This is a genomic window from Shewanella sp., from assembly GCF_013214165.1.
Lineage (GTDB): Bacteria > Pseudomonadota > Gammaproteobacteria > Enterobacterales > Shewanellaceae > Shewanella.
Genome location: NZ_JABSSM010000001.1, coordinates 1 through 57,671, shown reverse-complemented (window position 1 = coordinate 57,671; position 57,671 = coordinate 1). Strand labels below are relative to the sequence as shown.

Annotated in this window: 47 protein-coding genes and 1 pseudogene (1 of these 48 running past the window's edge); 14 read left to right on the top strand and 34 right to left on the bottom strand. The window is 46.3% G+C overall.

Features of this window, described 5'->3' with window-relative positions; translation table 11 throughout:
- Window positions 1-34: the 3' end of a hypothetical protein gene (locus tag HRU42_RS00240; RefSeq protein WP_295028063.1), read on the top strand. It extends 293 nt beyond the left edge of the window; the window shows 34 of its 327 coding nt (coding positions 294-327); its start codon lies off the left edge, out of view; it ends in the stop codon at window positions 32-34.
- A 57-nt stretch (window positions 35-91) separates the two neighbouring features.
- Here HRU42_RS00240 and HRU42_RS00235 read toward each other — a convergent pair whose 3' ends face one another.
- Window positions 92-1,006, bottom strand: coding sequence for a TIGR01777 family oxidoreductase (locus HRU42_RS00235; protein WP_295027896.1), 915 nt, complete (start codon window positions 1,004-1,006; stop codon window positions 92-94).
- 321 nt (window positions 1,007-1,327) lie between these two features.
- Window positions 1,328-1,699: a dihydroneopterin triphosphate 2'-epimerase gene (gene folX / locus HRU42_RS00230; protein ID WP_295027894.1), complete on the bottom strand. Its 372-nt coding sequence runs from the start codon at window positions 1,697-1,699 to the stop codon at window positions 1,328-1,330.
- Window positions 1,700-1,795: 96 nt separating this feature from the next.
- Here folX and HRU42_RS00225 point away from each other — a divergent pair, with 96 nt between their 5' ends.
- Entirely contained in the window at window positions 1,796-2,875 is a 1,080-nt protein-coding gene (locus HRU42_RS00225) for an AI-2E family transporter (RefSeq protein WP_295027892.1), read from the top strand.
- Between the two features lie 81 nt (window positions 2,876-2,956).
- Window positions 2,957-3,871, top strand: coding sequence for a class I SAM-dependent methyltransferase (locus tag HRU42_RS00220; RefSeq protein WP_295027890.1), 915 nt, complete (start codon window positions 2,957-2,959; stop codon window positions 3,869-3,871).
- A 97-nt stretch (window positions 3,872-3,968) separates the two neighbouring features.
- Here the strand turns inward: HRU42_RS00220 and HRU42_RS00215 are convergent, their stop codons facing one another.
- From HRU42_RS00215 to ackA, 4 genes are all read right to left on the bottom strand, one after another.
- The gene (locus HRU42_RS00215) at window positions 3,969-4,193 is read right to left on the bottom strand and encodes a hypothetical protein (protein ID WP_295027888.1); all 225 of its coding nucleotides are present in this window, start codon (window positions 4,191-4,193) and stop codon (window positions 3,969-3,971) included.
- 556 nt (window positions 4,194-4,749) lie between these two features.
- Window positions 4,750-5,172 carry a hypothetical protein gene (locus HRU42_RS00210; RefSeq protein ID WP_295027886.1) on the bottom strand — a complete coding sequence of 141 codons (423 nt, stop codon included), beginning with the start codon at window positions 5,170-5,172 and terminating at the stop codon, window positions 4,750-4,752.
- A gap of 362 nt (window positions 5,173-5,534) precedes the next feature.
- Window positions 5,535-7,682, bottom strand: coding sequence for a phosphate acetyltransferase (gene pta / locus HRU42_RS00205; protein WP_295027884.1), 2,148 nt, complete (start codon window positions 7,680-7,682; stop codon window positions 5,535-5,537).
- A gap of 110 nt (window positions 7,683-7,792) precedes the next feature.
- Window positions 7,793-8,989, bottom strand: coding sequence for an acetate kinase (gene ackA / locus HRU42_RS00200; RefSeq protein ID WP_295027882.1), 1,197 nt, complete (start codon window positions 8,987-8,989; stop codon window positions 7,793-7,795).
- A gap of 192 nt (window positions 8,990-9,181) precedes the next feature.
- Between ackA and yfbV the strand changes: the two genes are divergently transcribed.
- On the top strand, window positions 9,182-9,625 hold the full coding sequence (gene yfbV, locus HRU42_RS00195) for a terminus macrodomain insulation protein YfbV (protein WP_295027880.1): 444 nt from the start codon (window positions 9,182-9,184) through the stop codon (window positions 9,623-9,625).
- 38 nt (window positions 9,626-9,663) lie between these two features.
- Here yfbV and pflA read toward each other — a convergent pair whose 3' ends face one another.
- The 19 genes from pflA to HRU42_RS00100 all read right to left on the bottom strand — a co-directional run bounded on the left by pflA (window position 9,664) and on the right by HRU42_RS00100 (window position 34,745).
- Entirely contained in the window at window positions 9,664-10,404 is a 741-nt protein-coding gene (pflA, locus tag HRU42_RS00190) for a pyruvate formate lyase 1-activating protein (protein ID WP_295027878.1), read from the bottom strand.
- A gap of 97 nt (window positions 10,405-10,501) precedes the next feature.
- Window positions 10,502-12,784, bottom strand: coding sequence for a formate C-acetyltransferase (pflB, locus tag HRU42_RS00185; RefSeq protein ID WP_295027876.1), 2,283 nt, complete (start codon window positions 12,782-12,784; stop codon window positions 10,502-10,504).
- A 122-nt stretch (window positions 12,785-12,906) separates the two neighbouring features.
- On the bottom strand, window positions 12,907-13,323 hold the full coding sequence (locus HRU42_RS00180) for a formate/nitrite transporter family protein (protein ID WP_295027875.1): 417 nt from the start codon (window positions 13,321-13,323) through the stop codon (window positions 12,907-12,909).
- A 654-nt stretch (window positions 13,324-13,977) separates the two neighbouring features.
- Complete coding sequence (locus HRU42_RS00175) at window positions 13,978-16,860, bottom strand: TonB-dependent receptor (RefSeq protein ID WP_295027873.1); 2,883 nt, start codon at window positions 16,858-16,860, stop codon at window positions 13,978-13,980.
- Window positions 16,861-17,582: 722 nt separating this feature from the next.
- Window positions 17,583-18,659, bottom strand: coding sequence for a methyltransferase (locus tag HRU42_RS00170; RefSeq protein ID WP_295027871.1), 1,077 nt, complete (start codon window positions 18,657-18,659; stop codon window positions 17,583-17,585).
- Window positions 18,660-18,800: 141 nt separating this feature from the next.
- A complete protein-coding gene (locus HRU42_RS00165; protein ID WP_295027869.1) occupies window positions 18,801-20,225 on the bottom strand; it encodes an NADH-quinone oxidoreductase subunit N in 1,425 nt (474 codons plus the stop codon).
- Window positions 20,222-21,871 (bottom strand): NuoM family protein, encoded by a 1,650-nt coding sequence (locus tag HRU42_RS00160; protein WP_295027867.1) that lies wholly within the window; start codon window positions 21,869-21,871, stop codon window positions 20,222-20,224. Before HRU42_RS00160 ends, HRU42_RS00165 begins: the two co-directional genes overlap by 4 nt.
- A gap of 79 nt (window positions 21,872-21,950) precedes the next feature.
- The gene (gene nuoL / locus HRU42_RS00155) at window positions 21,951-23,855 is read right to left on the bottom strand and encodes an NADH-quinone oxidoreductase subunit L (protein WP_295027865.1); all 1,905 of its coding nucleotides are present in this window, start codon (window positions 23,853-23,855) and stop codon (window positions 21,951-21,953) included.
- A 1-nt stretch (window position 23,856) separates the two neighbouring features.
- Window positions 23,857-24,159 carry an NADH-quinone oxidoreductase subunit NuoK gene (gene nuoK / locus HRU42_RS00150; protein ID WP_295027863.1) on the bottom strand — a complete coding sequence of 101 codons (303 nt, stop codon included), beginning with the start codon at window positions 24,157-24,159 and terminating at the stop codon, window positions 23,857-23,859.
- Window positions 24,156-24,800 (bottom strand): NADH-quinone oxidoreductase subunit J, encoded by a 645-nt coding sequence (locus HRU42_RS00145; RefSeq protein ID WP_295027862.1) that lies wholly within the window; start codon window positions 24,798-24,800, stop codon window positions 24,156-24,158. The genes nuoK and HRU42_RS00145 overlap by 4 nt, the downstream gene beginning before the upstream one ends.
- The gene (gene nuoI / locus HRU42_RS00140; RefSeq protein ID WP_295027860.1) at window positions 24,797-25,312 is read right to left on the bottom strand and encodes an NADH-quinone oxidoreductase subunit NuoI; all 516 of its coding nucleotides are present in this window, start codon (window positions 25,310-25,312) and stop codon (window positions 24,797-24,799) included. The genes HRU42_RS00145 and nuoI overlap by 4 nt, the downstream gene beginning before the upstream one ends.
- 14 nt (window positions 25,313-25,326) lie before the next feature.
- Complete coding sequence (gene nuoH, locus HRU42_RS00135) at window positions 25,327-26,280, bottom strand: NADH-quinone oxidoreductase subunit NuoH (RefSeq protein ID WP_367227128.1); 954 nt, start codon at window positions 26,278-26,280, stop codon at window positions 25,327-25,329.
- Window positions 26,267-29,266 (bottom strand): NADH-quinone oxidoreductase subunit NuoG, encoded by a 3,000-nt coding sequence (gene nuoG / locus HRU42_RS00130; protein ID WP_295027856.1) that lies wholly within the window; start codon window positions 29,264-29,266, stop codon window positions 26,267-26,269. The genes nuoH and nuoG overlap by 14 nt, the downstream gene beginning before the upstream one ends.
- Complete coding sequence (gene nuoF, locus HRU42_RS00125) at window positions 29,266-30,621, bottom strand: NADH-quinone oxidoreductase subunit NuoF (protein ID WP_295027854.1); 1,356 nt, start codon at window positions 30,619-30,621, stop codon at window positions 29,266-29,268. The genes nuoG and nuoF overlap by 1 nt, the downstream gene beginning before the upstream one ends.
- The gene (gene nuoE, locus HRU42_RS00120) at window positions 30,618-31,346 is read right to left on the bottom strand and encodes an NADH-quinone oxidoreductase subunit NuoE (protein ID WP_295027852.1); all 729 of its coding nucleotides are present in this window, start codon (window positions 31,344-31,346) and stop codon (window positions 30,618-30,620) included. The genes nuoF and nuoE overlap by 4 nt, the downstream gene beginning before the upstream one ends.
- 8 nt (window positions 31,347-31,354) lie before the next feature.
- Entirely contained in the window at window positions 31,355-33,145 is a 1,791-nt protein-coding gene (gene nuoC, locus HRU42_RS00115; RefSeq protein WP_295027850.1) for an NADH-quinone oxidoreductase subunit C/D, read from the bottom strand.
- 2 nt (window positions 33,146-33,147) lie between these two features.
- Window positions 33,148-33,804, bottom strand: a complete 657-nt coding sequence (locus tag HRU42_RS00110) for an NADH-quinone oxidoreductase subunit B family protein (protein WP_295027848.1) — start codon at window positions 33,802-33,804, stop codon at window positions 33,148-33,150.
- Window positions 33,804-34,175, bottom strand: a complete 372-nt coding sequence (locus HRU42_RS00105) for an NADH-quinone oxidoreductase subunit A (protein ID WP_295027846.1) — start codon at window positions 34,173-34,175, stop codon at window positions 33,804-33,806. The genes HRU42_RS00110 and HRU42_RS00105 overlap by 1 nt, the downstream gene beginning before the upstream one ends.
- 138 nt (window positions 34,176-34,313) lie before the next feature.
- Window positions 34,314-34,745, bottom strand: coding sequence for a CBS domain-containing protein (locus HRU42_RS00100; protein ID WP_295027844.1), 432 nt, complete (start codon window positions 34,743-34,745; stop codon window positions 34,314-34,316).
- A gap of 283 nt (window positions 34,746-35,028) precedes the next feature.
- Between HRU42_RS00100 and HRU42_RS00095 the strand changes: the two are divergent.
- A pseudogene (locus HRU42_RS00095) lies at window positions 35,029-35,215 on the top strand (TetR/AcrR family transcriptional regulator); the annotation flags it as partial.
- Window positions 35,216-35,294: 79 nt separating this feature from the next.
- On the opposite strand, the gene cysK reads toward HRU42_RS00095, so the two are convergent.
- Window positions 35,295-36,263 (bottom strand): cysteine synthase A, encoded by a 969-nt coding sequence (gene cysK, locus HRU42_RS00090; RefSeq protein ID WP_295027842.1) that lies wholly within the window; start codon window positions 36,261-36,263, stop codon window positions 35,295-35,297.
- 299 nt (window positions 36,264-36,562) lie between these two features.
- Here cysK and HRU42_RS00085 point away from each other — a divergent pair, with 299 nt between their 5' ends.
- Window positions 36,563-37,756 (top strand): RDD family protein, encoded by a 1,194-nt coding sequence (locus HRU42_RS00085; protein ID WP_295027840.1) that lies wholly within the window; start codon window positions 36,563-36,565, stop codon window positions 37,754-37,756.
- Between the two features lie 263 nt (window positions 37,757-38,019).
- Here the strand turns inward: HRU42_RS00085 and HRU42_RS00080 are convergent, their stop codons facing one another.
- The 7 genes from HRU42_RS00080 to HRU42_RS00050 all read right to left on the bottom strand — a co-directional run bounded on the left by HRU42_RS00080 (window position 38,020) and on the right by HRU42_RS00050 (window position 47,735).
- Window positions 38,020-38,496, bottom strand: coding sequence for a MarR family transcriptional regulator (locus tag HRU42_RS00080; protein ID WP_295027838.1), 477 nt, complete (start codon window positions 38,494-38,496; stop codon window positions 38,020-38,022).
- 128 nt (window positions 38,497-38,624) lie between these two features.
- Complete coding sequence (locus HRU42_RS00075; RefSeq protein WP_295027837.1) at window positions 38,625-39,329, bottom strand: TorF family putative porin; 705 nt, start codon at window positions 39,327-39,329, stop codon at window positions 38,625-38,627.
- 30 nt (window positions 39,330-39,359) lie between these two features.
- Window positions 39,360-40,577, bottom strand: coding sequence for a BCCT family transporter (locus HRU42_RS00070; RefSeq protein ID WP_295027835.1), 1,218 nt, complete (start codon window positions 40,575-40,577; stop codon window positions 39,360-39,362).
- Between the two features lie 240 nt (window positions 40,578-40,817).
- Window positions 40,818-42,512 carry a choline dehydrogenase gene (gene betA, locus HRU42_RS00065; protein WP_295027834.1) on the bottom strand — a complete coding sequence of 565 codons (1,695 nt, stop codon included), beginning with the start codon at window positions 42,510-42,512 and terminating at the stop codon, window positions 40,818-40,820.
- 9 nt (window positions 42,513-42,521) lie between these two features.
- Entirely contained in the window at window positions 42,522-43,985 is a 1,464-nt protein-coding gene (betB, locus tag HRU42_RS00060; protein ID WP_295027832.1) for a betaine-aldehyde dehydrogenase, read from the bottom strand.
- Window positions 43,976-44,581 (bottom strand): transcriptional regulator BetI, encoded by a 606-nt coding sequence (gene betI, locus HRU42_RS00055; protein WP_295027830.1) that lies wholly within the window; start codon window positions 44,579-44,581, stop codon window positions 43,976-43,978. The genes betB and betI overlap by 10 nt, the downstream gene beginning before the upstream one ends.
- Before the next feature lie 787 nt (window positions 44,582-45,368).
- On the bottom strand, window positions 45,369-47,735 hold the full coding sequence (locus HRU42_RS00050) for a DUF5916 domain-containing protein (protein ID WP_295027829.1): 2,367 nt from the start codon (window positions 47,733-47,735) through the stop codon (window positions 45,369-45,371).
- A 358-nt stretch (window positions 47,736-48,093) separates the two neighbouring features.
- Here HRU42_RS00050 and HRU42_RS00045 point away from each other — a divergent pair, with 358 nt between their 5' ends.
- From HRU42_RS00045 to HRU42_RS00010, 8 genes are all read left to right on the top strand, one after another.
- Window positions 48,094-50,280: an OsmC domain/YcaO domain-containing protein gene (locus HRU42_RS00045; protein ID WP_295027827.1), complete on the top strand. Its 2,187-nt coding sequence runs from the start codon at window positions 48,094-48,096 to the stop codon at window positions 50,278-50,280.
- Between the two features lie 230 nt (window positions 50,281-50,510).
- A complete protein-coding gene (locus tag HRU42_RS00040) occupies window positions 50,511-50,792 on the top strand; it encodes a hypothetical protein (protein WP_295027825.1) in 282 nt (93 codons plus the stop codon).
- Window positions 50,793-51,258: 466 nt separating this feature from the next.
- Window positions 51,259-51,771 (top strand): signal peptidase II, encoded by a 513-nt coding sequence (lspA, locus tag HRU42_RS00035; RefSeq protein WP_295027823.1) that lies wholly within the window; start codon window positions 51,259-51,261, stop codon window positions 51,769-51,771.
- 496 nt (window positions 51,772-52,267) lie between these two features.
- The gene (locus HRU42_RS00030; protein WP_295027821.1) at window positions 52,268-52,621 is read left to right on the top strand and encodes a YkgJ family cysteine cluster protein; all 354 of its coding nucleotides are present in this window, start codon (window positions 52,268-52,270) and stop codon (window positions 52,619-52,621) included.
- Window positions 52,622-52,932: 311 nt separating this feature from the next.
- A complete protein-coding gene (lpcA, locus tag HRU42_RS00025; RefSeq protein ID WP_295027819.1) occupies window positions 52,933-53,511 on the top strand; it encodes a D-sedoheptulose 7-phosphate isomerase in 579 nt (192 codons plus the stop codon).
- 798 nt (window positions 53,512-54,309) lie between these two features.
- Complete coding sequence (locus HRU42_RS00020) at window positions 54,310-54,900, top strand: DUF2975 domain-containing protein (protein WP_295027817.1); 591 nt, start codon at window positions 54,310-54,312, stop codon at window positions 54,898-54,900.
- Complete coding sequence (locus HRU42_RS00015; RefSeq protein ID WP_295027815.1) at window positions 54,900-55,109, top strand: helix-turn-helix transcriptional regulator; 210 nt, start codon at window positions 54,900-54,902, stop codon at window positions 55,107-55,109. Before HRU42_RS00020 ends, HRU42_RS00015 begins: the two co-directional genes overlap by 1 nt.
- Window positions 55,110-55,122: 13 nt before the next feature.
- On the top strand, window positions 55,123-55,710 hold the full coding sequence (locus tag HRU42_RS00010; RefSeq protein ID WP_295027813.1) for an outer membrane beta-barrel protein: 588 nt from the start codon (window positions 55,123-55,125) through the stop codon (window positions 55,708-55,710).
- Window positions 55,711-56,420: 710 nt separating this feature from the next.
- On the opposite strand, the gene HRU42_RS00005 is transcribed toward HRU42_RS00010, so the two are convergent.
- A complete protein-coding gene (locus HRU42_RS00005) occupies window positions 56,421-57,452 on the bottom strand; it encodes a transposase (RefSeq protein WP_295027811.1) in 1,032 nt (343 codons plus the stop codon).
- Window positions 57,453-57,671 lie beyond the last annotated feature (219 nt).

Sequence of the window (57,671 nt, the reverse complement as noted above, 5' to 3'; positions counted from 1 at the left end):
GGTCAACCCCTGCGGGCTGTACGATATCTTATAGAGCCCAAGATCTGAGTTGGCAATCGTCTCGTTTCTTTGCTTGCGGCATTGTTGGCTATTAATCTATCAGTGCAGCAAATGCCTGTGCTAATTCTGGGTAGGTAAACGTAAATCCAGCAGCCTCTGCTCTGGTGGGAAGTACGTACTGACCTTGGGTTAACAAGTCTGACATCTCTCCGAGCAGCAGCTTTAAAATAATAGTGGGCATTGGTATGAATGCCGGGCGAGAGAGTGCTTGTCCTAGCAGTTTAGAAAACGTGCTATTACTGACGGGACGAGGCGCGGTGGCATTGAAAATCCCCTGACATTTTTTCTGGTTCAATAAAAACACGATTAAATTAATGTGATCGTCTTGATGGATCCAACTCATCCCTTGCTGGCCTGTTCCTATGGGGCCCCCGAGACCTAATTTAAACGGTAACAGCATTTTGGCCAGTGCACCGCCTGATAAACCTAATACCAGTCCAGTGCGAATGATGCAGACTCTGGTGTTGTCAGACTGAACCGATAGCGCAAGCTCCTCCCAGTGAGAGCATACTCTCAAGGGGAAGTCATTGGTGGCTCTTTCATCGACAGAGGTTAACAGATATGACTCATCGATGGGCTGAGTGCCTTGTTGGCCATAGATGCCTATTGCAGAAGCACTGATCAATACCTGAGGCGGATTATCACTGGCTTTAATTAACTCGGCAATACGTGAAGTCATCTGCCATCGACTCTGACAAATCAATTGTTTTTGTTTTTCTGACCAACGTTTATTGGCAATTGGCTCACCCGCAAGATTAATCACAGCGTCAAATTCATTAAAATTTGCCAGTGAGGTCAAGTTCCCCAAGTATTGATGTTCAGCACCAAGCTGGTGGTGAGCCGCGGCGGGAGAGCGGGTTAAAATCGTCAGTTTATTTTCATGACTCAAGACTCTGACAAGCTGGTGGCCAATGAATCCTGTCGCACCTGTGAGCAATATTTTCATGGTTCAGATTTTCTAAGAATGAGACTAGTCATAGATTCAATTGTAGCAGAGCTTTACCGTACAAGACCTTTATATTTATGGTGTTTTAGGCTCATAACCGAGCTGAAATTGATTTTTTTGTTAATAGCATGGGCAAATGTTTAGGGCTAGTTTTGCTAAACTCGGGCCTGATTCAACCAGGGGCAGAATAATCGCGGTAAACTCTGACGTGGCAATATGTGGTGGCGGAAACCAGAACCTGAGATATCAGGTTCTAGTTTATAAAATCACTCAAACTGGTTCAAATGTTTATGGGGTAAACGCTGAGTCACTTGGCTATGACTAGGTGTTATTTTTGCTGTAGCAAAGGGAGAGAGACACGGAATCTGCGAAACGAAGTGCGTGAGGCTTGTCTATTTCGACACTTGCAAACTCGACCCAAGCGTGGTCGCTGGCGATGTTGAGCACCTGACTCGTCAGGTTTTCTAATAAATTAAATCGATTGTGTTCAACTAATTCAATGATTTTTTTCGTGATTGTGCGATAATTCAACGCATCGTCCATATTGTCACTGTTACGGGCTTCAGCGGCGCTGTAATGGATTTCAGCATTGATTAAGATATCTTGTTTGTTTTGAATTTCGTCATCCTTGATGCCGATAAATGTCCTTAGGCGTAGATTTTTGATGCGGATGATGGCAATTTCTGGTCTCATACTAGTCATAGCTCCATGCTGAAGTTAGTTTTGTTACAAATTACAAGTTATTAAGCCTATCAATCTATTAGTTAATCATGAAGGAATTATATCCATATGCCAAGAGTTGATACCCAATCTGTTGCGTATAAAGGGTTTGCGATCATGGCATTCACCGTCGTGATCTTAGCCGGAATTAAGGCGGCAAGCCCGATTGTGGTGCCATTTGTACTTTCGGCATTTATTGCGGTGATCTGTAATCCGGTCATTGGTGCAATGACACGGTGTAAAGTGCCCAGATCTTTAGCTGTGCTCTTCTTGATGGTGTTTATTGTCATGATGGGCCTGTGGTTAGCACAAATTGTCGGCAGCTCAATCAATGAGTTTTCTAGTCAGTTACCTCACTATCGTGATCAGCTGGTGGAACAATTTGGTTGGGCAACGGAAAAATTACAACATTTCAATATCATCATCTCCAAAGAGCAGATATTGGCCTATTTCGATCCCAGTATTGCGCTCTCCATGACCACCAATATGTTAACCGGTGTGGGTGGCGTGATGGCTAATCTATTTTTGATCATTCTCACCGTGGTATTTATGCTGTTTGAGTCCCAGACCATGCCTAAGAAACTGCATTTTGCTCTGGATGATCCTGAGATGAGATTGCAGCAGATTGATAAATTTTTGAATTCGGTCAATCAATATATGGTGATAAAGACCCTAGTGAGTCTGGCGACCGGTGTGATTGTTGGCATAGGCCTGACGATTATCGGGGTAGATTATGCGCTGTTATGGGCGGTCATCGCCTTCCTGTTTAATTATATTCCCAACATAGGTTCAATGATCGCCGCCATTCCTTCGGTGTTATTGGCCTTTATTCAACTCGGCCCTGGAGCTGCTGGGGCAACGGCTCTGCTCTATTTAGGCACCAATATGGTCATGGGGAACCTAATAGAGCCTAGATATATGGGCAAAGGCTTAGGTCTTTCTACCTTGGTGGTTTTCCTGTCATTAATCTTCTGGGGCTGGTTATTAGGTTCTGTGGGCATGTTATTATCGGTACCCTTAACCATGATTGTCAAAATCGCCCTCGAATCGAGTAAGGGAGGGAGCTGGTTAGCGATATTGCTGGCCGATGATGTTGATGATGTTAGGCCGGACGATAATGACGGAGAGGACATGCCTAAGACCGTTTAAGCGAGACTCGTGTATTAACAAGGCCACTTAATATGTGGCTTTGTTGTTTTTATAGAGAAATAAATATTTCAAGTGAGATAAATGCAGTTATTTTTTGATGAGTTGAACAAGATGACTCTGGGGGAGGAGGTTAATCGCCTTTTTCATGGTCGTGGTGGCCTATATCCGGCAGCTGAGCATATCTGTTTGGATTGGTACCCGCCCGTACTCCTGTTAACCAGTTTTAAGCCTCTGGAGCCCGATGCCTTAGATGAGTCGGTAGAATTGATTAAACAGAGGTGGCAAGCCCTTAAGGGAAATGAAGCGCTAAACCTTGTTTATCAGACCCGCAGCGGCGGACGCACCCAAACCGATTTGATAGAGGGAAGTGTCCCAGATAGGCATACGGTCTTGGAGAACGGCGCTCAATACCATGTTCATCTACTGAAAGGGCAGAATCATGGCCTGTTTCTCGATATGAAGAATGGCCGTCAATGGGTGAGGGAACATGCTCAAGGTAAGAAGGTACTCAACCTTTTTTCATATACCTGCGCATTTTCAGTGGCCGCACTGCAAGGTGGCTGTGACAGCGTGGTTAATATCGACATGAGCAAGGGGGCGCTGTCGATTGGTAAACAGAATCATCTCGTCAATGGATTCACTGCTGGTGCTCGTTTTTTCGGCCATGATATCTTCAAGTCTTGGGGCAAGTTAACCAAACTTGGTCCCTATGAGATGATTATCGCCGATCCGCCAAGTAACCAAAAAGGCAGCTTCGTGGCGACAAAAGATTACTCCAGACTGCTGAAGCGTCTGCCAGAGCTGCTGACCGAAGACGGTGAGGTGTTGTTGTGTCTCAATGCGCCTGAGTTGACTATTGATTTCCTGGTGCAGCAAGTTGCAGAGTTTAGCCCTTCACTAGAATTTGTTGAACAACTGGCTAATCCAAGTGTTTTCGCGGATATCAGCAAGGACAAGGCGCTCAAGGTGCTCAAATATAGACGTAAAAACAGCTAAACTGGTGTTTTATAGGCAAGGAGTCAAGTACCAGTTCGAATGTAGAACTGGTATCTTGATAGCAGATAGTGTCGAGTTAGCCCGTCTTGCTAAAGAATCAATAACTCAGTTTTTCATGGATCGTCGATTGACCATGGGACTCGATAATATGCTCTACTTTTGTTTTATCTATATATTTCAAGGCTGATATCTCAGAGAAGAGTCTGTCCTGTACATCAATTGGCATGTTCATCATGTCCATAAACATGAATATGTTGAGCGTGTCACCTTGACCAAATAGGTCCACCAGTCTTCCAGCTTCAAATTCAACAAGCGCATTCATTATTTAGCCCTCCAAAAAACTCAATAGCGTTCCCGTAAATATTAATAGGTATCCTTAATTGATAGCAGTTCGAGGGCTGAAGCCTAGATTGTTTTGCAGCAAAAAAATCACACTTAGGCCTTAAACGCATAAAAGGTGAAAGTCTTTCATGTTTTGCAACGAGATCTGGCTGTTTTTAGCGAGTTTGCTGATGTTTGAGGCTTTCGAGTGAAACGAAACTGAAAGCTTTGTGTAATTACGTATCGATGCCTGATATAATTAGTCCAAGAAGTAAGTAGAACATCTGCCACTTCCTATCTTGGCAAAATGTTATCGAAGTAATGACATGCCTCAGACCTTACAAACTGGATTCGGAGTTGTTATGGAAGTTCAAGAATACGAAAGCGCATACTACCAAGTACAAGACGAAGTGATGGAGTCTTTACCCGTAGAGAAGGATGAAGATGCGTTTTTGGATTAGGGAACAATCCTCAATTCGAGAGTAAATCTAGCATCTGCTGGAATAAAAATAGCAAGCTAAGCTTGCTATTTTTTTGTCTGCTTTTTCGTTCTACTTTTAGTTTAGATTGCCTTTCTCGGGTAAGACTTCGACAATGACCCAGCTCGAGGCTATCTTGTGCAGTCGAATTGTCCTATCGTCTATCCAGGCCTCTCCCCCTTTGAGTCCCTGCATCTTTACGATAACAGTAACGTCGTCGGTGAACTTTCTGAAGAAGTCGATATCTATCTCTTCGATCTCCATGGTGACCTCTGTCATGGAGAGGTTGAGGACGTGCCTCTGTACAGCCGAAGCAATGTAGTAATGGTCGAGTACCTCTTTCATAGGCTCATTGACAAATTGCTTGGCCTGGTCGACGTCTCGTTCGACATAGATGGCGTGAAAGAAGCCGAGAGAAACCTGTTCGGGTGTTCGGGTCGGCGCGCTATCAGGACTGCAGCCAGCAAGAAAGAGGAGACTAAGTAGGGCGATAATTTTCATAGAGGTTATTTGTTTATGGCTCGAGTAAGGTTTGAGCCAGTATCGCTATTCTATTGCTGCAAGGCAAGGCTGATGAATTTTAAATCTTGACAGGTAAACGTTAATCAGTCATATCTGAATGAATAAGGTTTGCTGGTTATCCACAGAATCTGTGGACAAGTGTGTTGAAGACTCGATGCATAACTTTTAAGTTCATGTTTAATATGGGCTTAAACTGCTGGTTAAAAAATGACGCATTCTTGTTTCGAATGATTTATCGACATCTGCTGCAGCGACTTATCCCCAGATCTAAAAAAACCTCTCTAGCTTGTGGCTAGAGAGGTTTTTTGTTTTATAGGTTAACCGACAGCGACAGGTTTGATTTAAGCCTGCTCACCTTGTGATGCTTGAATCGCCGTCAAGGCTATGGTGTAGACGATGTCGTCTACCAGAGCGCCACGAGACAGGTCATTGACCGGCTTGCGCATTCCCTGAAGCATGGGACCTATGCTGATTAGATCGGCACTTCTCTGTACCGCCTTGTAGGTGGTATTACCCGTATTGAGATCTGGGAATATAAATACCGTTGCCTTACCGGCGACAGGGCTGTTAGGTGCCTTAGACTGGGCAACATTTGGCATTACCGCGGCATCGTATTGCAGTGGTCCGTCTATGATAAGGTCAGGACGCTTCTCTTTGGCGATTCGAGTCGCTTCACGTACCTTATCCACATCTGAACCTGTGCCTGAGCTGCCGGTAGAATAGCTGATCATGGCCACTCTAGGCTCGATGCCGAATGCGGCGGCCGATTCGGCAGACTGGATGGCGATATCGGCAAGTTGCTCGGCAGTGGGATCCGGGTTGATGGCACAATCGCCGTAGACTAATACCTGATCCGGCATCAGCATGAAGAAGATTGACGAGACCAGACTCGCGCCTGGTGCTGTCTTAATCAGCTGTAAAGGAGGGCGTATGGTATTGGCTGTGGTATGAACTGCACCAGAGACGATACCGTCAACTTCGTTTTGAGCGACCATCATGGTACCCAGCACCATGTTGTCTTCCAGTTGCTCACGAGCAACGACTTCGGTGAGTCCCTTGTGACGACGCAGATCCAACATAGGCTCCACGTAACGCTCACGGACAGTTTCCGGCTCGATTATCTCGACACCTTCGCTTAAGGTCACTCCTTGTTGGTTTGCGATGCGTTCGATCTCTTCTTTGTTACCAAGCAAGATACACTTAGCGATGCCTCGCTCGGCACAGATACTGGCCGCCTCGATAGTGCGAGGCTCATTACCTTCGGGTAAGACGACGGTGCGGCGGGCCGCTCTCGCCAGCTCGGTAAGCTTATACCTGAAGGCCGGTGGTGAAAGGCGATGCTCACGAGGTGAGTATTTGGTGGCTGATTCTATCCAATGTTGATCGATATGGCTGGCGACGAACTCCTGCACCTCTTCGATACGCACGGCATCATCCACAGGGACTTCGTGATCGAAGCGCTGGATGTTAAGCGATGTCTGCCAGGTATTGGTATCGATAAGAAATATCGGTAGTCCGGTTTCCAAGGCTTGCTCACATAGGGCCATGATCGCCGGCTCTGGCTCATAACTGCCTGTGAGCAGCAGGGCACCGATCTTGATACCATTCATCGAGGCTAGACAAGCGGCGACGATGACATCTGAGCGATCGCCTGAGGTGACCAGTAGCGAGTCAGTCTTGATGTGGGTGACCATGTTGGGAATGCTGCGGGCACAGAAGGTCACTTTACGCAGTCGGCGGGTGTGCATATCACCGGCATTGATGATCTTAGCCCTAAGGTGCTTGGCAAGATCAGAGGCGCGAGGCGCAACCAGATCCAGATTATAGGGCACGCTGCCTAATATGCGCAGTGAGCTCTTACCCGGTAGTTGGAACATGTTTGCCGCATAGGGTCGCTGGATATCCTGATTCTCGAAGACCTCTGAAAGGTCTGGACGCGTGCGACCTTCCTCATCGACCGGGGCACCAATCTTATTGATGATGGCACCTATGATACGCTTGTTCTTCTTGCCGCCCCATGAGTTATGGGCTATTTCTAAACGGTTCATCAAGGCCGTAGCTGTCTCATTACCCGGTGTGGCCACAAAGATTACATCGGCATCCAGCGCCTTGGCGATGGCATAGTTGACGTCGCCGGAAAATGGATGATTATGGGTCTGTACCAGGCCTTCGAGTACCAAGGTTTCGGTCTCATCGGTATCTTCACTGACGCGAGCGATGATCTGCTCCATCAAGACATCGGTTTTATCGCCGCGAACTAGGTTTTCCGCATGTTCCATCTCGAACGGTTCGAGTGGGTTAACCGTTGGAGACTTGCATAGGATGGTGGTCGAACGTTCTGGACCCGCATCTTGTGGGCGCTGTTGGGCGATAGGTTTGAAGAAGCGAACCTTAACACCGTGGTGCTCGAAGGCGCGAACCAGGCCTAAACTGATAGAGGTGAGGCCTACGCCTGTACCTATGGGGATTAACATAATATTGCGAGACATAACAACCTCTTGGTGACGCTTAAATGGCATGTTCTCTAATGAGTCATGCCGAACTATTTAGCATATTCTATGACAGGCTCGGGCAATAACCGCTCCCAGCCTGTATTCATTTACTTCAGCAGACTCATGGCATCTTCTGCGATGACCCACTCTTCATTAGTCGGGATAACCAATGCGATAGGGCCCTTGTCTGTGGTGATTTGACCTTGGCGACCGAAACGTGCCGCTTTATTGCGCTCATCATCAAGCTCGAAGTTAAAAATTTCTAACAAATTAAGTACCTTAGCTCGGATGAGATCTGAGTTCTCGCCTATGCCGCCGGTGAATACTAAGGCGTCCAAGCGACCTAGAGGCACAGTGTATGAGGCGATATATTTAGCTAAGCGGTAGCAGAAAATATTCAATGCCAAGGTGGCACCTTTATGACCTTGTTCATATGCTTCTTCTATGCCGCGACAATCGTTGGTCAGTTCAGAGATCCCCAGCAAACCGCTCTGCTTGTTCATCAGGTTGTTAACTTCATCTAAGGTGTAACCTAGACGGCTGACAAGATGATGTATGATGGATGGATCGATATCGCCACAACGTGTCCCCATGACTAAGCCTTCCAGAGGCGTTAGTCCCATGGATGTATCGACACTCTTTCCACCTTTGATGGCAGTGACCGAGGCGCCGTTGCCTAAGTGAGCACAGATGACATTGGTCTCTTCGATATTTTTACCTAGAGCCTTTGCCGCTTCACGACTGACGAACAGGTGGCTGGTGCCGTGCATACCATAACGACGTATGCTGTTTTCACGATATAGCTTATAGGGAAGGGCATAGATAAAGGCTTTTTCCGGCATGCTTTGGTGGAAAGCGGTATCGAACACGGCAACCTGAGGCAGGCTCGGGAAGGCGGCTTGGGCGGCGCGAATACCGATAAGATGAGCCGGGTTATGCAGTGGAGCGAGTGCGGCGCAGTCTTCGATGCCTTGGACTACAGATTCGTCTATGATGACTGAATGAGTGAATTTCTCACCGCCATGAACCACACGATGACCGATAGCCAAGATTTGTGCGGCAATTTGTGGGTGAGCGCCTAAGATATTAGCGACGATATATTCTACCGCTTCACTGTGAGCGGTGAATGCACCTAGGCTGGCTGTGTGCTTATCACCATTGACTTTCCACTTGATACGAGAGTCTTCTAGTCCAAAACATTCAGCCAGACCTGAGATCTGGTCATCGCCCGTAGAGGCGTCGATAACCGCAAATTTCAATGACGAGCTACCGCAATTCAGTACCAATACCAGTTTGTTTGACATGTTTAAACCTTTTGTAATGCTGTGATTATTTATCACTGAACAATATGACTTCATTAGCAATAATAGCCGAAGTCGTTAGACGTGCTCCGATGTCGGAGCCAGGAGCTGCTTATTTAGCTATCGCAAGGCCTTGGGGCTCTATTGCTGCATGTGCTATTGTAAAAGCAGTATCCATATAAATAGGTGTTTTAGTTGAGCATTAAAGTTATCAAAACTCTGGGCGATGGTCGTCGATATATGAAGACTTGGCCTATGGTCAGACAACTTAGTTTTTTCTTTCCCGAATATCGGGTCATCAGGGCGACTCAACTCGCGTTGACCTTGATGCCAGTGCTCGCCCTCTTGGCTGCGATGAGTCAAGTCTATATCCATGGTTGGGGCTTCTTGCCCCAGGCCATCACAATTGCCCTGTTTTTTCTTAGCTTGCCTGTTCAAGGTCTGCTTTGGCTTGGCTGGCGTGCTCGCCATCCCTTGCCTCTGTCTTTGCTCGATTGGTGCGATCAACTGACCGCTAAACTTTCGAGTATGGGAGTCATACATAGCCCCCTTGGCCCGAGAGCCTGTTATCTCGATATGGCGCTGTTATTAAAGGCGGCATTCGAGCGATTAGATGATACTTATTGGCAAGAGCTTTAGTTTTATCACAAATATTGAGGCGAGTATCATACATTCTGCTAGTAGATGGCCTCGATCCCTGCGTCAACAAAGACCTGCTTAATCAGTTCCATGGTTTCACTCGACGGTGGTGAGATATTATCGAGTTGATATGTCTCTCCCATGGCTTCCCACTTATGTTTTCCCAGCTCGTGATAGGGCAGCAGCTCAACTTTTTCGATATTCGTCATGGGTTTGAGGAAGTCCGCCAGGCCTTGTGCCGCTCCAATATCATCGGTAAAACCACCGACAACCACATAACGTATCCAGGTTTTTTGTTGTCTTTTATTCAGGTACTGGGCAAAGGCCAAGGTGCGGTGATTGCTGACCTGTGTCAGGTCTATGTGTCTTTGACAGTCTATATGTTTTATATCGAGCAGCACCAGATCGGTATTGTCTAGCAGCTCATCTATGATAGGCGTGTATTTGCGTACAAAGCCATTGGTATCCAGGCAAGTGTGAATGCCTTCTTGTTGACATTCTGCGAATAGAGCCGAGACAAATTCGGCCTGCAATATGGCTTCGCCGCCACTGGCGGTCACACCGCCGCCGCTCGCTTCGAGGAAGGGGCGATAGCTGATAATTTGTTCCATGAGCTGTTTCACTTCGACTTCTTCGCCACCGTGAAGATCCCAGGTATCGCGGTTGTGACAGTATTGGCAGCGCATCAGGCAACCTTGCATAAAAGCGATAAACCTTATGCCTGGTCCGTCTACGGTACCGAAGGATTCCAGTGAGTGGATTCGACCTTTTACTGTCATTATTTCTCCTTATTTGACTCAGTCAGACTGTAGATTATTGGGCTACAGCCTGACTCTATTGAGGTTGACTAGGACTCATCTATAGCAGATAAGTTCATTACATTCCTTTAGTAAAGGTACGTGTGATAACGTCTTGTTGTTGCTCTGGTGTCAAGGCATTGAAGCGAACTGCATAACCTGAAACTCGGATAGTTAGCTGAGGATACTTGTCTGGGTTGACGATGGCATCTTCGAGCATCTCACGATTCATCACGTTGATGTTCAGATGTTGACCACCTTCACGTGACTCGTTATGAGAGAAGTAGCCGTCCATGAGGGCTGCCAGGTTAGTGCGTCGGCCATTTTCATCTTTACCTAGTGCATTTGGCACGATAGAGAAGGTATATGAGATACCATCTTGGGCATGGGCAAATGGCAGTTTAGCCACAGAAGTCAGCGAGGCAACGGCGCCTTTCTCATCACGACCATGCATAGGGTTAGCACCCGGCGCGAATGGTGCGCCTGCTGGGCGTCCGTCCGGTGTGGTACCTGTCTTCTTACCATAAACCACGTTAGAGGTGATGGTGAGGATAGACTGAGTCGGTATGGCGTTGCGGTACATTTTCATATGACGAATCTTCGCCATGAAACGTTCGACCAGATCACTGGCTAAGTCATCGACACGAGCGTCGTTGTTACCAAACTTTGGATAATCACCCTGGATGTCGAAGTCGATGGCGATACCATTTTCGTCGCGGATAGGCTTAACTTGGGCGTACTTGATAGCAGACAATGAATCGGCGGCGATAGATAAACCTGCGATACCACATGCCATGGTACGGCGAACATCCCGGTCATGAAGTGCCATCAGGGCGGCTTCATAAGAGTATTTGTCATGCATGAAGTGGATAGCATTGAGAGCAGTCACATATTGAGTGGCTAGCCAGTCCATCATCTTATCCAAACGGCCCATGACATCATCAAACGCTAACACTTCAGATGTGATGGCATCGAATTTCGGTCCCACTTGGGTCTTGAGCTTCTCATCGACACCACCGTTGATGGCGTACAGCATGGTCTTGGCTAAGTTAGCACGAGCACCGAAGAACTGCATATGTTTACCGATAACCATAGGGCTCACACAACAGGCGATGGCGTAGTCATCAGACTGGAAGTCAGGACGCATCAGATCATCATTCTCGTACTGGATTGAGCTAGTGTCGATAGAGACCTTGGCACAGTACTTCTTAAAGTCTAATGGCAGCTTATCAGACCATAACACTGTGATGTTTGGCTCAGGACTCGCGCCCATGTTGTACAGAGTATGTAAGAAACGAAAACTGGATTTTGTGACCAGAGTACGACCATCCAGCCCCATGCCGCCGATAGACTCAGTTGCCCAGATAGGGTCGCCAGAGAATAGCTCATCGTATTCAGGAGTACGCAGGAAACGAACCATACGTAGCTTCATCACGAAGTGATCCACCATCTCCTGAGCTTGCTGCTCGGTCAAGGTACCGTTTTTAAGGTCACGTTCGATGAAGATATCGAGGAAGCTTGACGTACGGCCAAGAGACATGGCTGCACCGTTCTGGCTCTTAACTGCGGCTAGATAACCAAAGTAAGTCCACTGAATGGCTTCTTTAGCATTGCTTGCAGGCTTAGAGATGTCGAAACCATAGTGGGCCGCCATTTGCTTCATCTGACCCAATGCCTTGTGCTGCTCGGCAATTTCTTCACGAAGCTGCATGGTTGCACTTAAGTCTTCACCGGTTTCGAAACGCGCTTGCAAGGAACCGAATTGGGCAAACTTGTCGGCCATCAAATAATCGATGCCGTAAAGGGCGATACGACGGTAATCGCCGATAATACGGCCGCGGCCATAGGCGTCGGGTAAACCAGTCAGTATGCCTGATTTACGACAAGCCATGATTTCCGGGGTGTAGATATCGAACACGCCCTGGTTATGCGTCTTACGCAGTTCTGAATAGACGTATTTGATCTCAGGGTTAAGTACACGGTCATATGCCTTGCAAGAACCTTCTACCATACGAATGCCGCCGTTTGGCAACATGGCACGCTTTAGCGGTGCTTCAGTCTGCAGGCCAACAATGGTTTCCAGTGATTGCTCGATATAGCCGGCTTCATGGGAAGTGATGGTCGATACCTTGTCGGTATCGAAATCCACAGGGGCATGAGTCTGGTTTTCTTGCTTGATCCCAACCATCACCTTGTCCCAAAGCTTGGTGGTCGCTTCAGTCGCATCGGCTAGAAATGACTCATTGCCTTCATAAGGGGTGTAGTTCGCCTGGATAAAGTCACGAACATTGACTTGGTTTTTCCAATCGCCGGCGATGAATCCTTCCCATGCGTTGGCAAATTGTTCCGTTTTTTCGGTCATAGCGCAAATACCTTCTATTAAGAATTAAACTTGATTATCTTTCTGTGCCTTCGCTATAGCGGGGCGGCGATAAACAAACCAATAAGTGAGTCCTACGAAAATAGCGCCGCCCACTATATTACCTAATGCTTAGCGGCGATCATGAGACCGACCAAGAGCATGGCACCGATAAAATTGCCGAGATAAACCAGTCCCCAGTTACGCATTAACGCTTTAGTGGTGATGCGCTTGCTGGCGCGGGCAGTAATGGTCAATACGGTAGAGGTAAATAGCTCGCCTCCCAAGACGACCACTAACATCAGACCTAGGCTAAAACAGAGGCCGCCGATAAGCTTATTCAGTCCGTAGGGCAGGGCGCTGCCTCCGGCCGTCACAACGACATAGAAGACGAAGGCTAGACCGATAAATACGCCGGCTGTCATCGCCAGGATCAGGGTAGACACAGAGTCTCGATTGACCTTAATGACGGCAGCATCCTCCACTTTCAGTGCGGTGGCATCTGGAGTATTAGCATCAAATGGACTCGGACTATTGTTCATGTTTCGCCTTGCAATTGCCAAATACTGGTTATTAACACCAATATTTACTTGATTTTTAGTGAATTAAACCGCTAAGCAGTCAATGAGTTGCCGATAAAGTCAGTATAAAAAATATGTAATTAAATTTCGTGTTCTCGGTCAAATTAGCGGCTTAAACCCAAAAAGGTTGTAATTTATTTACAGGGTTTTGCCAGTTCCAATGCTCGCTATTTAGCTGAAATCTTTGTGGGTCATTATCGGCGACCACTGACCTAAGAGTAAATTGGTAAGACCAATTTACCATCTGGATGATAACACAATCTAAAAATGACAACACTCCTTGTCGGCGCTACTGGCTTGGATAATCGAAATTTTGCGAGCGAGGTAACAATTGTCTTGGCTAAGCCTCATTATCGGGAACTTTCGGCACGTAAATTGCCTCTACTTTACACCAGGATCTGGGAGCTTAAACATATAAATTGTTTTCGGGGGGGTATGTGGCAAAAGAATTTAAATCATGCAGTGACTTGAGTGTTAATCATGTTGGCGCTATGTTTTATTGCTAGTTAAGGGGGAATAGGTGCACACGACTTGGGGGTAGTTAACTCCCATTATGAGTAGATAGTGAATATAAAAACGGCATCAAATGATGCCGTTTTTATGTTTTACTTGGGTTTAGAATTTGAAGCTTGCAGTTGTATGGAAGAAGCGTCCAACATTGTCGTAAGCTGCAGAGCCTCGTCCTGTGCCTATCGTTCCATATGGTAAATCTTTATCAAAGAGGTTGTCTATGCCAAACTTTAAACTTATACCAGATTCGAAATCATAAGCGACAGCAATATCACTAATAAAATAATCGTCATAGCTTAAGTTGCTGTTTGGATTGGCATTAAGTTCTAGCTCTTTATCTGTGTATAAGTTTACTCCTTCAACGAAGCGGGTTCTCCAGTTTGCACTCCAACCATCAATTGAATAATTTAAGGTCCAGTTAGCTTGCCATTCAGCGTATCCTAAAGTACCTGCTAATTCTTCAAACGAATCAGGCTCATCTTGGAAAGAATAATCTTTGCGTGATAATAAGCGAGTGGCGATTAGATTTGTTCTAAAATCACCATCGAAAGCTTCGAAGTTGTATCCAATGTCAAAGTCAATACCAGCAGTTTCCAATGCTGCAATATTAAGATCAAACTGCTTAATAAGAGTTATTTCATGTGAGGTCGCATCACGTGTAATGAGATCACAATATTCATTGTCTACACCAGATGTGGAATCTAGGCATCGATCAATAATATTTTGTGAACTAACGGAATCGATTGCATTATCAATCACAATATTCCAATAATCGGTTGTGATTGAAAAGCCTTCAATAAAATCGGGTTGATAAACCAATCCAATAGTGTAGCTTGTTGACTCTTCGGCTTTAAGTTCTCTATTACCGCCACTCAAACCTTCCAGGGTTTTCGAGTCATAATCAGGGTTGAAATCTGCTGGTATACCCAGTGCAGCACAATTAGCTTGACGTATTTCTGGATTCGCGAGTTCGTCAAGGTACTTGGTACGACAAGAATCCTCAACATTGAAAAATGTTTGGCTAGGGGCGCCGAAAAGTTCGGATATATTAGGTGCTCGAATTGCTTCAGAATACGTAGTTCGCATACGAAGTTCATCGGTGACTTCCCAACTTAATCCAGCTTTCCAAGTCGTGGCATTTCCGATAGTACTGTAATCAGCTAAACGAACGGCTAATTCCATATCAAGTTGGCGAATCATGGGTAAATCTGATAGTAGAGGAATATTCATTTCAGCGAACACTTCTTTTACATCGAATTCGCCTTTATCTTCACCTAATACATTGAAAAAAGTGCCTTCAGCATTCTCAGGTTCGAAAATTTGACTCTGTTCTTTACGGTATTCAATACCTGTAGAAAATCCTACGTAGCCAGCGGGCAATTCAAACAATCCTGAATTAGTGACAGAGCCTCCAAAAACAGTTTGTTTGATGACAGAGGTTCCTGTGGAAACCGTATTTATGTAATTAATTGCGTCTTGACTTGGCTTGCCAAATCCAAAAATATCTACTGGAACACAGCCTTCTGCTCTTGCATCTTTGTCACGACATACAGCCACGCCATTTTCTATAACTGAATCTAAAGAGTGTTCATAATTAGCGTAAACTAGGTTATTCTTGTTTACACGTTTGAGATCAGTTTGACCATAAATGGCGTAAACATCATAATCCCAATCTTCAAAAGCTATGCCTTCTAGTCCTAATACATAACGTTGAGTTTCACGAGTATCATCTTCCATTCTTTGACCTAAATCGGTCATGAAACGACGAATGTTTATGGAGCTTAACGGGGCTGGGTTACCCTCATCATCTTTGTTCGCTTTCATTAAAGCGATAAGCTCTGGATTTATAAAAGCGTTATCAATGCTTATGTCGTTGCGCTCGTTACCGAAGAAAAAAGCTGGTTGACCTTCATCTGTTGATTGGCTGTTGACATATTTCGCTTCAAAATATGTATTCATGTTGTCATTGATTTGATAATTTGTTTTTAGATTAATGTTGTAACGTTTAAACTCTGGCTGTAATTGATTAAATTGGTTCAAGTTAGTCACGTCACAATCGGCACACCTAATGCCATCAATATTTGTTCCGCTATAAACATCACGAATAGAACCATCAGGATTGAATGTTTTCCAACCGTCTAAATCAAATGTACCTGCATTACTGATAGTGTAGTGACCAGCATTCGGTGTTAAAATTCTATCAGGATCAGAGGGGTCGTTTGAATCGATAAATTTTCCGTCTGGACCAATAGGTCGAGCAGTATTTTTCAAGCTACTGAATGGAACTGATGTTTGATCGCGATCAAATGCTCTTAGTTGATTTTGAGCACTATATTCTACAGCAACTGCGATATTACCTCGATCTTGATCGAAGTTAGTACCGTAAGATAGTGCGAAACGGTCTTTGGCATGTGGACTATCGGCAGCCCAGCCTTTTGTGGCTGAAACATCAAGACCTTCTATGTCTTTTTTTAATATAAAGTTAACAACTCCAGTTACAGCATCGGCCCCATATATAGCTGATGCGCCACCAGTAATGACTTCAACTCTGTCAACCCAAACACTAGGTATTGCGTTAATATCTACCGAAGAAGTACCTGCAGAACTCGATACGTGGCGTTTCCCATCCACTAACACGAGCGTTCTATCTGTTCCCATATTTCTTAAATCTAATAGATTTAAGCCTGATGTCCCAATAAACCGACCTGAATTAGCTAAAGAATATGTGTTGCCTAAAGCAGGTAATTGGTTCAATGCCTCACCGATATTGGTAACACCAGTGGAGAGTAGTTCCTCACCAGTAATAACCGTTACGGGTGTCGGTGCTAATGCCCCTTCTCTTACGATACGAGACCCTGTCACTGCAATTCTTTCTACTTTGTCATCATCACTGGCAGCGAATACGGCTGGCGCAGTTAATGCGGCCGTTGCAGCACCACTGATTAATGCGAAACGTATGGCTTTAGCCATTTTTGAGTTTGGCAACATCTTGTCTCCCTGACACTTATTATGTGTTTAATAATTTGGTTTTTAATTTTTATATAGCAACGCATGTAACCAGTCATAGGCTTGTTAATGTTATTAAGCTAATACTGACTTATGTTGCTAGAAGGAGGATATAAGCACGTAGTGATAACATCTGCAATAGTATGTCAGGCGGAGAAATTAAAGCGCTTTATTACCTTGAAGCAACCATCTCGCATCTTGTTGGTAACATTGTGGTTTGTTATAAACATGTTAATCAATGGCTTACGACGGTGTTGTGAGCGGGATGTTAACTTTTGGGCGTTTTATGTTCTACTTCTATTTGTTCGAATATCTGTATAAATGTTTCCTGATGTCAGTGTTGCAACATTTATATAACTAATTAATCATGAATAAACCGTTCAACCGAAACAAAAGTAACCACTTTGTGATCCGCGTCACCTTTTCTATCTGCTTAGTTTGTTTTTGGTTTGTTTGAAATATCATCAACTTTACAAGTTTGATGTATTTGTAAATAAGTTTGATGTTTGGTTTTGTTGTTTTTGTGAGCGCTTTGTGGTCGGGGTAAATCTATATTATAAGGCGGGAAGTCAGCCATCTTAAATTGATGGCTGTGGGCAATGCTGAATGGTATGTAATATAGAGTTGACCACAGGGTTGCGATAAATACTTAGTCCTTAGCTGCCAGTTCTATAAAACGGGTGAATTAATGCTCTGGTTCAATATTAGCTTGGTTTTAGTTTACAGCGTAGCAAGGTATGCCCGAGCCCAATGCCGTCGATATCCTCATCGACATACAGACCGGCTTGGGAGATGAGACTCAACATATCTTTAGAGTGATACATTCTACTGTCACCATTAGCCATAGCGGTGAAGTAGATAGAGGTGGCATTGACACAATATGCGCCCGCCTCGAACGCTTGCCTGTCCCAATAGGTCTCTAAAATACACAGCTCACTTCGCGTCGTCATACTCTGAGCGGTACGTTTGAGAATGCTTAATATTTGCGGTTTGGAGAAGCAATCCAAGAATTGGCTCATCCAATAAAGGTCGCCCTCACGGCAGAAAGCTTGTGACTCATCGAGGAGATTGCATTCATAGCCCTGGACTCGGTCTGCTACATCTTTATCTTTAGCATTTTTTAAGGCGACCTTCAGCTGGCCGGGGAGATCCATGATGGTGATATTAACATCACTGTTATACCCAGTGCATGCCAGAGCCCATTTTCCGGTATTTCCGCCGACATCGACGATATGTTTAGGCTGGTTTTTAAATATTAATGGCAGTAACTGGCCAAAAGCATGATCTGAATAGTAGTGATCGAACTCGAACCAACTCTGTTTTACTTGCTCTGGTAGCTCACTCAGAGTCGGGTAGATGGTTTCCCAATCGCCGAATACCTTAAGCCCCTTTGGCTTGCCCTCGACGAGTGATGCCTCTAACTCGTATACACCTTGGTAGCAGACATCATGGACAAAATTGAGGTTTACCTTGGCCATATCATCGTGTAGTAGGAAGAAACCAATTTTATCTAAGTGATAACGTTCATCTTTATGCCAAACGAGTCTCATACTCAGGCCCATATCCAGTAATACGCTAACAGCATATTCAGATAACTGGGTGCTGTGCTGAATGTCTTCGAGTATACAGCCCGATTTACCCGCAGCATCTATCTGCGCTAATATGCCAAATTTGAGTAAACAACGTGCGACTTGAAAACTGATCGGCGCGAAAGCAATTTTTTGTGCTTCAAATTTTGCATCGAACGCACTGATATCTTGTGGTTTCTGATAGAAAGGCATAATAAATGTAGACTCGATTATATAAGTAAAAGCGCAAGTCACTCTATCATGTTGCCAGAAAATAACAGCATGATTTATCCGAGTTTGGGTCCCTTTATATTAACTTGTGATGCAGCCTGTACTCGTCCTTGATAACGCAGATCAGTGGGTGACAGCCCTGAGCATGTCGGCAAATACACTTGGAAATGTGCCTATGCCTATGACTGTTACGATAATGACCCAAGAAGTCACGCTTTGCCTCATATCCAGTTTCAATGAGACTGAGGAGCGTTCAGCCTTAGCGAGCATGATCATGATGATCCTCAGGTAAAAATAAAGGCCTATCACACTGGCAATCACCAAGAAGCTCATCGGCCACCAAAGCTGGCCGGAGATGGCGGCAGCGACAAGATAGAACTTCCCCATAAATCCTATGGTTAATGGTATGCCAGCTAAAGACAGCATGAGCACACTTAAACATGTTGCCTGCAGGGGTTGTCGCCAGAAAAGGCCGCTTAATTGCTGGATTGAGGTGTTGTTTTCCAGCTGCATTAACACTGAGAAGGTCCCCGTTAAGGTGAGCATATAGGCGAGTAGATAAAAAATCATTGCCTCAAGATTAAAGCCCATATCATTGAGCAGGTTGGTATTACCCTCGAGTAATAACATAATCAGTAGATAACCAAAGTGAGAGATAGAGGAGAAGGCCAATATTCTTAACAGTCTATCTTGCTGGAGTGCTAACAAGTTACCGATTAGCATAGATGCGACCGCGACTAGGGTGATGACGTCTAAAATCGCACTATCGGTTTGCCACTCTCCATAGCTGAACATTCTCCATAACACGATAAAAGCTGCCAATTTCGAGACGATAGCCAAGAGGGCCGTAGTGGGCAGAGGGGCGCCTTCAAAAATGTCTGCGACCCACAGATGACAAGGTACCAGAGACAGTTTGAAACAAAGCCCGGTGAGAATAAAGATCATCCCGCTAGTGGTTAAACTCAGTGGCGAACTCCCTAGGTGTTGCAGCTTGCTTGTCGACACAGCATCAAATGTCAGGCTGCCCGTTTGCAGATAGATGAGCGCGATACCCATGAGTATCAAGGCCGAAGCACCGGCCGACAGCACCAGGTATTTAATGCCGGCCTCCTGACTATTGCGATTGTGATTTGAATAGGCGATAAGCCCGACGAAAGAGAGGCTCATTAGCTCTAATGCCAGGAAAAAACTGGCGAAATGCTGACTGGCTATCATGGACACAGCGCCCAGACTCGCCGTCAATAACAGCAGATAATACTCTTCATTGGTGTTATCTGACTTATCCAGCCAATGATAAAGCTGGGACCAGAGAAAGACTAAGATGACTAATAACACCGCTGAGACCAGGGCATTTACCGGGGTGAAAATAAATAGCAGTTCAGACGTGGCAGGGGCTGTAATCAAGGACACTTGAACCAGGCAGGCACCAATTAGCCCCACACCTGTGATCAAAAAAGCATGAATGTGTGAGCGCTTCAAGGCAATACTCAGTAGCAAGATCAAAATGGTGCTCAACAATATGCCTGCCGGAAGGTAGTAGCTACTCATGATGCACTTCCTGTTATGGTGTATAGCGCGAGGACTTGGGCTAATGGCTGCGCTAGCATGTCCAATAGTGGTTGTGGGTGTATTCCCAAAAGTAGCAAGCCTGCTGCTATCGACATAAGAGTCAACTTCTCCTTCAGGCTAAGATCAGGATATGGGCTGGGGAGGGTCGGTGGTTTTACTTGTTCAGCCTCTTTGGCGCTTGCTTGATCTCCTGTGGCAATGGAGGCTAAATTCGCTTGTATTTCTGTGTCTGTGTTGTGGAGTTTTTCAGTGACCCTGCTGTGGATCATCGTCTCTGTGGTTGAATCCTGTGGCCTCGAGTCTGCGGAGCTAAAAGGTCCGAAGAAACTTTTTTGAATCATGCGCAGGGAATACACCGCACCAAGTATCAAACCCAAGGAGGCCAGAACGGCAAAACTCGTGTGCTGTTCTAAGGCGCCGACCAGTACGAGAAATTCTCCGATAAAATTGCCCAGCCCCGGCATGCCTAGGGTGGCAATGGCGAAGAAGAGCCCCATGGCGCTCAGTTGAGGTAAATAGCGCCATAAGCCGGAAAATTGATGCAGATCTCGGCTATGAAATCTTTGTTGTATCAGGCCGACGAGCATAAACAGGGCCGCGCTGCTCAGGCCATGGGCGAGCATCTGCATCACGGCGCCCTGAAGGGCGATCATGTTGAGGCTAAAGCAACCTAAGAGTACGAAGCCCATATGGCTCACACTCGAGTAGGCCACGATGCGTTTCAAGTCATGTTGAGAAAAAGCCATCAAGGCGCCGTAGATGATGCTTGCCACGGCTAGGGTCATCATCAGCGGCGACCAAAACTGCACCGCGTCGGGAAACAGGGGGAGTACGAATCGTATGATGCCGTAACCACCTGTCTTTAAGAGTATTGCCGCCAATATGATACTCGCCGCAGTGGGGGCTTGGGTGTGGGCATCGGGTAACCAAGGGTGAAAGGGAAAGGCGGGCAGCTTGACCAGAAAAGCGATAATAAAACCTAAACAGATCCAGATGGCCATCGGGGAAGCGATGGGCGTGAGAGTGAGCACATGGTAGTTGAAGCTAAGCAGGCCTGTCTGCTGATAATGAAATACCACTAAAGCTATGATGCTCAGTAGCATCAATAATCCGCCAGCCTGAGTAAACAAGAAGAATTTCAGCGCGGCATATCGACGATTTTCATGTCCCCATATGGCAATAAGAAAATACATGGGAACCAACATGACTTCCCAGAAGACGAAGAAGAGCAGTAGATCCATCGCCAGAAAAACGCCGATGATCCCGGCCAAGGTCCAGAGAAAATTAAAGTAGAAGAATCCCTGATGTTTGTCAATTTCACTCCAGGCGGAAGAGAGGGCGGCTAGCCCCATCAATAGGGTCAGTAATATCAAGATCAGGCTTAATCCATCCATGGAAAAGTGAGCCGTGATATTAAACCTGTCAATCCAGGCATGGCTCTCATCGAAAAGCCACTGACTGCTTCGGGCAAGTGGGCGGGTTAATGTCAGAGCAGTGATATAGACCAAGCTGGTTATCAGTGTGAACAGAGATATTCTGCGTGGCAAATTTGGATTAAAGCCTTGACTGTACCAGGCCAGCAGCCCGCCTAGGAGTGGAATTAAGATTAAGCACAGCAGGGTCATCTTATCAGCCTTAATAGGTTAACTAATGCATGGGTTAAAACGAAACAAGGCAGCAAACTATAGGGCTGGCGAGGTGAGTTCATCTTATGACTCCCCATGCGATAGCTAAGATGCTAAATACGATCAGACTGGCGCTGTAACGTCTTAGTTGCCCCGTTTGCAATCGATTGAACATCAGGTGGAGGCGATAGCTGATTGTCTCGAGTGTTCGAAAACTCGCATCGATAATGTCGTGGCGATTGAGGTAAGTGAGTTTTTTAAAAGGTGTGATAAAAACGCGAGTGAACAAGGTATCGAAACCCCAGCCTGAATGTATAAAACGGCCTAAACCCAGTTTATCGGCGGGTTTATCTCTACTGCTTTGACCAAAACAAAACCAGGCTAAGAGCACACCGAACAACGGCACTAGGATAGGTAAGCTATGTTCCAGAGGTGTCAGGCCTGAAGATGAGTCAAGGGTTAACTCGCCAAACTGGTGCACGACCCCTTGTGGCTGTATGCCACCGAGTAAGGCCAGTGTCATCAAGACAATAAGGACGGCCCCCATAACTGCCGGGGTTTTATGGCTAGGCGCATGGCCAGGCTTTCCCATGAAGATAATAAAGAATAACTTGCCACTGTATAGCGCGGTAAATAATGCGCCTAATAAGGCTCCCCACCATAAGAGTGGCTGCTCAGCCATTGCCACCTGCTGTAAAATTAACTCCTTGCTGAAGAATCCCGATGTCATGGGCAGAGAGGCAAGAGCGGCGCAGCCTATGGCAAAGCTCAGAGCCAGTAAAGGCAGCTTCTTTCTCAGGCCGCCCATCTTCATTATGTCTTGCTCATGATTCATGCAATAGATCAATGCCCCGGCGCTGAGAAACAGTAGGGCCTTGAAAAATGCGTGGGTCATCAGATGAAAGATTGCCGTAGATGCGGCGCCGACGCCTAAGGCTAAAAACATATAGCCAAGTTGACTGATGGTCGAGTAGGCCAATATGCGTTTCAGATCCGTTTGCAACAGTGCCGAAGTCGCGCCGAGCAGTAAGGTCAATACCCCAACTATGGCGATAAGCAGCAATACCTGAGGGGCAAGTTGGTACAGGGCATCATTTCTTGCTATCAAGTATATACCAGCGGTCACCATAGTCGCCGCGTGAATGAGCGCACTGACTGGTGTCGGGCCCGCCATGGCATCGGGTAACCAGGAATGTAATGGCATCTGCGCCGACTTTCCCGCGGCTCCGGCAAATAAAAGTAGGCAAGAAAGTACAATTAACGGGTTTTCTTCTGGGGAATTAGCGAGTAGAAATGTTTGAGATTGCTGCTGTATTTGTTGAATATTTAGGGTGTCGAACTGATAAAACAGCAGTATGATTCCGATTAACATGGCTGTGTCGCCGATGCGGGTGATGATGAAAGCCTTGTTGGCGGCCCTGTTATTGTCCGTTTTCTGATACCAAAATCCAATTAAAAGATAGCTGCACAGGCCCACGCCTTCCCATCCCAGATAGAGGAGCACCAGGTTGTCGGCCAGCACCAGAATTAGCATGGAGGATACAAACAAGTTTAAGTAAGCGAAGAAGCGGCATTGATCGGCATCTTGGAGCATATAACTTGCCGAATAAACATGGATCAGGGCGCCGATGCAGCAGATGATGGTGATCATCACCAGGGATAAAGGGTCCAGATACAGGCCAAAGCTCAGCTTGAGTGCACCTGTATGTTGTGCAGCGCCCCCCAAAGAAGCTAATTGTGAGGTGTCGATACTCAGCCACTCTCCCAAGGAAGCCTGAATGATAAATAACTCTTCATCCCAGACTTGTACATTGAGTATTAGGGCCAACAGGGCTGCCAGGCTCACTGAGCTAACCCCGAGTATTCTTGTCCACCGATCATTGGGCTGAAATAAAATCAATACTGCCGCGCTGCACAGGGGAAGCAGAGGAATGGCCATCAATAGATTATTTACCAATAGATCATTCATCAATAAACTGTTCATATTATCCCTTCAGCTTAGTGAGTTTATCGACATCTAAATCTTGCTGTTGTCGATAAATATGAATAACCAAAGCCAGACCAACAGCGACTTCACAGGCGGCCAGCGTGAGGATGAATAGATACATGATTTGGCCATCGACATTGCCATGCAGACTCGAGGCGGCGACAAATATCAGGGCTACGCCATTGAGCATTATCTCCAGTGAGATCAGCATAAAGAGTAAATTTCGGCGACTCAATAAGCCGAACAGACCGATAGCGAACAGCACCCCACTTAACACCAGTATCCAAGTGATCGCTATCATCGGTATTCACCTCGGGTTTGCTTGTTCGTCTCTTGCTTGGTGATGTCGTTGACATTGACGTCTGGGGTGAATTCGCTAGAACCTAAACTTGGTGCCTGCCCAGCTTCAGTATCCGTGGATGAATGTGGGATGCTGCCTTGCTTGGTGATATGGATGGCAGTGACAAGCGCGGCCAGCAGCATGATGGCAGCTAACACGACCAGGACCCGATAGGAGCCGAAGAGCTGTATGGCTAGCTGTTTCACCGTCTGATCCACAGGTACTGCGCTAGCGATTATCTCTCGATGTAGGCCAACTGAGCCTAAGGAGATCAAGATGAGCTCTATGACCAAGAGCGTTGATAATATCAGGGGGCCTTTAGCCACCTTAGGATTAAACAATAGCCGCTCTGCTGTTAAGCTGCGTTCTCCCTGGTGCAGCATCATGGTGACAAAAACGAATAGCACCATGACGGCGCCTGCGTAGACAATGATCTGTAGTGCAGCGGCAAAAGGCGATCCCAGCAGGAAGAAAATCAGTGCGATGGCCAACATCATGGTGACCAGATACAGCAGAGCATGTACCACATTATGGGCGCAAACAGTGAGAAGCGCCGATATGATGGCGACGGCGGCTGTGATGACAAATATGATGTCAATCATGGCAGCAGACTCCTGACATTGATGGGGGCTTGCTCGTCGATGGCCTCACCTTTAGCCTTGCCCGTTATGGCCTTACCACTGACCTTATAGAAATTATACTTGTGATACTTCCCCGGGCCTGAAATCAGCAGATGATGCTTCTCGTAGACCAAATTTTGCCTGTCATATTCCGCCATCTCAAAATCAGGCGTGAGTTGAATCGCGTGGGTCGGACAGGCTTCTTCGCAGAAGCCGCACAGGATGCAACGGGAAAAGTTGATGGTGAAGGTCTTTGCCTCCCAGCGACCATCGGGTTTCTCGGTTTTCTCTACCGAGATACAATCGACGGGACAGGCGACTGAGCAGAGATTACACGCGACGCAACGTTCCTCACCATCGGGATCTCGTGTCAGCACAATTCGGCCTCGATATCGGGGAGAGAGGTAAGGTTTTTGCTCCGGATACTGCACCGTATCGGCGGGGGTGAAGGTATGCTTCAAGATGGTGATCAAGGTTCTTATTTGGCTGAGCATGATCCACTCTCCGATTAGAAACCTAGTGTTAACTGCCATAGGGCGGTTAACAGCAGGTTGAGTAAAGTGAGCGGCAATAATACCGCCCAGCCCAGTCGCATCAGTTGATCGTATCTGGGCCTAGGTATAGCGGCTCTCAGCAGAATAAAAAACACCACGAAGAATCCTGTTTTTAACAGGAACCAGATAATCGGTGGCAGCACAGGTCCTTGCCAGCCCCCAAAATAGAGGGTGGTGATAAGCGCGGAGACAAAGATGACGCCCAGATACTCACCAATGAAGAACATGCCAAATTTCATGCTGGAATACTCGGTATGAAATCCTGCCACTATCTCAGTTTCGGCCTCGGGGAGATCGAAGGGAGCACGGTGACTCTCAGCCACGCCCGCGATCAGAAACAGCACAAAACCCAAGGGCTGACTCAGAATAAACCAGTAATTTTCCTGAGCCGCCACGATGTCGTTGAGGCTAAAACTGCCGGTGATGATGACAACGCCCATCAGAGCTAGCCCCATAAACACCTCATAAGAAAGCATTTGAGCCGCGGTTCGCATCGCGCCCAATAGGGCATACTTACTGTTGGAGGAGAAACCCGCGAGCATGATGCTGTAAACCGACAGTGAACTCAGCGCCAGGATAAACAGCAAGGCATTATCGAAATTGGCTATCTGAATATCTGGGGAGAAAGGTATGATGGCGAAACCGAGTAAGGTCATTATCATCAAGATCATCGGCGCGATAACAAACAGGGCCTTATCGGCGAAGGGCGGGACCCAATCCTCCTTGGTGAAGATTTTTATCATGTCGGCAACCACTTGCAGCAGTCCCCAGGGGCCGACCCGATTGGGCCCCAATCTATCTTGCCAGACCGCGAGTAATCGTCTCTCGAGCCAGGTAGACCAAGCAGCGCTTAGCAGTAATAGCAATAACACGCTGGTGGGAACCAGTAACACCTCATGTAGGACCATCACTGTTCTCCTTAGCCTTGAGTGAGATTATCTTAGCTCGCTGCCCCAGTAAGGTGAATATCAGGTTGGGTACTAATGCGATATCGGGAGACATATTTTTATCGAATTTACACATGAGCTGGGCGGCGCTATGCTCACCTTGGATCTGAGCTTCCTCTCCTTCGATGAGATTGAGCGAGGCGGCAAGGCTTGGGTGGATTTTTAGGCAGGGCTTAGGACTCATGGACTGTATCGACGATGAATAGCTCGCCAGCTCAAAATCGGCATATAGGTTAGCCGAAGGCATTAAGCGGATGCTGGCACTGGTTAACGCTGAGCTATTGGTTTCCTTTCGACTCGCATTGGTTTGCAGCCCATTTTCTTGCTCAGTTTGATGAGCATCTGAGCATGCAGACAGGCTCGATGGGGAGGCTTGAGAGAAAAGGGTGATCCCCAAGGTCCAGGGGGAGTGGCTCTTATTGCAGGCATTGCCGCAACGATGGGCGCCTTGATCTGAGTTCCATTTTGGTGACCAGGCATTAGCCGGCAAGACAGTGATCATCTGTACCTGACTCTGACGAAATCCCTCGACGCCTTCCATAGATTGAACAAAAGGCGTGCCAGAAGCCGATATTGGCATCTGCTCTTTGACATCATTAACGGCATGTATCGCCGTTCTTGCACTGGCACGTTGTGGTTGGCTGGCGATACGGAACGGGGAGTCTCTATGTATATGAGCGAGATCTGAGAATGTCTCTATGGGGGCCAGTACAAGAAAATGCCGAGATAACCAACGATGGATCTCTGCTGGGTTAGGTAAATCCGTCAGCTCTGCCAGCCAGACCCAGGGCATCATGCGCTGATTAAGCCCCGATAGGGTGGCAAACCCATGCTGCAGTCTTCCTTCTGAGCTGAGGTAACAGCCTTGGGATTCGGCAAAGGAGCCGCTGGGCAATATTAGATCTGCCATCTTCGCGGTTGGGGTTAACATGTGATCTATGACGATAATATTATCTATCGCATCCAATGCGGCTTCTAGTTGCTCGGCCTCCATATAGCGATACAGATCTGTCTCTAGAATAATCAAGGTATCAGGGGCGTTATGAGCCGAGTTTTCTTGGTCTCTTTCGCCCTCTTGGCCCATAATTCTGGCGATGAAGGAGTCGATACCCAGATAATTCGCCTCAGTCGCCTTATTCTCGATAAGCAGGCCAAAATGAAGATCGTTTACCTGCTTGGTCACCCCATAAAAACCCGCATGTGGCTTAATTTGTTTGAGCAAACTGGCAATGTTAAGGCTAGCGCCGAGCAGCGCCGGATCTTGACTCTGAAGGCCGCAGATCACCAAGGGAGTGTCGGCAGCTAACAGGGCTGCGACTATGCGCCGCGCCGAAGCAGAATATGACCCTGTATTTGTGTGTGTTTCTATGTCGTCAAGGCTGTTCGTTTCGTCAAGGCTGTTCGTTTCGCCAAGGCTGTTAGCTTCGTCAAGGCTCTTCGTTTCTTCAAGGCTATTTGCTTCGTCAAGTCTGTGCGCGAGCAGATCCTGTATCTCTTGGAGCAAGATCACCTGCTCACTGGGGGAAATGATCACTTGCTCAGTTGCCAGATTGGATAATTGACCGGGTTCGCTGGCGATAATCGCTAAAGGCGAACGGCTGGTTTGCGCTATATTTCTCACAGGACCATCTTGCCAAGCGGCTAGGCCCAATTTTGCGGCTTTTTTTATGCCCAAATTACGGCTCATCTGCCTGATGGCGAGTGCGAGTCTGGGCGCCGTGTGGCTAATGTCTTCATTGATGATCAAGGCGGCGTCGCAAGCTTGGGCCTGTTTGATGGAAAATGGACTGACGCTATTGCTCCGATAAGCACTGCACAGCATGTGTAGCATCTGGACTTGCAAGTCCGGCACGCCCAGATAAAAGTTGTCCTGACCCACAAGTTTCATCAGCGCGGCATTATTTTCTATCTGTGTTCTGGCGGAGCCGATGGCAATGCACTTGCCTAATTTTTGCTGATTAAGTGCGGCTTGCTGGTTATCGATAATTGCCGGTGAAAGAAGCTTAGCGAGCTGCTGTTTGGCCTCCGCGGTGGACAGGATAACGCAACGCTTGTCGGCGTTATTGCGCAGCAAGGGAGCATCGAGTCGCTCACTGTGATTGACATGTTCATAACCAAATAAGCCGATGTTGCACAGAAAATGGCCGTTGATCTCATCATGCCTGCGGTTAGTTATCCTGCGCACCTTGTGATCTCTTTCACTCACTGTGATATTACAGCCCAGGCTGCAGTGGGGGCACACAGTAGGGGCGGTTTGCAGGTCCCATTTGCGTATGTAGTGCTCGGAGAAGGGTTTATCGGTAAACACCCCGGTCGGGCAAACCTCGGCCAAGTTACCCGAGAAGCTATTTTCTAGGGCTCCGGCGCTTGCCCGGCCAAAATAGAGATGGCTTTTCGAGCCAAACACATTGAAGTCGTCTCCACCACAGTAGTCCCGATAGAAGCGGACGCAGCGATAGCATCCGATACAGCGGTTCATCTCATGATTGAGCATGGGACCTAAATATTGATTTAGATGGGTGCGTTTCTTGCCTGTGTAACGTCGGTTGATATGACCACTGATGACGGTCATATCCTGCAAATGACAATTCCCCCCCTCTTCACACACAGGGCAGTCGTGAGGGTGCTGGGTCATGATGGCTTCGATATTGGTTTGTCTAAATTGTGTTGATTGGCTATCTTGCATCGAGATTATCATGCCATCCACTACTGGCGTCATACACGCCATGACCAAGCGTCCGACCTTGTCCTCATGGTCTCGATATTGCGTAATAGCGCATTGTCTACAGGCGCCCACCGAGCCCAGCTCAGCATGCCAACAGAAATAGGGCAGATCTAATCCAAGTGTCAGACAGGTTTGCAGCAGATTTTCATTTGGCGATACTCGGTAGGCCTGGTTATCTATGGTGATGCTGACCCTGTCTGTTTCAGTGTTGGGATGATTCATCACGTCCCCTCGACTCGGTTAGCATTTATCTTGCTAAGTGTCTCAGTTGTAGATAGCGCGTCATGATAGGGACAGCATTGATGACTGATATGTGCCTCAAAATCTTGCCTGAAATAGTTAAGCGCACTTTGTAACGGTTCGACCGCGCCAGGGGCGAGTGCGCAAAAGGTATTGCCGGGCGCGGCGAAATCGCACAGTTCCTGCAGCTGATCTATGTCCTTTAGTTCACCTTGTCCTCGCTCAATTTTTTCGAGTAAGGACACGGCCCAGGGCAGGCCATCTCTGCAAGGTGTGCACCAGCCACAAGACTCCTGAGCGAAGAAGCGCACCAGGTTGAGCACCATGGCGACGGGGCAATATTGATCGTCCAAGATGATGATGGTACCTGTGCCCATGCGGCTGCCTAACTTGCCAATTTCGTCGTAATCCATAAGAGCATCTAAGTGCTCTTCGAGGAGGAAATCAGTGGAGCCACCGCCGGGAAGAAAACCTTTGATTTGATAACCATCGCACATGCCGCCGGCATGGCGTTCGATGATCTCTCTGATGGATGTGCCCATGGGGAGTTCCCACAGTCCAGGACGCTTGACTCTGCCGCTGACGCCGAAGATTTTTGTGCCCGCGTCTTGTCCCTTGCCGAGCGAGTTAAACCAGTCGCTACCGAAATTGATGATATGAGGCAGATTACAAAATGTCTCAACATTGTTGACTATGGTTGGTTTTCCCCAAAGACCGGCCACTTGAGGGAAGGGGGGCTTAGCCCTTGGCGTCGCTCGTTTGCCCTCCATGGCGTTGATAAGCGCAGTTTCTTCGCCGCAGATATAACGCCCGGCACTGGAATGGATATGAATGTCGAAGTTAAACGCTTGTCCTTGAATGCCTCGCCCTAAGATGTCTCGGCCGAGTAACTGGTGTTGCTTGCATTCCTCTATCGCCTGCTGCAGTCTTTCCTCGGCGAGATAGTAGTCACCTCGAAGGAAGATGTAGCCCTGGGTCGCCCCTAAGGTTAATCCGCCAATCAGCAGGCCTTCGATGATCTGGTGTGGGGTCTGTTCAAGCAGCCAGCGGTCTTTAAATGCACCAGGCTCCATCTCATCGGCGTTGACTATCAAGTATTTTTCCCGAGGCGCGTCGACTCCGCGAGGGACAAAGCTCCACTTGAGTCCGGTGGGAAAACCAGCTCCACCGCGGCCCCTCAGGTTCGATTGTTTGATGCTGGCCAGCAGCTCATCCGCACTCATCGCCATCGCCTGGGTTAATCCATCATATCCGCCATGACTCAGGTACTCAGACAGTTGCCAGCAATTAGCATTATCGGTAATGAAACGAGTCAAGGGATTTTGAGGAGGAGTCATATTTTATGTCCCTCAAGTTCATCGATCAACTGAGCTATTTTACTCACGGTTAGGTGCGGGTAGACTCGCTTCGACGCGATCATTACCGGCGCTTTATCACATGCCCCCAGGCAAGGAAGAGGAATGAGGGTGAAGCGGTTATCCGGCGTCGTTTCACCGGGGTTAAGCTGTAATTTCTGGCAAATGGCTGCGCGGACCTCGACTCCGCCCATCAAGTCGCAACTGATGCCATCACAGGGGTGCAGCACTACCTCACCTACGGCTTGCCTAAATATCAGGTTATAGAAGGTGGCGACAGAATCCAGATCCGCAACCGACACCTGAATATAAGCGGACAGCAGAGATAAACTGGCATCGCTCACCCAGCCTCTTTGTTGTTGAATCACCTTGAGTGCATCGATGGAGACTGCTGCCGGATATGGGGCCGATGCCAGCAGCTTATCGAGCTGCTTGGTTTCGCATGGTTTCAGTTGGGATGAATCAGCAGCAGCTTGCCTGTCTTCAACCTTGGCTAGAGTCTCTGCGCTGGGGGTTAGCCTCGACTCAGCCAGTGTGCTACGGACTGGCAACTCACCCTGAGTATGGCGCTTCTCTGGTGTGGTGAATGTCGCTTGTGTGTGATTGCCCGCCTGCTCATCGGTCGAAGCATCGCCGTTCGAGGGAAGGTCAGTGGACATGACTTCCTGAATAGAGATCCTCAATAGCTGCTCATAATTGTGTGTCATATCAGCCCCTACCTGTCCACATCGGCCATAACAAAATCGATACTGGCTAAGATCACAATCAAGTCGGCCACCATTAGCCCCTTTGCCAAGGTCGGGATCATCTGCAAATGGGGGAAAGAGGGGGTGCGGATCCGAGTGCGATAACTTGAGCTGGTACCGTCCGATATCAGGGTGTAAGCGTTGATGCCTTTAGTGGCTTCAACGGCAAAACTTGACTCACCCTTGGGCATCACAGCGCCCCAACTCACATTCATAAAGTGTTGGATCAGGGTGTCGATATCTTGCTTGCTCCTGTCGCTTCTCGGAGGCGTGGTTAATGGGTGGTCTGCCTTATAATTTCCCTGTGGCATATTATCTATGCATTGTTGGATTATCTTTATGCTTTGTCTCATCTCATCGACTCTGAGTTGGCATCTGTCATAAGCATCGCCATTGTGAGCTATTGGAATATCGAACTGATAGTTGTCATAACCAGAGTAGGGGCGGGATTTACGCAGATCCCACTCTAGACCCGTGGCTCTTATACCCACGCCGGAGATGTTCCATTCGAGGGCCTGCTGGGTGTCATACTGGCCTATGCCAACGGCGCGATTTTTGAGTATGCTGTTTTGCATCACCATGACTTCGTATTCATCTAGCTTAGCCGGGAAGTAATCGACGAATTCCTGCATCATGATATGCCAGCCCTGAGGCAGGTCTTGGGCCACACCACCAATACGAAACCAGCTTGGATGCATGCGAGCGCCTGTGATGGCCTCTATGATGCTGAACAGTTTTTCTCGGTCGATAAACAGATAAAAGATGGGAGATAGCTGACCGACATCTTGGGCAAACGTGCCGAAGAACAACATATGACTCAAGATGCGAAAGCACTCGGCCAACATGACTCGGATGCACTCGACTCGCTTCGATACCCGAATGTCGGCTAATTGTTCTATGGCCAAGATATAGGGGAAGTTGTTCATCACCCCACCTAAATAGTCAATTCTGTCGGTGTAGGGAATAAAGCCATGCCAGGTCTGACGCTCCGCTATCTTTTCGGCGCCTCTATGGTGGTAACCGATATCGGGTACCGAATTTATAATCTGCTCACCATCGAGTTGCAGCGCGATTCTAAATACCCCGTGTACGCTGGGATGGTTCGGGCCCAGATTGAGAAACAGGTAATCATTATCAGCGCTACTTTCATCCATGCCCCACTCTTTAGGATTGAATCTGAGTGCATCTTGCTCTCTGGCAAGCTTCTCATCATCGAGAGTGAATGGCTCAGTCTCGGTGGCGCGGCAGGGAAACTCTTTGCGTAGGGGGTGACCCTGATAGGTCGGTGGTAACAGAATACGGCACAAGTTAGGGTGTGCATCGAATACGATGCCGAACAGGTCCCAGACTTCACGCTCATACCAGTTTGCCGAGGGCCAGATGGAGGTGATACTGGCTTGATGTTCGTTATCCTCAAGCGCCACCTTAAGGCGAATATCTTGGTTTCTTTCTATGGACAGGACTTGATACACCAAGGTGAAGTCTTTGGCCGGCAGCAGGGCTTTATCTAGCCTAAGGCGCTCGTCTACGGCATAGAGGTCGAACAGAAAATTGAACGGCTCAGGAATCGATTTGAGCAGGATTAAGGCGGGAATAAGCCGATGTTTATCTATCCAGAGGGTGAGAATATTGTCCGCCGTGCTCTGCTCAATGGCTTGGTCTTCCAGGAGTCGCTCTAATTCAGGCAGCATGGCTAATGTCAGCTCCAGCTTGAGCGTCTGAGAGGGTATTGCTGACATCTCCTTCGTCATGCTAGTCATCTCTATACCCTGTCTGGCGGCGTGAGTTTATCGCTAGCGACTCTTGCGGCATGTTTTTCATCCCGCAGGTTACGGCAGGCAAAACTGTCTATCTCTTCGGGGGTGATGACGCGATTGAGTGGCCTTCTCTGTCTGGGATAGCCATTCTTGATGGCCTCTTGTAGCAGGGTTAATCCGTACATCAGGGCTTCTGGTCTGGGAGGACAACCGGGAACATAAAGGTCTATGGGCAGGAATTTATCTGCGCCCTGAACCACGCTATAGACATCATACATGCCGCCGGAATTGGCACATGAGCCCATGCTGATCACCCACTTGGGTTCCAACATCTGGTCATAAAGGTGCTTGATCACCGGGGCCATCTTAAGAAATACGGTACCTGAGATGACGATAAGATCGGCCTCTCTTGGCGTCGCGCGTATGACTTCAGAACCGAACCTGGCGATATCATGACGACTAGTGAAAGAGGTTGCCATCTCGACGTAGCAGCAAGATAAGCCGAAATTAAACGGCCATAGGGAGTTGCTTCTTCCCCAGGCGACTAGGTCTTCTAAGCGGGTGACTAACAGGTTCTTCTCGACCACCTCTTGCATGCTCATCGAGGCCGTCGGGATCGACTGAGTGTCGTCAGGGTTAGGTTTTGTCAGCTGCCAACGCATCAAGAATCCTCCTCTTTACGAATGCCCCAATCGAAGGTGCCTTGTTTGATCTCATAAATTAAGGCGATGAACAGGGCTAAGATAAATAAACTGGCTGTGGCTAGACCGGGCCAACTTGTTTCCACCACCACCAAGGACCAGAGGTAGAGAAATACCGCTTCGATGTCGAAAATCACGAAGGAGATGGCGATTAAAAAATAGTTCACGTTCCAACGAATATGGGTATCACCAACAGGAACAATGCCAGATTCATAGGGGTAGGCGTTGGTTCTCTTATGACCTCTGGGATTTAAGGCATATGACACAATAATCATGGTCATGGTGACTATGATTATTGCGAAAACATAGAAAATAAAACTCGCAGGTAGCATAACTCAGCGCCTTATTCTTTGTTTCTTATTCTAATGAATGATTCGTGTTCGCAAGCTTGGTCGCTTGACTGCATTGGCGAGTGCAAGAGGGCTGAGCTGCCATCTAGACACATTAAACCAAGCGTATCAGATGAAAAACTACACTAAGCGGCTATGTCCACGCTTATACATGGCTCTTAAATGGTCATCTATGGCCTTCAATACCGCTGTACGATTAATGACACCGATCAATTTATCTTCATCATCGACGATAGGGTAAATCTTGGGCTGGTGGTGGGTCATTTTTTGCGCTAGGTCCAGTACCGAAGATTCCTTCTTCACAGTAAGAGGCTCGCCATGCATCACATCACCAACGTGATAGTGGTTTTCATTGAGGTAGGTGGCTTCTAGCATCTTGATTAAGCAGTCTTGCTCGGATAGAAAGCCTATGACCTTCCTATTTTCATCGATGACGGGTCCACCAATCTGTTGGTTATGCAAGAAGAGTTCTACGGCCTCTGCAATTGGCATATGCGCTGTAAATGTTACTGGACGTCTATTCATGTAGTCAGCAATTTTAATCGACTCCATAGCTCGCTCCCTTATTGCAACTGAGTGGTCCTGTCTGTCATATTGAGTTAACGTAATGTTAAATTGATATGTATGCTGCCTAAGCATCTGAATGATGCTCTGTTGTTATAAGATTAGACGGAATTCCTTGTTTTGTTAGATAAACAAAAAAAAGAATTAAAAACCAACACTGGAGCATTTTTTATAGTGACTTATATTGCTAAAGTTGAAAATGTTGAACTTAGTGCCTCATTACTCGCGTAAAAATAACATTTTGACTGACTAGAGAACCAAGGGATTGACTATGACTCATCCATTAATTGATGTGGGACGTCAAACGAGCCGAAGTGACGGCTGATTATTTTAGAAGCCAGCCTAAGGCTTATCGTTAAGGAGGGGATCCGGGGGTTCGCCATCGCGCCGTGGCGAAAGAAGCCGATGTACCTTTAGCTTCTACGACCTATTACTTTAAAGACAGCAAAGATCTTATCAGAGCTATCCTTGCGTAATTGGCAGGCATAAAAAAACCGGATATCAGATCCGGTTTTTTAATTCGAGTGTCAGTGATGTTTATTGAACGTTTTCAGCGTCAGAAAATTCACCCTGGAATAAGGCTGAAGAGAGATAACGCTCGGCAGCAGAAGGTAAAATCACCACTATGGTCTTGCCTTCAAATTCAGGAAGTTCGGCAATGCGATTCGCAGCGACGACCGCAGCACCGGAAGAGATCCCCACTAAGATGCCTTCCTCTTTCATCAAACGTTGGGCCATTTCGATTGACTCTTCGTTCGTCACAGCTTCGACGCGGTCAACCATTTCCAGATCCAAGTTGCCAGGAATGAAGCCGGCACCTATACCTTGGATCTTATGTGGCCCAGGTTGTACCGCTTGACCCGCAAGAGTCTGGGCGATAACAGGTGAGTCTGCGGGCTCTACAGCGACAGAGGTGATGGCCTTACCCTTAGTATTCTTAATAAAACGGCTCACTCCTGTGATAGTACCACCGGTGCCCACACCCGCGACTAAGACATCGATTTCACCGTCGGTGTCATTCCAGATCTCTGGACCCGTTGTTTTCTCATGGATTTCCGGGTTAGCCGGGTTATTAAATTGTTGCAGTAATACATATTTTTCAGGAGCAGATTGGCGAATTTCTTCGGCCTTATCGATAGCCCCTTTCATGCCTTTAGCACCATCGGTAAGCACCAAGTTAGCGCCCAAAGCTTTTAGCAGTTTACGGCGCTCCAGGCTCATGGTGTTTGGCATGGTTAGAGTCAGTTTATATCCGCGAGCGGCCGCAACATAAGCCAGGGATATGCCAGTATTGCCCGATGTTGGCTCAATAAGCTCTTTACCTTGAGTCAGCAAACCTTTCTTCTCAGCATCCCAAATCATATTTGCACCGATGCGACACTTAACGCTAAAGCTTGGGTTTCTGGCTTCTATTTTGGCTAAAACATTGCCTTTACTCACACGTTTAAGGCGAACCAGAGGGGTGTTACCTATGGTATATGAATTGTCTTCGAAAATTTTGCTCATTGCTTGCTGCTCCTTTGAATATTCAAGCTAATCATAATCGCCTTTAGCGGCAATAGAAGTGATAGTTTGTTCTTCGTTATTCCATTTTGTTATTAAACATCATATATCTAGTATTAAACCTTGAGTTGGATGATGGTTAAAAATGTTAAGCTATTGTATCTATATTGATTCCGGCTTATATCTGGCGCCAATCTTAGATGTTTAATATAGAGGTATTTACCTATCTTGGCATAAAATTTTTGCTCGCATCGGCATAAGTTTACCTGTGTAGAAACTAAAAATAATAACAATGGATAGCTATGACAAGTACAGCCCACGAGAAAAAACCTGCGCACGTCTCGCCAATGTCTCCTAAAACCGATCCTAAATCCATCGTCACTCCTTTTGCCTTCGAGATTGCGCCTCAGGTACTGTATACCCCGTTAGCGACCCCGATGAAGCGTGGCTTGGCCATCTTGGTCGATGGTTTGCTGATCTCAGTGCTCGCAGAACAGGCGGGCTGGGTGTTTCTGCTATTGGTAGGTTTGACCTTGCTGATCCAGAGAAAGAGTCGTCAACTCGGCAATTTTTTTAAATGGGGCCTGTATCTCTCCATGCTGGTGATGATGCTTTGGGTGACGATAGGGGGCTTCTTCTCCGGTGATGATCCTGATAGTGAGCCCGTCATTTCCGCTGCGCCGATGTCACTCGCAGCGGTAAGCCAGCTTATCGGTTATGTACCCAATATTATTCGTTTTAGCCATTGTTTAACGTTAGATTGCGCCGAAATTGAGCTAACCGAATTAGTGCCTGCACTGCGAGCATCACAACTGCCAATATCTGAGCAAGTCTCTATAGTCAATAATGCCATAGATGACATAGGCTTATCGGCAGCCGATAAGACTCTGCTTAAGCAGAACATAGCGCAAGACTTGGCCGAAATGGATGAGTTAAACAGGCTAGAGAAAGATAAGCTAAATGAGACCAGTGTCGCTAAGGCGGCTGAATTAGTGCCGTCACAGGGAGCTGAATCATCTGGCGCAGAGGACATCCCAACCAATACTCGGGTGTTACAAGAGCTGAACTTAGGGGAGAAGATCCAAGAACTGCATGAGTTGAGCCAATCGGATGAGGTGAGACAGTTACAAGAGTTAGACCAAGAAGATGATGAGGCAGACGACTACAGTTTAATTTCCTGGGCCAAGGGGATACTCAATGACTTGGGGCTGGGATTTGGTTGGGCTGCTTTTTACTTCACCGTTTTCACAGCCTGGTTTGATGGACAAACTTTAGGCAAGAAGCTACTGGGGATCAGAGTCATTCAACTCGATGGCACTAAACTCTCTCTATGGGATTCATTTGGTCGTTATGGGGGGTATGGTGCAGGATTTGCGACCGGGCTACTCGGATTTCTACAGATATTTTGGGATGCCAACAGGCAGGCAATACAAGATAAAATTTCGGCAACCGTGGTGATCGATCTCAAGAAGGCAAAAATAGATTCGGCTCGATGACAGGAAGGGGAAATTGTCAGGTTAGTGCTGTCGAAACAGGCAGCCTTAACCTTTGCTCTGCTGGATATCGATTTTTTAAGCAGGCCACGGATAGCTAAGGCCACTATGTGGGCAATGAAGTGTTACTTCGAAGGGGATATGTTTATCTACAGGCATTGCTGGGTGGGCAGATGATAACCTAGATGAGCCTATTCAAAGAGCCGATAAGGCCCTTTATGATGTCAAAGAGTCTGGCCGAAATCTAGTGTGTGTCTAAGCCTAGGTTATTCTTCTGCTTGGATCTGGCCCACCAGTAACACGGGAGCTGCATCGAGTTCCTGAGCATCCATCATAGTGGCGATACGCTCTACGGATGACAGCAGTTGGCTCTGTTCCCACCCTTCGAGGTTTTGATAACGGGTAATAAAATGCTCTTGGAGGGGCTTGGGGGCGCTGCTCAGTAATGCTTGTCCAGTTTCACTCAATGACAGGTGAACCTTGCGCTTATCCGTTTTACTACGAGTTCTGAACACCAACTTTCGGCTTTCGAGTCTATCGATAATCGTGGTCACAGTGGCGGGGCTCAGGGCAACTTCTTGGGCTATCTCTTTGACAAGAGGTGCGTCCAGATGGGCAATGTTTTGCATGACCATGAGTTGAGGGCCTGTTAACCCCGATTGCTTATTCAGCTGACGGGAATGTATATCGATGGCCCGAATCACACGGCGCAATGAAATCAATAGTTGTTCGTACTTTTCCATAATCCTCCCCTCATTTTTGAGCACATTAACAGAATTGTTTGTGGGACTCACGCGACAAACATGCAGAATAACGTTTAGCCGCTATTCTGCATGTTTTTGACTAGGTCACCTAGCTAAGCAAGGTCAAGTTAGAAACCAAAGGTGCGTGCCACAGACAATACCGCTCGGGTATCACTGGTATCTGTATCCATGCTGGTGTTTTCTACTGCCAGGTTAAAGTCGAAGCCTTGCCAGCTGGTCATATACTCGGCGCGGAAATGGTTGTAGGACTTATCTCCATCCCATGCCCATTTGTCTTCATCGAGAGAGGTTGAGCGATCGATAACGACTCGAATATCATGACCTTCGGCAACAGTAAATGTATGCGCCGCCATCATGATGTAATGACCTGCACCTTCACCAAAGTAATCCCATGTATACCAGAAGTTAAGTTCACTCTGTCCCATTGATGATGCATAACCGAATTTGGTATACAGTTCAGGGTATTGGTAATCGTCTGATCCCGAATCACCATGATAGGTGTAATAAGCGATACCGGCATCCAGAGTCACGCTCTGCGTTAGCTGGAAGAACTTGCCGCCATAGAAGTCTAACTCTAACCAGGTATCGTCAGCCGAGCCAAAATCGACATTTGAGGCCCAAGTGCCCACATACCAACCGGAATCTGCTGCATAGTCTAGGCTGGCCTGTATTGCTGGGCTATTATCTGTCTGGCTCACACCGTTGAACGTGTAATCAGACACCGCGGTGACGGTCGAGCTTACGCCTGCTATTGCCGTTGTAGGTAGGGCTATTAATCCCAGTAATGCCAGATTTTTTATTGTATTGTTCATCATCTTCTCTTTGTTGTATTTTTAGCTTAATTAGTTAGCTAATTCAATTTTATTAAAATCAATCTTGTTTGCTTTTGGTGACGCTTCGATGGCCGCCACTCGCTTATATTTCTTCGCCAAAATATAACAGAAGCAACCTAAAATCAGGCCGATAGCCACTGCACCTACCCACTGTATTTGTAGGAAATCCAGTTGGAACAGCAAGGTTAAGCCACTCATTAGCACTACGTTGCCTAAGATGTACTTGGTCTTACCGAAACGTTGCACTGTTAAGTTAAGGTTGTCGGTATAGAGTCGGATGAGTGAATCCAGTGAATTAATCACAAAGGTGATACCCACCATGACCATAGCCAAGTTATAAAAGCCGGTGGTCGCGATTTCGTTGGCGCTATAGTAATAGAGCACAGTGAACCAAACTGCGATGGGGATAGATGGGAACACCATCATGGCAATCAGCACTTGATAGGTCTTCATACCACCGACGAAACGAGAGGTAAATTGACCAATCATGATGCTCCAGGCAAACCACCAAAACAGGTAGAATTCATGGTAATCATTCATCGGTAATACAAAGTGATGTAGGTTGCCGAAGTAATCGCCGATCATGGCAAAGGTGGTGACAAACTCGCCGACACCCGAGCCGTCCGATAAGAAGGCACCAGCCCACATGATCACGATCAAGCCTAAGAACATCCAGGTGCTGACTAAGCTCAGGGTGCGAACGTAACGAATACTGGTACTGGAATAAACTGCGGTGGCAATCACGGCAAAGACTATCAGATAGAAGCTGCTGACAATGGTCTCACCGTCGCCCATCCCTGGCAGATACCAAGGCAGATTAGTTAGCAAGAGGTAAGCGGTGAAGGCACAGGTACCGATAATGACCAGGTTATTGATAAACTTAATCAGTGGGATTTCAAAGAATTTAACTCTAGGCTCTATCACACAGAAATAGAAGCAAGTTAAGAAGTAAAATGCCCAGATCAGAAATGCCCAGAAGCCAAACTCTATGGCCAAAGGATTGCTAAAACCGTATTCAGGGCTAGCAGTCACATCTGCATAGCCGGCAAACTCGGTGAGTGGGAACATGATGAGTCCCACGTCGAGGCCAGAGGTGAACAGTATGGCGATAAAGGTGAAGGTACGAACTGGGGTGACACCGATACACTCCACATTACCCCAACGATAAATCACCAAGGCAATGGCGGCGAAGGTAAATAATATCCCGATAGTAAGCCAGGTTGTCATTATTGAGTCCTCGCCTTAATATTATGATAAAACATAGGTTTAGTTCCTTATTTTTATTCTAAAGGTGCCAAGGGACAAGGTTTTATACTCGTAAGAATCCCTCAAGCCTTAAACATCGATGCGACAAAATTTAAGGATTGATAAATTGAACTTGGCGTTAATAGGGCCATTTAGCCGATATGGCTCAGGTTGGCCTTAAACCTGGTCTGCTGATGTCTCGGGTTAACGAGTCATCAGGTGTTATCTTTTGGGTGGATTTAGCCTCTGTTTCAGCTGCCAATCACTGGTTAAGGTGACGGGGGCCGTACTGGCTTTCAGAGGTGCATTGCCCAAAATAAGATCGGCGGCGCGCTCGGCCACCATGATTGTCGGTGAGTTAAGGTTGCCATTGGGAATGGTGGGGAAAATCGATGAATCAACCACCCTAAGCCCTTGGATGCCATGTACTCTGGTTTCTGAGTCCACTACAGCCATAGCATCTTCGCCCATCTTGCATGAACAGGAGGGGTGATAGGCACTCTCGACCGAGCTCCTGACGAAGGTATCGATCTCTTCATCGGTTTGAACCGACATTCCAGGCTGGATCTCTTCGCCACGGTACTCATCGAGCCCAGGCTGATTGATGATCTCTCGAGTCAAACGTACACAAGCGCGGAAGGCTGCAATATCATCTTGGTGAGAGAGGTAGTTAAATTGAATACTCGGGGCCCCATGGGGATCGCTGGATACGACCTTGACTGCGCCGCGACTCTTTGGCTTATTATGACCTATGTGAACCTGGAATCCGTGCCCCGCGAAGGCCTCTTTACCGTCATAACGCATGGCAGCAGGCAGGAAGTGGTATTGCAGATCTGGCCACTCGAGTCCGGGTTTGGAACGAATAAATCCACAAGACTCGAAATGATTGGTCGCGCCTAAGCCTGATTTATTTAAGACCCAGCGAGTACCGATAAACAGCTTATTGAGTGGATCGAGTTTACCATTGAGCGAAATGGGTTTAAGGCACTTAAACTGAAAATAGAACTCGAGATGATCTTGTAGATTCTCGCCCACACCCGGTAACTCATGTACCAGTTCGATACCTGCCTTGGCCAAAGTATCGGCCTCACCTATGCCTGATAACTGCAGAATGTGTGGCGAGCCGATGGAGCCAGCGCTGAGCACCACTTCATTGTTGCACTCGATATCGGTTATCTTGCCCTTGCGCTCATAACGAACACCGACCGCTTTTTTACCCTGGAATAACACCTTGTGTACCAAGGCATGGGTAACCACTGTCAGGTTACTGCGTTTCATCGCAGGTCTGAGGTAGGCATTGGCCGTCGACCAACGTACGCCATTCTTGATGGTCATATGCATAGGGCCAAAACCCTCTTGCTGGGCACCGTTATAATCTGCGGTTGCCAAATATCCGGCATCGACACCCGCATCGACGAAGGCTTGATATAAGGGGTTTTTCATGTTGTTGCCGTTATTGACCGCCAGAGGTCCCGCATCACCACGGTACTCATCAGCGCCAAAGGCCCAAGTTTCGGCTTTCTTGAAGTAGGGCAGGCAATGGGCATAATCCCAATCTTTTGCGCCGCTGTGCTGCCACTCATCGAAATCACGGGCATGGCCTCTTACATAGACCATGCCGTTGATAGAGGAGGAGCCGCCTAATACTTTTCCCCGAGGGCAATGCATACGGCGATTGTCCAGATGAGGCTCGGCTTCGGTCTCAAACTGCCATGCGTACTTGGCACTGTTCATCGGGATCGACAGGGCCGTTGGCATCTGGATGAAGATGCTCTTATCACTGCCACCTGTCTCTAATAAGAGCACCTTGTTCGCTGGGTCTGCCGACAGTCGATTGGCTAATACACAACCCGCACTGCCTGCGCCAACTATGATGTAATCGTATTCGGATTGTTTTGGTGTCTGGGTATTTGTCATATTCATGTCTTAAAACGGGCTTTCCAGTGGCTGCATACCGACATACACAGCTTTAATTTGAGTATAGGCTTTCAGGGTCTCGCTGCCGTTTTCACGGCCTATGCCTGACATCTTGTATCCACCGACGGGCATCTCAGCAGGAGAGGCACCATAGGCATTTATCCAGCAGATCCCAGCCTCGAGTTGATGGATAACGCGATGGGCGCGGGTGATGTCTTGGGTAAAGACCCCAGCGGCTAAGCCTAAACGAGTATCGTTAGCGCGTCTGATCACCTCATCTTCATCGGTAAAGGTCAGTACCGACATCACAGGGCCGAAGATCTCCTCTTTGCTCAGGGTCATCTCATCGGTGCACTGGGTGAAGATGGTGGGGGCGACGAAGAAGCCATTGGGGGCATTTTCTGGTCGTAAGGCATGGCCGCCTGTAAGCAGGTGTGCGCCTTCTGCCTTGCCTATCTCGATATACTCGAGCACTTTTGCTTGGTGGTCTTTAGAAATGAGGGCGCCAAAGTTGGTGGCCGGATCCATAGGATCACCGCAAACCATATTCTTCTGTGTGCGCTCAAGCAGTTTCTCGATAAAGCTGGGGTAAATGTCTTGCTGGACAAACACCCGAGTGCCGTTGGTACAGACTTCACCTTGAGTGTAGAAGTTACCTAACATGGCCGCAGATACCGCATTGTCGACATCGGCATCGTTGAAGATGATAAGAGGTGACTTGCCGCCGAGCTCCATGGTCACTTGTTTCAGTGAGCCCGCTGCCGCGGCCATCACTTTTTTACCCGTACCGACTTCTCCGGTGAAGGAGACCTTGGCGATATCCTCATGGGTAGTAAGCCAGGCACCAATGCGGCCATCCCCCTGAACGACGTTAAACACGCCATCGGGAACGCCTGCCTGAGTGAACACTTCGGCCAGCTTAATTGCCCCTCGGGGCGTCTCTTCAGACGGCTTAAAAATCATCACGTTACCGCAGGCCAGTGCCGGTGCCGACTTCCAGCAGGCTATTTGCAAAGGATAGTTCCATGCGCCAATACCGGCACAGATCCCTAAAGGCTCACGGCGGGTGTAATAGAAATCTGCGCCAACTTGCTGTTGATTGCCTTCGATACTTGGCGCTAGTCCTGCAAAAAACTCGATGGAATCGGCACCAGTAACCACGTCGACCACAGAGGCCTCCTGCCAAGGCTTACCCGTATCTTGTACTTCGATTGCGGCAAGTTCGTCATTGCGCTCTCGCAGAATCGCCACGGCCTTTAATAGAATGCGGCTACGTTCCATCGGGGTCATCTTTGACCAGATGGCAAAACCTGTCTTGGCACTTTCTATGGCCGCTTGCTGAATTTTTTCATCGGCGACTTCAACTAAATAGCTGACTTCTCCGGTCGCCGGATTAATGACTTCGAAGGTTTCACCTGTGTCATTGGAGAGAGAGTGTCCGTGGACATAATTTTGATAAACAACTAATGACATTGATGTTCTCCATGCTGGATGATCACAGCCTCAATAAAGGCTTTACATAATAATGGGGCTTGCTCGAATTCTTTCTCGGGGGATGCGCTTAATGCGCTGCGTAGCCAAAACCCGTCAATCATAGCCGCGGTCTGTCTTGAGGCCGTTATAGCCTCAGATTTAGGGAGTAATTGCTTGAAAGAAAACAGTAAGTTGCTATATAGACGTTGGCTGTTGATGTGCTGCAGCCTAGCCAAACCTGGTTCGTGCACCGCCTGAGACCAGAAGCTTAACCAGGTCTTAGTGGCCGGGGTTGAACGTTGAAACTCGGTAAAGTTAGCGTCGACAATCATGCACAAACGTTCGATTGATGTCAGACTTTTACCCGAGGTACGACTCAACAAAGCCTGTTTAAGCTGGTCGAGAAGATGCTTGAGTGTTGCTTCTATCAGACCCTGTTTACCACCAAAATAGTGACTGATGAGTCCGGATGATGTGCCGGCTAGAAAGCTAATGGTATTAATTGTGGTGTGATGTAAACCATGACGTTCAACTGAGATCAAAGTTGCGTCGATTAGCTGTTGTTGTCTCACTGTTTTCATTGGCGGCCTGGACATAAAAAAGCAAAACCCCGTGTTTTAACTTATTAATTGAACGTTCAATTAATTACAACTCTAATGGTTAGAGCTGTAACTATCAAATTTAATTTCCCAAGTGAGGCGTCAGTCACGGATTTTTTTAGGCGTTACAATTAGGGGTGCCTATATTGTAAGGTGTTGTTTGTTAGGGGTAAACGCAATGTTGAATCTGAGGTGGTTATCTAGAAAAATATTTTGATATTTTACCGAGAATTAGTTTCGACCCTAAGTTTTGTTGAGGTTTAGCGTTAATTTTAGTCGATTGAAATATCTGACAAGGGGGAGATTTTTTTGGAGATAAGTGTTTCATTGGGATGAATATCTAATTGTAGAGTCAGATTGTTTACAACATGGGCCACCGAAAAAGAGTAACAAAAATGGCTGCTTTTTAGCAAGTAAGCCGCTTTCTTACTCGTCTTAGTGACAAATTTCAGCAAGCAGCAAGCAGCAAGTTATAAGCCATAAGTTAGAGTAGCCAGACCTAACTCAGCCTCATAGCGTGTATGAGGTTTGCTCATCTTATTGTACTTAGTCTTACAATTTAGAGCAGCCCGGCGTAACTCAGATTTATGACGTGTATGAGGTTTGTTCATTTCCTACTGTATTCACTCACTAGCTAGAGCAGCCAGACGTAACTCAGATTTATGACGTGTATGAGGCTTGCTCATTTCCTACTGTATCCACTCACGAGTTAGAGCGGCCCGGCGTAACTCAGATTTATGACGTGTATGAGGCTTGCTCATTTCCTACTGTATTCACTCACGAGTTAGAGCAGCCAGGCATAACTTAATTTCATAAAGTAGGTCTGCTCATCCCTCGTCAGAGAATCGATATTGTCGTTTGACTGCATACCGTCTGAATACCCTAGGTAAAATACACTCTGTGGGTTGAGCTTATAACCGTAGAGGATCTCACTGCCCAGACTCTGTTCGCTCTCTTTTGGTGTGCTGTAGAGGTATAAACTGGGATCGCGTTGAATATCGGTATAGATACTCGAGATGCGAATGAAGTTGTTGATATTGAAATACCAGCTGAGGCGCACGTCCGTTAAGTTAGCGGTGAACAGCTCGCCATCATCAACATCCAAGCTGCGATACATATGGGATAGGTCCAGAGATACGCTGTCGGTGATATTCCACTCGACCCCAGGGCTGATAAACAGCTGAGTGCCTAGTCGGTCGTTACTATAATCTATGCTGTCGCCGTAATCGGCATCCAGTTTTATGCTGACTTGTCTCAAAGGAGTAAATTCTGAATAGAGCCAGCCAACATTTTCGGTAAACATCTGCGTGTTACCTTCGATGGCCAGGCTCGACGCATCATGGCGTCTGCCGACACGGTCTCGATTGACAAAGCCAATGGCGGTGAAGCTTTGCATCGAGCCCTCAAACTCTATTCTGGCCTCAGTCTCCTCTTCGATTAACTCGCCCGCTTGATTGTGGCTGATGTCCCAATCGCCACTGAGTTCGATACGGTTGAAGCTGGAATTAAGGGGGTACCAGATATAGCCACCACCCGCGACCAACTTAGTCACATCGACTCGGCTGATAAAACCTAGGTCGGCTCTGAAATCGTCACCTATCGATTCATATTGAGTGAAGGCAAACCAGTTACGGCGTTTATGGACGTATTTGAGTCGATACAAGTCATCACCGATCTCATCATCTAGTTGGGTTCGCAACACGCGCTCATTGATGCCACAATCACCCAACTCACATGAGTTGTCGGGAATACAGGTATCTTCCGAGCAGAATTCCTTATACAGGTCATCGGGATATTCCGTGGTCGAGAATACATATTGAGCGGTCAAGGTATCTTGTTGTGTCGGCTGGTACTTCACATCACCACTGGCGACATAGTTATGGTATTGATCGCTTTGCTTGGCTGTGACGAGCGCGCCGATGGAAAGCTCACTGCCAAAATCGGCTCGGTATCGTCCCGCAAGGTTATGGCTTTCCTCAGAGATACTGGCGATATCTGAGCTCAGGTTACCCGGTATCAAAAAGTGAGTCTTAGTGTCGTTAGTGACCATCAGGGCGAAGGTGTGGTTATCGACCTTGCTGGTGAGCTTGACTCCATAGTCGGGTGAGACAATATTTCGGGTATGCAGTAGCTGCAGTTGAGTATCGAAGTAGTCCTTGTTATCGAGGAAGAAGGCGCGTTTCTCCGGATAGAAGAGGGCGAAGGTGCTGTTAATATCCAGTTGGCCCGCATCGGCCTCGACCTGAGAAAAATCAGGGTTTATGGTGGCACTCAGTAAGGTATTTGGAGTGATCCCCCAGCGAATATCCAGTCCGGGCTCTATCTTGTTGTCATTACTCCAATCCTCTAACGGATCTAAATCTCGCTGACTGTTTCTGCTCATCACCAGTGACGGTGTGAGCTGTAGAGCTTGGCCAGACTCTATGCCGCTGAGGCCTGTCGCCGTGCCTAACTGGCAGAGTTGGCAGTTATTGTTTCTGTCAATGGAGTGAGTCGACAATCTATGGCTCTTATCTCTCGGGTAAAAACGAATAAACTCAATGCCCCAAGTCTGGACGTCCAGCTTGCTATCGAAATTGAACAGCCTTAAGGGCAACTCCATCTCTACCAGGTAGCCAGTATCGGTTTTTCGGGCACTGCTGTGCCAGATCCCATCCCAGGCGTTACTCTCTTGACCGGTAAGCTCATTTTCTATGGAGTCCATCTGTACGCCATAGGGGTTAACGAAGAACTGATAAGCGAGTCGCTCATCATTGAAGGTGTCTAGCTTGATGCCGACTAAGTCATCGCCCCAAAGAGCGTCGCGGTCGGTGATGTTGGCGCGGATAAGGTTGCCCTTGGCACTGGAGTCAGGGTCTTGTGCGACAAATGAGACAAATAGACTGGTTTGTGTGGCGAAAATTTTGACCTGAGTCGCCACGGGCGCTGCAATATTTTCGCCCGGGCTAGTTTCATATATAAGCTCAGTACTTGCCGCCAACAGCCACTGAGGCTCATCGAGCCGTCCATCTATGGTGACGCCTTGTTCGAGGCTAGGAATATCGATATGAAATTGCTGACTGGTCCCTGCTAAAACTGAAAATGTGCAGGCTAATAGAATAGTAGAGAGCAAGGGACGTACTAGAGCTTTAGATGTCGTTATGATTGCCATTGTGTTACTGCTAATGAGGTTATGTTATTGCTATGTGGCGGATTGTGACAGCTGAAGGCGTTTATGCGAAGCGTTAGTCGAGTGGAATATGTTACAAAAATTGTCAGACTTAGCATGAGAGCCGGTTGCATTTTTACTGTGGCTTGCTTTGGTCTTGGAAAAAAGGGGGTCTGTATATGTGTTTTTCAAGGCGAAAATCACAGGTAAGTTTCTACCTTGAATACACCGTTTTTCTCTAAACGCGCTTATTTGAGTCATTTTCGTAATTAACCCAAGACTATTGCGCTAAAAACACCGATAATTCTCTGCAATTAAGACAAGCTCGCCGATTGACAGCGCACGTATCTGGACATATTTAATGGAAATCAAAGTTAATTTTCTCGACAATCTTAGACTGGAAGCAAAGTTTGATGATTTTACCGTCACCGCCGATCAGCCTATTCGCTATAAAGGCGATGGCTCAGCTCCCAGCCCTTTCGATTATTTCTTAGCATCGTCAGCCCTTTGTGCGGCCTACTTTGTCAAGGTCTATTGTAAAGCCCGTGACATTTCAACGGAAAATATCCGACTGTCACAAAACAATATTGTCGACCCTGAAGATCGCTACAACCAAATTTTCCAAATACAGGTCGAGCTGCCAGATGACATTGCAGATAAACATAGAGAAGGCATCTTACGTTCTATAGATCGCTGTACCGTGAAGAAGGTGGTACAAACAGGTCCAGAGTTTAAAATTGAACCGGTTGCAAACTTAGACCAAGACGCTAATGCCATGTTGATGGGGCAAGCCGATGGCGATACTAGCACCTACATCTTGGGCAAAGACCTACCACTGGAACAAACCATCGCCAACATGACCGGCATGTTAGCCGATCTTGGCATGAAAATAGAGATATCTTCGTGGCGCAACATAATCCCTAATGTGTGGTCACTGCATATACGTGACGCCGCATCGCCCATGTGTTTTACCAATGGTAAAGGTGCAACCAAAGAAAGCGCGCTTTGTTCTGCACTCGGTGAGTTTATCGAACGCCTAAACTGCAACTTCTTCTATAACGATCAATTTTTCGGCTCCGATATCGCAACCAGTGAGTTTGTTCATTATCCCAATGAAAAATGGTTTCAATTAGAAGAAGACGACGCGCTACCGTCCGGTATTTTAGACGAATATTGTTTAGATATTTACAATCCAGATGGTGAGCTCAGTGGCTCTAATCTCATTGATACCAACTCGGGCATGGTTGAACGTGGCATATGTGCGATTCCCTATGTTCGCCACTCTGACGGTAAAACAGCGTACTTTCCCTCGAATTTGATTGAAAACCTATTCTTGAGTAATGGCATGAGCGCGGGCAATAACCTGCAAGAAGCTCAGGTGCAATGTTTATCTGAGATTTTTGAGCGCGCGGTCAAGAGACAGATCATTGAGCAAGAAATCATCTTGCCAGACGTGCCCATGGATGTGCTGCAAAAGTATCCAAGTATCTTAGCAGGCATCGAAGGCCTAGAAGCACAGGGCTTTCCTGTTGTGGTAAAAGATGCGTCACTCGGTGGCCAATTTCCGGTCATGTGTGTCACTTTGATGAACCCGAGAACGGGAGGGGTATTTGCCTCTTTTGGTGCTCATCCTAGTTTAGAAGTCGCGTTAGAGCGCAGCCTGACTGAGTTATTACAGGGGCGCAGCTTCGAAGGCTTAAACGACGTACCTAAACCCACCTTCGATAGCATGACGGTCACAGAGCCTGAAAACTTTGTCGATCACTTTATTGATTCGACCGGGGTTATTTCCTGGCGCTTCTTTAGTAGCAAGCATGACTATGAGTTTTGCGAATGGGACTTCTCAGGGACTAACCAAGAGGAGTCTGAGAGCTTATTTGGCATATTAAAAGATATAGGCAAAGAGGCTTACATCGCAGAATTTGTTGAGCTTGGTGCCTCAGTGTGCCGCATCTTGGTGCCGGACTACTCAGAAGTGTACCCAGTTGAAGATCTTATTTGGGACAACACCAACAAGTCACTCAATTATCGCGAAGATATTTTAAATCTCCATTCGCTGACTGCTGATGAGTTAACCAGCCTGGTCGAGCGTCTCGAAGAGAGTCAACTCGATAATCAAACCGATATTCCTACCTTGATTGGCATCGTATTTGATGACAATACCCCTTGGGGTCAGCTCACTATTATTGAACTCAAGATTCTGATCTACCTTGCCTTGGGTGAGCTTGAAGACGCCATGGAGCTTGTGGGCGAGTTCTTGCAGTACAATGACAATACGGTAGCGCGCGGCCTATTCTATCAAGCCGTACATGCCGTGCTTGAGGTTAGCCTAGATGAAGAATTGGCACTGGAACATTATATTGATAACTTCAATAGAATGTTCGGTAAAGACACCATGAGTAACGTGGTTGGCTCAGTCACAGGTGAGATTAAGTTCTTCGGATTGACCAAAACCAGCATGAAGCTAGAGGGCATAGAGCCGCACCTAAGGCTGATCGAAAGCTATAAGAAGCTGCATCAAGCCCGCAAGGTTAGCGCATCGAATTAATGCTATAGATTCTCTAATGCTAAGTGCTAAAAAGCCCGTCATCTGATGGGCTTTTTATTACCAAAAAAATTTAAAGTGTCATTGAGGCCAGGTGAATATATGATAAAAGTGGCGCAGCTCGATAAAACCTTAGCGAGTGGGATGATTAGTTGTTAAGTTTCAATTGAGTTATGCTTTTCATGTTAGCCAAGCATATTATCTAGTCAGATGAATCATTAGGGAGCGTAATCATGGATGAAGGTTTCATCATTTTTGTCGTGTTAGCATTTTTATTTATCTATAGCGAAATAAGAGCCACTAGAAGCAAGATCAATTTTCTCGAAAACAAAATCGATACCTTGCTAAAAAATAATGGCATTGTTTACGATGAAAAGTTACATGTACCCAAAGACGTCTTAACTGCGATCACCTTGGGGCATAAGCTTAAAGCCATTAGATTGTATCGTGATCAAACCGGAGCGAGTTTTAAAGAAGCACAAGAGATTATCGGTAGACTGGTCAAAGACATTTAACAAAGAATACGCTGTCAAGAGAAATAAATGACCATTCTAGCTCGTACCCGTTAGTCAAAGGTCAGTAAGTATTTAAGTGTGGTGACAGTGCCAATCTAGGATATGCAGTAACATGCATGGATGAATTCCGCCCATTTTTTGGAAGCTTGGTGCCGCAACTACACTCAGATTTTAACGAAAGGTGCTTTCTAGGCATTAAGTTTTCAGAGAGTAAAGCCACTGGAATTTGTATCGTTATAACTGAAATAGATTCAGGCACCGATTTTTCTCCTTGTTATAATCAGTGTAATAATTCTCGGTTTGTCCCGTCAAGATGGTTATTGCTTCACAGGAATCTTACTGGTATCTTATTAAAATCATTGTGAATAGTTTGCTCTTTACGATTAGATTAGTTATCTGTCTATGGAGTATTTAGCGGAATTAACGCTAATAAGACGTTAGTAGCTAGGAAAGGATTAGAGTAAATATGGACGTTTGGAAAAGATTATTAGTTATTTTTTTAGTTACCCTTTCATGTGTAGGTTGTGATCAAGCAACTAAGTTACTGGCATCAGAACACCTGCCTAAATTTCACATGACAAGCTACCTCAATGACATTCTCAGAGTTGGCTACACCGAAAATATAGGTGCTTTTCTTGGCTTAGGTAATAACTTAGCAGAAGGTACTCGATTCTGGATATTGGTTATTTTAGTGGGTGTTTTTTTATTTGGTTTACTAGCTTACTTAATTTTAAATTCAAAACAGAACCTTACATCTCTAATTGCATTATCCTTGGTATTTTCAGGTGGTCTGAGTAATTTCTATGACCGTGTAGTTAATAATGGTGCTGTTATCGACTTTCTAAATATTGGTTTAGGCTCCATTCGAACGGGAATTTTCAATGTAGCAGACATAGCAATAATGCTGGGTGTTTTTCTGCTTATCCTCTCTCAAAGAAAAATCAAGATACAGTGTGAGAGTATGCTAATCAAGCCTTAAACACTTAGATCCTAAGGATAACCGACAAGCTATTGGAAGCCGAGATTCGTCACTTGGACCTCGATAAACATCATCCCTGAGCGACGTTAACACGGTACCTTAACGGGATTGATTTTCTGTTAGCATAGTCGTTTTACTATCTCAAACGACTCACTGCCACCCTCTTATCCATCTCAATCGTATAAGGTGATAATCTGGGTCTAAAATTAGCTGTGTGTTTAAAATTACGCTATTTTCACCTTAATCGGAGAGATGAGGCTTGTTAAAGAAGGTAAAGTTTACTTCTAATTCTAGACAGAGTTAACGCTAGATTCTGTATCCTTATGTTATTGATTAATAATGGTTGGCCTGGTTTTTGACTCTGGTTTTTTGGGCTGCTGAGTAATGGGCCGCTCTGCCACGATTGGTCAGCTGTAAATTTAAAGGCGCTGTCAACTTTTAGTGAATTAGGTATAGCGCTATAATGATCGCGAATGGTAAAAAGAGTTAGGTATAAATGAATAATAACCGAGAGATAATCGCGATTCTACGCGAACGTATTCCGTCGTTCGAATGTGTGAAAGGATGTCACGATTGTTGTGGACCGGTAACGACGTCTTCGGAAGAAATGTCGCGCCTGCCAGTGAAAACCAATGCTGAACATGAAGCCGCATTAGATGAATGGAACTGCGTCCACCTGGGGCCTAACGGTTGCAAGGTGTACGAAGAGCGCCCCTTGATCTGCCGAGTTTTTGGCACCACACCAAATATGCCCTGCCCAAATGGTTGTCGACCTGAAGAAATGATTGACTCGAAAACCGAACGTCAGATCCATCACTACATTGCAAACACACGACAAGTGTTAGTGTAAGCTATAAACAGAGACACTCAGGTTAACACTGCAAGATGCTCATAAATTATTGTGCGCATCTTGAGAAACGACTATGGTACTTTTTGAGTAGGCTCAAAGTGCCAATAATGACTACTGATAACTGGCTTATTATGAATGGGGTTATCTAGAACTGCCTGAATTTCAACCATTGCCGACTTAGAATGTGCCAATAGCTGGTTCAATTGGCTTTATAGGTAAAAGCTCATTGAAAAATGACTATAGACTGGATATGTTATTGATCAGCAATGAGTGGCTGCATTTTTTGTTGCTCAGTATTAAGAAGATATTTTATGAACTTATCAATTATCAAAGATGAATTATTAGAAGCTGAAAAAGTATTACAAGATTTTTTAGCGGATGAAAAAAACCTAGAAAACATTGAAAAAGCCGCTACGTTATTAGCTAATTCATTTAAAAAAGAAGGCAAGGTACTTGCCTGTGGTAATGGCGGCTCACACTGTGATGCCATGCACTTCTCCGAAGAGTTAACCGGGCGTTACCGCGAACATCGTCCTTCTTACCCGGCGATTGCCATTTCAGATCCAAGCCATATCTCCTGCGTGGGTAACGATTATGGTTATGAGTATATTTTTTCACGTTATTTAGAAGGAGTGGGGCGTAGGGGGGATGTATTATTTTGCCTATCAACCAGTGGTAACTCGGCTAATATTTTAAAAGCGATTGAAGTCGCCAGAGATAAGGGCATTTCCATTATCGCCCTAACCGGTAAGGATGGCGGCAAAATGGCGGGGCTAGCAGATGTTGAAATTCGTGTGCCTCATTTTGGTTTTGCCGATAGAATTCAAGAAGTTCATATTAAGGTTATCCATATCTTGATCTATTTAATTGAAAAGAAAATGGCTGATTAGAAAGCGATTTCTGGGACAGTAGTAAGGCTTAAACAGAGACATACAAGGTTAATACTACAAGATGCTCACACGCTATGGTGAGCATCTTGAGAAACCACGGCGGCACATTTTCAGCCGTTGTCATGATTTTCAAGCTGGCAAAAAATCCAATCACGTACCCTATTAATCCCCTTTTTGAAGGCCATTACTTCATGGCTACCTGACGCTTGCTGCGGGTGTTGTACAAGGTTTTGTATGTTCCAGACACCGTAACGACATTCCTTATATCTCTGGATCAGATGTCATAGAAGGTCCTTGCTGCCGAAGCACGCCGCCAAATCTACACTTGATGATTTACGAGACAGTATTGTTTTCGAATTAACGGTTCCATAGCTGGATGCTTGTACTGTTACAACACAAATTGTACAGACAGAGATTTTTCTTCTCGTTATGTAAACCTATAAATTCTCGGCTTTACCAAGAGTAAATCGATATCGCATTGAAAAATATGATTTATACTTTATTAAATTTACATAACGACCCCATATATTCTCGTATTTTTGCCGCGTTCAACATGCCCCCTGTGTCAGGATTGTTGTCACTCAAGCCCGAGGCCTAGAAGACTTGTTTCCCTGGAATGCAAAACTAGGCTAGGTACGGCTCACCGGACGGATACCAGCATGTTGACCTAGTGTTATTGCCCGTGAGAACGCATGCGCTAAACAATATGTAGTTATCGTTTTACGGTAAAAAAGCATTGTTTTTTGTTTCTTATCTGTTACATTAAGCTCATTAAAGTAAATGTAGTAATTAAGTTTTATGTCAGAACAAGTGAAGATTCGAAAAATCTGTAAAGTGGTGCGTGTTTTAGTTGCATTATTTATCATGATGCAACTAGCTATCTTTAGTTTGCTATTAGTTTCAGGGCAAAATAATGAAGGAGGTTATCAGTTCTCAGAGAGTTTCACCTTTCTTACCTTTTTTACTTCTGGTGCGACGGTGGATTTTTCTGGTAGTTGGTCAGATCTGGCGAAGGCACTTACAGATGAAGGATTTAATAGCTTACTTATTTTAGGGGGAGCTGAACTTGTTCCGAGTATACTCATTTACCTGTCGTTATTTAAGTTATTCGGCTTGTATCAACGAGGGGCAATTTTTACCGCTGAAAATATTAAATGTATCAAAAAGATAGGCACTGTTTTATTGGCTTGGTTTGCACTAAAACTATGTTATCCCATTGTTGTTACCTTAGTGATACGATTTTCAGGTGCTTCAGATACATTATCTTTATATATTGGTTTGGGAACAACCGAACTGAAATATTTATTAATAGGGTTAATTATCTATGTCATTGCATGGGTAATGAATGAAGCGACAAGTTTACACCAAGAACAAGAGTTGGTGATCTAGTGGCTATTATTATTGAACTCGATGTGATGTTAGCTAAGCGAAAAATGAAGTTAAATGATTTGGCTCTAGCGGTGGGTATAACTCCACAAAACCTATCAGTGCTTAAAAGCGGCCGGGCAAAAGCGGTACGATTTTCTACACTCGATGCTATTTGTCAAACGTTGCAATGCCAACCCGGTGATATTTTACTTTATCAGACAGATGAATAAACAAGGAATAATGATGAAAAAACCTTTGGTGAATTTTTTAAGTTATGTTGCTTTAGTCACAACAATAGCAAGCTTTTCTGCGGCAGCATCTGATGACGAACCCTATACTTTTGTTGGCTTTGGGCTTAGCCAATATAATGACTTAGACAATTTAGATCTAAGTAAAGTAGATATTGATCTAGTGCCAGAGATTTTTGTAGGGTTTGGCAAGCAGTACCAATTAAATGAAGACTGGTTGTTGGCGACTGAAGTCTCGCTTCATTATGCAAAAACACACTTTAGTGGTTATGTTGAAAGCACCGCAGAACATGACAGTTTTCAGGGGCAAGAAGCATTTTCTGCTACTTATGCATCGGGAAATTATGAAGCCCTTGGCTTATGGGCGACATCACGATTTAATTATTTAGGCTTGAGTGAACGTGTTTCACCTTTTATTGAGTTAGCTGTGGGTATGGTCGAAACGAATCACGGGACACTTCTCGGTGAAGAAAAAAATCATGGTATTGGCTATAAAGCGGTAACCGGTTTAGAGTTTGAAGCGGCTAACAACATGACTATATCTCTTGGTTATGGTATTTCAAATAACGATAGCAAATTTTAACGACACTTTAGTATTATTCATTCAGTACAAGCCTGAGCTGCCAATTGAGCAGCTCTTTTTTGTTTAAGAACATCAAACCAGGTTACCGAAAATAGCACCAGGATAAACGCCATACTGGTCAGGACGACCATGTGTCAACCTGACCGTATCCCTCATTTTGTTGCTCTCTAATACTGTTATGTGATTGATTAACAATGGATGGCACTCGTTTTTTTAGAGTGTGATATTGCTAGTGTGAAAGGCTTAATCATGGCTGGCACCATGCATTCGCTACTTTGAACTTGGGGGTGTTTAAAGTATCAAAAAACTTATGGGTGTCCACTTATTGTGGTTGCATAAAGCACATCACCTTGATGTTTTAAATTAATATAAATCAAACGACTACAGGCTTTATAGCGCTTAAACTGTTAGAGTTGATATTTGGAGGAACGACCCACTATTTATCGTGGGTGGCTTGATAAATGCTACATCCATGTTTAACGGCCAGTTCGATAAAATATGTCCCTATAAAAAGGCCAGTTCAGCATCCATGCTTCTCGTTCATGAGCTTATGGCTATGCCATATTCACCCAGCCTCTCGTTCGGAAGCTCGCAGCCGCGTTCACACCCTGTTCTGGTTCCGAGAAAGTCATCTCTTCGATTTGGCTTTTCTCGACCAGCATTTTAACGTAGGAGCGGCTTCAGCCGCGAAGGCCTTTCCGAAGACCTTGCTAAGGAGATGGATGAAGTGCATTGCTGCTGGCTTTACCTTTACACCATAGCCCACAGTTATGCCGCTTTTTGAAAGCACACATAGCATCCCAACGACCACTAATACCACTGTATTGGCGGCGAAACTCTTTCGCTGAGGTGATCCAAGCCTCGGGTGCTATGCCAAGTTCATTGAGTAATTTAGGCTGGCTTGAATCAATAAAACCTTTTTTATCAGGCCTAATGGCTCTGCCTGTCCAATCGATAAGTTGAAGGTAATCACAGAAATGAAATGGGATGCCTGATTGAGTCGCTAGGTGGGCAGCACCATCAAATTGAGCAAGTGGTTGGAGTGGCTCAATCGAGGTTAATGCTGATTTATCATCATTTGCTTTAGTGTTTTTCTCAGAGGTATTTAGTTCGATAATACGCTCCTGAATAGACGTATAATCAGATGCTTGAAGTGTGTTCGCAATCCCAGCTCTGATAGGGTTTAAATCCACGTACATCATGCAGGCAAGGAGTGCTTGTTCATCGAGCAGGGCTTGGCTCTTAAAGCGTCCCTCCCAAAAAGCGCCTTTACATTCATCCTCACGATTGGCCCTACGTGCTATCTCTTCATTGAGACAGCGCATAAACCAACTAATACTCGATAGACGTTCATGCCACTCAGCGAGTAGAGCATCAAGCAGTAGACGCTCGCCCTCGATTAAGGTGTCCCCATTCATGTATTTAGTCGCTACATCATGTCCTTTAGTCACCTTACACCAAAGTGTAATCACCTCGCGGTTAGACAGCGACTTCGCTTTATCAAGGTTAATTTTCAGCACGAGATGATAGTGATTATTCATCACTGCATAGGCACAGACATCGATACAAAAGATAGCAGAAAGAGCCTTAACTTTTTCGACAATCCAGCCGCGTCTATGCTCGAAACTCTTACCTGTCAATTTATCTTCACCGCAAAGGTAAGCTCTTCTAACACAACGATTTATTATATGATAAAACGGAGTCGATTCTGGGTCGATAAGGGTTCGTCGAGCTGAAGTCATAGAAGCTACCTCATAAAAAGCTAAATCAAGATAACTTAAAGCTTAGTAGGGGATAACTGAAAAGACAAAAGATATGGCTGTCCTGTCTTTTAATTAACAATGGATGGCACTCGTTTTTTTAGAGTGTGATATTGCTAGTGTGAAAGGCTTAATCATGGCTGGCACCATGCATTCGCTACTTTGAACTTGGGGGTGTTTAAAGTATCAAAAAACTTATGG

Excerpts from the sequence above, each read along its gene's own strand:
- HRU42_RS00235 (WP_295027896.1), bottom strand. The coding sequence starts at position 1,006 with ATGAAAATATTGCTCACAGGTGCGACAGGATTCATTGGCCACCAGCTT.
- folX (WP_295027894.1), bottom strand. The coding sequence starts at position 1,699 with ATGAGACCAGAAATTGCCATCATCCGCATCAAAAATCTACGCCTAAGG.
- HRU42_RS00225 (WP_295027892.1), top strand. The coding sequence starts at position 1,796 with ATGCCAAGAGTTGATACCCAATCTGTTGCGTATAAAGGGTTTGCGATC.
- HRU42_RS00220 (WP_295027890.1), top strand. The coding sequence starts at position 2,957 with ATGCAGTTATTTTTTGATGAGTTGAACAAGATGACTCTGGGGGAGGAG.
- HRU42_RS00215 (WP_295027888.1), bottom strand. The coding sequence starts at position 4,193 with ATGAATGCGCTTGTTGAATTTGAAGCTGGAAGACTGGTGGACCTATTT.
- HRU42_RS00210 (WP_295027886.1), bottom strand. The coding sequence starts at position 5,172 with ATGAAAATTATCGCCCTACTTAGTCTCCTCTTTCTTGCTGGCTGCAGT.
- pta (WP_295027884.1), bottom strand. The coding sequence starts at position 7,682 with ATGTCTCGCAATATTATGTTAATCCCCATAGGTACAGGCGTAGGCCTC.
- ackA (WP_295027882.1), bottom strand. The coding sequence starts at position 8,989 with ATGTCAAACAAACTGGTATTGGTACTGAATTGCGGTAGCTCGTCATTG.
- pflA (WP_295027878.1), bottom strand. The coding sequence starts at position 10,404 with ATGACAGTAAAAGGTCGAATCCACTCACTGGAATCCTTCGGTACCGTA.
- pflB (WP_295027876.1), bottom strand. The coding sequence starts at position 12,784 with ATGACCGAAAAAACGGAACAATTTGCCAACGCATGGGAAGGATTCATC.
- HRU42_RS00180 (WP_295027875.1), bottom strand. The coding sequence starts at position 13,323 with ATGAACAATAGTCCGAGTCCATTTGATGCTAATACTCCAGATGCCACC.
- HRU42_RS00175 (WP_295027873.1), bottom strand. The coding sequence starts at position 16,860 with ATGTTGCCAAACTCAAAAATGGCTAAAGCCATACGTTTCGCATTAATC.
- HRU42_RS00170 (WP_295027871.1), bottom strand. The coding sequence starts at position 18,659 with ATGCCTTTCTATCAGAAACCACAAGATATCAGTGCGTTCGATGCAAAA.
- HRU42_RS00165 (WP_295027869.1), bottom strand. The coding sequence starts at position 20,225 with ATGAGTAGCTACTACCTTCCGGCAGGCATATTGTTGAGCACCATTTTG.
- HRU42_RS00160 (WP_295027867.1), bottom strand. The coding sequence starts at position 21,871 with ATGACCCTGCTGTGCTTAATCTTAATTCCACTCCTAGGCGGGCTGCTG.
- nuoL (WP_295027865.1), bottom strand. The coding sequence starts at position 23,855 with ATGAACAGTTTATTGATGAATGATCTATTGGTAAATAATCTATTGATG.
- nuoK (WP_295027863.1), bottom strand. The coding sequence starts at position 24,159 with ATGATAGCGATCACTTGGATACTGGTGTTAAGTGGGGTGCTGTTCGCT.
- HRU42_RS00145 (WP_295027862.1), bottom strand. The coding sequence starts at position 24,800 with ATGATTGACATCATATTTGTCATCACAGCCGCCGTCGCCATCATATCG.
- nuoI (WP_295027860.1), bottom strand. The coding sequence starts at position 25,312 with ATGCTCAGCCAAATAAGAACCTTGATCACCATCTTGAAGCATACCTTC.
- nuoH (WP_367227128.1), bottom strand. The coding sequence starts at position 26,280 with ATGGTCCTACATGAGGTGTTACTGGTTCCCACCAGCGTGTTATTGCTA.
- nuoG (WP_295027856.1), bottom strand. The coding sequence starts at position 29,266 with ATGAATCATCCCAACACTGAAACAGACAGGGTCAGCATCACCATAGAT.
- nuoF (WP_295027854.1), bottom strand. The coding sequence starts at position 30,621 with ATGACTCCTCCTCAAAATCCCTTGACTCGTTTCATTACCGATAATGCT.
- nuoE (WP_295027852.1), bottom strand. The coding sequence starts at position 31,346 with ATGACACACAATTATGAGCAGCTATTGAGGATCTCTATTCAGGAAGTC.
- nuoC (WP_295027850.1), bottom strand. The coding sequence starts at position 33,145 with ATGACTAGCATGACGAAGGAGATGTCAGCAATACCCTCTCAGACGCTC.
- HRU42_RS00110 (WP_295027848.1), bottom strand. The coding sequence starts at position 33,804 with ATGCGTTGGCAGCTGACAAAACCTAACCCTGACGACACTCAGTCGATC.
- HRU42_RS00105 (WP_295027846.1), bottom strand. The coding sequence starts at position 34,175 with ATGCTACCTGCGAGTTTTATTTTCTATGTTTTCGCAATAATCATAGTC.
- HRU42_RS00100 (WP_295027844.1), bottom strand. The coding sequence starts at position 34,745 with ATGGAGTCGATTAAAATTGCTGACTACATGAATAGACGTCCAGTAACA.
- cysK (WP_295027842.1), bottom strand. The coding sequence starts at position 36,263 with ATGAGCAAAATTTTCGAAGACAATTCATATACCATAGGTAACACCCCT.
- HRU42_RS00085 (WP_295027840.1), top strand. The coding sequence starts at position 36,563 with ATGACAAGTACAGCCCACGAGAAAAAACCTGCGCACGTCTCGCCAATG.
- HRU42_RS00080 (WP_295027838.1), bottom strand. The coding sequence starts at position 38,496 with ATGGAAAAGTACGAACAACTATTGATTTCATTGCGCCGTGTGATTCGG.
- HRU42_RS00075 (WP_295027837.1), bottom strand. The coding sequence starts at position 39,329 with ATGAACAATACAATAAAAAATCTGGCATTACTGGGATTAATAGCCCTA.
- HRU42_RS00070 (WP_295027835.1), bottom strand. The coding sequence starts at position 40,577 with ATGACAACCTGGCTTACTATCGGGATATTATTTACCTTCGCCGCCATT.
- betA (WP_295027834.1), bottom strand. The coding sequence starts at position 42,512 with ATGACAAATACCCAGACACCAAAACAATCCGAATACGATTACATCATA.
- betB (WP_295027832.1), bottom strand. The coding sequence starts at position 43,985 with ATGTCATTAGTTGTTTATCAAAATTATGTCCACGGACACTCTCTCTCC.
- betI (WP_295027830.1), bottom strand. The coding sequence starts at position 44,581 with ATGTCCAGGCCGCCAATGAAAACAGTGAGACAACAACAGCTAATCGAC.
- HRU42_RS00050 (WP_295027829.1), bottom strand. The coding sequence starts at position 47,735 with ATGGCAATCATAACGACATCTAAAGCTCTAGTACGTCCCTTGCTCTCT.
- HRU42_RS00045 (WP_295027827.1), top strand. The coding sequence starts at position 48,094 with ATGGAAATCAAAGTTAATTTTCTCGACAATCTTAGACTGGAAGCAAAG.
- HRU42_RS00040 (WP_295027825.1), top strand. The coding sequence starts at position 50,511 with ATGGATGAAGGTTTCATCATTTTTGTCGTGTTAGCATTTTTATTTATC.
- lspA (WP_295027823.1), top strand. The coding sequence starts at position 51,259 with ATGGACGTTTGGAAAAGATTATTAGTTATTTTTTTAGTTACCCTTTCA.
- HRU42_RS00030 (WP_295027821.1), top strand. The coding sequence starts at position 52,268 with ATGAATAATAACCGAGAGATAATCGCGATTCTACGCGAACGTATTCCG.
- lpcA (WP_295027819.1), top strand. The coding sequence starts at position 52,933 with ATGAACTTATCAATTATCAAAGATGAATTATTAGAAGCTGAAAAAGTA.
- HRU42_RS00020 (WP_295027817.1), top strand. The coding sequence starts at position 54,310 with ATGTCAGAACAAGTGAAGATTCGAAAAATCTGTAAAGTGGTGCGTGTT.
- HRU42_RS00010 (WP_295027813.1), top strand. The coding sequence starts at position 55,123 with ATGAAAAAACCTTTGGTGAATTTTTTAAGTTATGTTGCTTTAGTCACA.
- HRU42_RS00005 (WP_295027811.1), bottom strand. The coding sequence starts at position 57,452 with ATGACTTCAGCTCGACGAACCCTTATCGACCCAGAATCGACTCCGTTT.